The sequence below is a fragment of the Thiobacillus denitrificans genome (genome assembly GCF_001530125.1).
GTDB classification, from domain to species: domain Bacteria; phylum Pseudomonadota; class Gammaproteobacteria; order Burkholderiales; family Thiobacillaceae; genus Thiobacillus; species Thiobacillus denitrificans_C.
On record NZ_LDUG01000018.1, the window covers coordinates 69,572 to 124,960 of the forward strand.

The window sequence follows — 55,389 nt, forward strand, 5'->3', positions numbered from 1 at the left end:
CTGATCCAGCCTTTCCAGAAATAAGGCGACCGGATTACCGGAACAGACGCCGGGCGGCCGTCACACCGCCCAGAACCAGCCCGCCCGCGACGATGCCTGCCAGCGCATCGATCAACAGGGGGACAAGCACAGCCAGTGCACCGCCGATCGCCGGCAGGGATTCTGCAGCCTGAGTGACGGCGTTGACCAGATCATGCGTGCCCGGCACGCCGTGGACCAGGATGCCGCCGCCAACGAGAAACATCGCCGCAGTGCCGATGATTGCAAGGCTTTTCATCAGAACCGGCGCAGCCGCGAGGATGCGGCGCCCCAGCGCGCGAGCCCAGCGGGCGGGGCGCTGGCTGAGGTAGAGCCCGGCGTCGTCGAGCTTGACGATCCCGGCGACCAGGCCGTAGACGCCGACGGTCATGACGAATGCGATGCCTGCGAGCACGGTGACCTGTTTGCCGAAGGACGCTGCGGCGACGGTGCCGAGGGTGATGACGATGATTTCGGCGGAGAGGATGAAATCGGTGCGGATCGCGCCCTTGATTTTGTCTTTTTCCAGCGCCACCAGATCGATCTCCGGATCGGCCACCGCCTGTGCAAGTTCGGTACGATGGGCCGCGGCTTCCTCACGGTGCAGGAATTTGTGCGCCAGCTTCTCGAAACCTTCAAAACAGAGAAACGCGCCGCCCAGCATCAACAGCGGGGTCACCGCCCATGGCGCGAAGGCGCTGATGGCGAGCGCCGCCGGCACCAGAATCGCCTTGTTGACGAGCGAGCCCTTGGCAACCGCCCACACCACCGGCAGTTCGCGCTCGGCCTTCACGCCCGCGACCTGCTGGGCGTTCAGCGCAAGGTCATCGCCCAGCACACCGGCGGTTTTTTTCGCCGCGACCTTGGTCATCACCGACACATCGTCGAGGATGGTGGCGATGTCGTCGATCAGCGCGAGCAGGCTGGCTCCAGCCACCTTAATCTCCCAACTGGATATGCCCCGCCTTCTCGGCGGCGGCGAAATCCAGCATTTTCTGGATCGACAGCCGGGCGCGGGCGCGGATGCTTTCCTCGATATGGATTTCGTTTCCGCCGTTCTCCAGTACGGCGACGAGCTTTCTCAGGCCGTTCATCGCCATCCACGGACAGTGTGCGCACGAGGTGCAGGTGGCGCCCTCGCCTGCGGTCGGCGCTTCCAGCAGGATCTTTCCGGGCGCGGCCGCGTGCATCTTGTGGAAGATGCCGTTGTCGGTGGCGACGATGAATTCGGGATTGGGCAGGGTGCGCACCGCCTCGATCAGCTGGGTGGTCGAGCCGACCACGTCGGCCAGCGCGATCACAGCTTCGGGCGACTCGGGATGCACCAGCACCGCGGCATCCGGGTGCTCGGTGCGCAGTTTCTTCAGCGCCTCGGCCTTGAACGCCTCGTGCACTACGCACGAGCCCTGCCACAGCAGCATGTCGGCACCGGTGATGCGCTGCACGTAATCACCCAGATGGCGGTCCGGCGCCCACAGCAGCTTGTGGCCCTGCTGGTGCAGGTATTTGACGATCTTGGCGGCGATGCCGGAGGTGACCACCCAGTCGGCGCGTGCTTTCACCGCTGCGCTGGTGTTGGCGTAAACCACCGAAACACGATCCGGATGGGCGTCGCAGAAGGCGGTGAACTCGTCCGCCGGGCAGGCGAGATCGAGCGAGCACTCTGCGCCGAGGTCGGGCATGATGACGCGCTTTTCCGGGTTGAGGATCTTGGCGGTCTCGCCCATGAACTTGACCCCGGCGACAATCAGCGTTTTCGCCGGGTGGGCATGGCCGAAGCGCGCCATCTCCAGTGAATCCGACACGCAGCCGCCGGTTTCCTCGGCCAGATCCTGCAGGTCGGCCGAGGTGTAGTAATGCGCGACCAGGACGGCATCCTGCTGTTTCATCAGCGTCTTGATGCGCGCTTTCAACGTTTCGCGCTCGGCGTCATCGAGCACTTCCTCCACCATCGGCGGCTGCTGGATCACGGGTCTGACCGGAACGGGAAAGGCAGGGCTCATCGGGCGGCTCGGACATCAAAGCGGAAACGCCAAGTATAGCTGCGTGCGGTAGGCGTTTTCACCTGGCGGCGCCCGGGTTTTTCTGGAGTGGATCGGGACTTTTGCCTTATCCTTGCGCCCCTATGCAACAGCTGCTTCTCGATATCCGCCCCCCCGCCCGGCCCGAACTCGCCCGCTTTGTGGCGGGGCGCAATGTCGAGCTGATGGCGCAGCTTACGGCCATGCTCGACGGCAGCGCGGCCGAGCGTATGGTCTATGTGTGGGGCGCGCCGGGCAGTGGCAAGCGCTATCTGCTGGCTGCCTGGGCGCACGCCTGCCAGGCGCGCGGCATGACGGTCGACTTCAGCGGGCAGCAGGCCGCGCAGGCGGTGATTGCGGATCAGGTGGAGGCATGGAGCGGGGCGCAGCAGCACGCCGGCTTTGCCGCATTCAACCGGGTGCGCGAGGCGGGTGGGTTGTGGCTGGCGGCGGGGAATGTGGCACCGGCCGAATTGCCGGTGATGCCGGAATTGCAGACCCGGCTGGGCTGGGGCCTGGTGTTTCAGCTGCAGGCCCTGGACGACGCCGAAAAGCGCGCCGCATTGAGCCAGCACGCCGAAACCCTGGGGTTCCGGCTGGACTCCCAGGTGGCGGACTATCTGTTGAACCACACCGCGCGCGACATGCAGAGCCTGCTGCGGGTGCTGGAGGCGCTGGACCGTTTCAGTCTCGAAACGCGGCGCCCGATCACCTTGCCGCTGCTACGGCAACTACTGTTGAATCAGGCCTGATCCGGCGCCTGCTGTTCGGCGATATCCTTGTGAACCTGCGCCATATCCAGTCCCATCACCTGATCGATCAGCGCATCGAGCGCGCTGACGGGCAGCGAACCGGCTTCGGAATAGAGGATGACCTGTTCGCGGAACACCATCAAGGTGGGGATGGAGCGGATCTGGAAGTAGCCGGCCAGCTCCTGTTCGACTTCGGTGTTGACCTTGGCGAAGACGATGTTGGCGCGCTTCTCGGCCGCGGCTTCGAAAATCGGCGCAAAACCGCGGCAGGGGCCGCACCACGGGGCCCAGAAGTCGACGACGACGACGTCGTTGCCGTTGATGGTGGATTCGAAGTTGTCCTGGGTGAGTTCGATGACGGCCATGCGGGTTCCTGCGAAAAATAAAAAATAAAAAGGCGCGAGGACGAATCCTCGCGCCTGAGTGCCACCGTATCACGGATGGCGGGCCTCCGACAAACGGAGGCTTGGTATGGGTAGTTCAGCCTGGCTGGGCGCTACCCAGGTCCAGTCGAAGCCGGCTGGCCTTGAAACTTATTTGGCAAAAGCCTGGTTGAACAGGCCGCGCCTGTGCTCGGCCGGCGGGGCGTCGCGCACCACGTTCTGGCTGTGCTTGAGGTTGCTGCGCACTTCGGCGCGGTTGACCGCCATGATGAGCTCGGTCGCCAGTACCCGCGCCTGGTGCGGGGTGAGGTTGAGCGAACACCCTGGTGACTGGAGCGTGACCTCCACGCGGTCGCGGCCCTGGGCATCTTCTTTCAGGCTGATATCCAGGGTGTTGCCGGGTTCAAGTTCGATCATGTCGGTCTCTCCTTGCGTTGTCTTTGCAAGGTAATCAGCAGAGTTCATGCCAGTCTCCCGTGTCGCCGGATGGCGTGGAAAACCGCATTAAATCAGGCGGGTTTGACGGCTTGATGAATTGACGCCGACGCGGCCCTGACGAAGCTTCGTCAGGGCCGTGGGCGAGTTCATCATTCCGGGTTGGGTTCGAGCGACGCTGTCGAGATGATGGTGGTACGGCGTTCGCGCGTCAGCAGCGTGTAGGCGACCGGAATGACGAACAGCGTCAGCAGGGTGCCGAGCAGCAGACCGCCGACGATGACCCAGCCGATCGGGGAACGTGATTCCGCCCCGGCGCCGGTGGCGATGGCGAGCGGCACCGCGCCCAGCACCATCGCGGCGGTGGTCATCAGGATCGGCCGCAGACGCAGGCTGGCCGCCTCGATTACCGCCTCGACCTTGGGCTTGCCGCGGTCGCGCAGCTGGTTGGCGAATTCGACGATCAGGATACCGTGCTTGGTGATCAGGCCGACCAGCATGATTAGCCCAATCTGGCTGTAGACGTTGAGGGTGGCGCCGGTGAGCTTCAGCGCCAGGAGCGCGCCGGTGGCGGCGAGCGGCACGGTCAGCAGGATGATGAAGGGGGCGACGAAGCTTTCGAACTGCGCTGCCAGCACCAGATAAATCACGATCAGCGCCAGTGCAAAGGTGATGGCGAGCGTCTTCCCGGATTCGCCGAATTCACGCGACTGGCCGTCGAGCGCGGTGTGGGTGCCGGGCGGCAGCGCGTCGGCCGCCGCTTGGTCCATGAAGGCGAGCGCTTCGCCCAGGGTGTAGCCGGGGGCGATGTTGGCCGAAATGATCGCCGCGCGCTGGCGATTGAAGTGGTTGAGCTCCTTCGGCGCGACGGTTTCGGTGACGACGACCAGGTTGGACAGCGGCGTCAGGCTGCCCTCCCTGCCGCGCACATACAGTGCGGTCAGATCCTGCGGCGTGGCGCGCGCGTCGGGGTCGAGCTGGACCACCACGTTGTACTGTTCGCCCGCCTGCTTGAAGCGGGTGACTTCGCGGCCGCCGAGCAGGGTTTCCAGGGTGCGCCCGATGGTGTCGACGCCGACGCCCATTTGCGCGGCCTTGTCGCGATTGATGTCGACCTTGAGCTGCGGCTTGTTGAGCTTGAGGTCGGTGTCGGCGTTGGCCAGCCCGGGGTAGGCCCGCACCTTGACCATCAGCGCCTCCACTGCGGTGTCGAGTTCGGCGTAACTCGGCGCCTGCACCACGAACTGCAGCGGTGGGTTGCGGAAACTCTGCCCGAGCGAGGGCGGGTTGATCGGGAAGGCGAGCACACCCGGCATGCCCATGAACATCTGCGGGCCGAGGCTGGCGGTGATGTCCATCTGGCTGCGGCTGCGTTCCTCCCACGGCTTCAGCATGACGAACGACAGCGAGGTGTTGACCGGGTTGGGGCGCTCCAGGCCAGGTGCCACCACGACGAAGGCGGTATTCACCTCCGGCACGTTCTGATAGATGCCCTCGAGCTGGCGCGCGTACTGGTCGGTGTACTGCAGGGTCGAGCCTTCGGGCGCCAGCATGAAGCCGATGAAGAAGCCGCGGTCTTCGGTCGGCGCCAGTTCCGATTTCAGCGATTTCAGCAGGCCGAAGGCGGCGACCGCGACCAGCACGAAGACGCCGGCAACGATCAGCGGGTGCCGCACGACGCGGGTGAGGCCGCGGACATAGCCACCGTTGAGGCCGTTCAGCATGCGCTCGCCGAAGTTGAAAAACGCGCCGTGGCGGGTTTCGTGGCGCAGCATCCTGCTCGCCATCATCGGCGTCAGCGTCAGCGCGACAAAGCCCGACACCAGCGCGGCAGCGGCCACGGTCAGGGCAAATTCGGTGAACAGCTTGCCGGTGTTGCCCTCGGCGAAGGCCAGCGGCGCGAACACCGCGACCAGCGTCAGCGTCATCGCCACCACCGCGAAGCCGATTTCCTTAGCGCCCTTGATTGCCGCCTCGAACGGCGGCTCGCCGTTCTCGATGTGGCGGTAGATGTTTTCCAGCATGACGATGGCGTCGTCCACCACCAGACCGATCGCCAGCACCAGCCCCAGCAGGGTCAGCACGTTGATGGTGAAGCCCATCGAATAAAGGAAGATGAAGGCGCCGATCAGCGACACCGGAATGGTGACGAAGGGGATCAGCGTGGCGCGCCAGTTGCGCAGGAACAGGAAGATGACGGCCACCACCAGCACCATGGCTTCGAGCATGGTGGTGTAGGCGGCGTCGATCGACTTTTCGATGAAGATCGAGCTGTCGAAGCCGACCTTGAGCTGCATGCCTTCCGGCAGTGCCGCTTCCAGGCGCGGCAGTTCGGCCTTCACCGCGCGGGCGACTTCCAGCGTGTTGGCGGTCGACTGCTTGACGATGCCGAGACCCACGGCGGCGCGACCGTTGACCCGCACGATGTTGCGTTCGTCCTCGGCCCCGATTTCGGCGCGGCCGATGTCGGCCAGACGCACCAGCACCCCGCTGCTGTCGCGGATGATGACGCGCTCGAATTCGGCCGGGGTTTTGAGGTCGGTTTGGGCCAGCACGGAAAACTCGCGCGTCTGGCTTTCGATGCGGCCGGAGGGCAGCTCGGTGTTCTGGCTTCTGAGCGCGGTCTCGACGTCCTGCACCGTCACCCCCAGCGCCGCCATACGGGCCGGGTCGAGCCAGATGCGCATGGCGTAGCGGCGCTCGCCGCCGATGATGACCGAGGCCACGCCCGGCAGGGTCTTCAATTGATCGGCCACCACGCGGTCGGCGTAGTCGGTGATTTCCAGCGCCGACTGGCGGTCGCTGGAAAACGCCAGCCAGATGATGGCCTGGGCATCGGCCTCGATCTTGGCCACCACCGGGTCTTCCGCCTCGCTGGGCAACAGGCCGCGCACTCGCGCCACGCGGTCGCGGGCGTCGTTGGCGGCGGCTTCGGGGTCACGCGACTGCACGAATTCCACCGTGATCTGGCTGACTTCCTCGCGGCTCACCGACTTGATGGTGCGGATGCCCTCGATGCCGGACAGCGAATCCTCCAGCGGCTTGGTGATCTGGCTTTCCATCACCTCGGCGGAGGCGCCGGGGTAGACCGTGCGCACCGACACCACCGGGGCGTCGATGTTGGGGTATTCGCGTACCGGCAGGCGGTCGAAGGCAATCAGGCCGACCAGGATGATGAGCAGGCTCATTACGGTGGCCAGCACCGGGCGGCGGATGGAAATGTCGGAGAGGATCATCCTAAAAACCCCAGTTGAACCACGGAGGCACAGAGAAAAATCAATCGGGTGTATCGCTTTCCTGCGTCTCCCACCGGTTGATTACAAGAAAGTCGATGTCCCATTGTTTGCAGAAGCATCTCTGTGCCTCTGTGTCTCTGTGGTGAGGTATTCAGGATCATGGGTCAGTCTTTGCGGTGGACTCGGATCAGCGCTTGCCGGCCGGCATGTTCTTCATCATCTGTGCCGCCTGTTCGAGCGTGACCACCGGCACGCCTGGGCGCAGCTTGATCTGGCCGTCGAGGACGACGGTGTCGCCCGCCTGCACGCCGGAGACGATCTCGACCCGGCCGGGTTCGCGCTTGCCCAGCACGACCTTGCGTAGTTCGGCCTTGCCGTCGACGGCCAGAAACACATAGCTGCCGTCCGGGCGCGGCACGATGACCTGCTCGGGCAGCAGGATGGCGTGGGTCCTGCCGCCGAGGTCCGCAGTGGCGCGGACGAACATGCCGGGCTTGAGCGTGCCGGCGGGGTTGGCAATGCGCGCGCGCACCCGCACGTTGCGGCTGACCGGGTCGACCACCGGATCGATGGCGTGCACGGTGCCGCTGAAACGTTGCCCCGGTAGCGCGTCGACGGTCAGGTTGATCGACTGGCCGATGCGCACCAGCGGCAACGCGGTTTCGGGCACCGGCACTTCCAGTTTCAGGGTGCCGAGCGCGTCCAGCCGCACCAGGTCGTCGCCCTTGCCGACATAGGCGCCGGGGCTGACCTGTCGCAAGCCAACGACGCCGGCAAACGGCGCGCGGATCACCGTCTTGTCGAGCGCCACCTGTTCCAGCCGCAGACGGGCGCGCAGGATGTCGAGGTTGGCGCGCGCCTCGTCGAGCGCTTGCCGCGAAATGAAGTTCTGCGCGACCAGTTCCTCGCTGCGCGTGTAGCGGCTTTGCGCAAGCTTGAGGTCGGCCTGGGCAGCCGCCAGGCGGGCGCGCGGCTCGGCGGAATCGAGCACCACCAACACCGCGCCCTTTTTGACGGGCTGGCCTTCCTTGAACAGCAGCTTGTCGATGCGGCCGTCTATTTCCGGGCGCAGCACCACGCTGTCCTCGGCAATCAGCGCGCCCACGGCGTTGACCGTATTCGACACCGGGGTGGCGGCGACTGTCATCATGTTGACCGGAATGAAGGGCGGGCCGCCCGCCTGGGCAAAGGCGAGTGACGGTACGAACAGCAGGATGAGCAGGGCGCGCATGACGGATTCCGCAAAAAGAACAAAGACGTACGATAGGTGCGCACCCTAGCAGTTCCGGCGTGAAACAAAAACCGCGCGCCGGGGTCAACTTGTAGTGCGGGTATGTAAGGATTGCGTGCGTGCCCAGACTGTTTTGATATGCCCCTTTTTAATTAGGACTCAGCCATGCTGCTACGTCAAACCGCCGACATCCTCCCATCCGAAATCACCCCGCCCGAGATATACCGCGAACGCCGCCGCTTCATGCAGGGCTTGGGGGTGCTGGCGGCGGGCGCAGCCCTGGGTGCGGCGCCCGATGCTGGGGCCGGCGTCAAACTGGCTGGCGTTCGCGCCGGCGCCTACACGCTGGACGAGGACAAAACACCGTACAAGGACGTCACCACCTACAACAACTTCTATGAATTCGGCACCGGCAAGGGCGATCCAGCCAAAAACGCGGGCAGCCTGAAAACCCGTCCGTGGACGGTGGCGATCGAGGGCGAGGTGGGCAACCCCGGGATGTACGACATCGACACGCTGCTGAAACTCGCGCCGCTGGAAGAACGTGTTTACCGGATGCGCTGCGTGGAAGGCTGGTCGATGGTGATTCCGTGGGTGGGTTTTCCCCTCAGCGAACTCATCCGCCGTGCCGCGCCTACCGGCAATGCCAAATACGTCGAGTTCGTGACCTTGAACGACCCCAAACAGATGCCGGGGCAGCGTTCGCGCGTGCTCGACTGGCCGTATGTCGAAGGTCTGCGGCTGGACGAGGCGATGCATCCGCTGACACTGCTGGCGGTCGGGCTCTACGGCGAAGTGCTGCCGAACCAGAACGGCGCGCCGATCCGGCTGGTGGTGCCGTGGAAGTACGGCTTCAAGAGCGCCAAGTCGATCGTCAAAATCCGCTTCGTTGAAAAGCCGCCACTCACTGCCTGGATGCATGCGGCGCCGCGGGAATACGGCTTCTATTCCAACGTCAATCCAGAGGTCGACCATCCGCGCTGGAGCCAGGCGAAGGAGCGCCGCATCGGCGAGTTTCGCAAGCGCGACACGCTGATGTTCAATGGTTACGGCGCCCAGGTCGCCCAGTTGTATCGCGGGATGGACCTGAAAAAGTTCTTCTGATGGGCGCAGCCCTGCGCAACCCGAAATTCTGGATTTTTGGCATCTGTCTGTTGCCGCTGGCACGGCTGGTTTTTCTGGGCGGAAGCGACGGTCTGGGGGCGAACCCGATCGAGTTCATCACGCGTTCCACCGGCATCTGGACGCTGGTCGGGCTGCTGCTGACCCTGTCCGTCACTCCGCTGCGACGACTGAGCGGGCGCGCCGACCTGATCCGTTACCGGCGCATGCTGGGGTTGTTCACCTTCTTTTATGCAGGCCTGCATTTCGTCACGTATATCTGGCTGGATCAGTTCTTCGATCCGGCGGCCATCGCCCGGGACATCGTCAAACGGCCCTTTATCACAGTCGGCTTCACCGCGTTTGTGCTGCTCATCCCGCTCGCTATGACCTCGACCCATGCCATGATGCGCCGCCTCGGGCGACGCTGGCAGTTGCTGCATCGCCTGGTTTACTTGATTGCCCTGCTGGGGGTGATCCATTACCTGTGGCTGGTGAAGAAAGACCTCACTGAACCGCTGATCTACGGGACGGTACTCATCGTGCTGCTGGCCATGCGCCTGCCGTGGTGCGTGACCTTGCTGCAGACTGCCCGCAATCGCTTCGCGCCGGCCAGATTCCCAATTGGAAAAGCGCTGGCGCGCGGCGCCGGACGGCGCAATTGAAACGGGGGGCAAGCCACCCATTGCGGCAATAAAAAAACGGGGGCCAGGCCCCCGTTTCAGATTGGGCAGTGCCCGACCTGTTAGAGCCCGAAAGGCTTGATGACCGAAACGGCCGGTGCGGGGGAAGGCGCAGCTGCAGGTGCAGCCGGCTTGACCGGAACGGGCTTGGGTGCGGCCTTTTTGGCTGCGGGCTTGGCTGCTGGTTTTTTGGCGGCGACTGCCGGCTTGGCCGGAACAGCTTTCTTGGCGACCGGTTTGGCAACGGCCTTTTTAGCGACGGGCTTGGCGGCCGGTTTTTTGGCGGCGACTGCCTTTTTAGCCGGAGCAGCTTTCCTGGCGACGGGTTTAGCGGCGGCCTTTTTAGCGACGGGCTTGGCGGCCGGTTTTTTGGTGGCGACTGCCTTTTTAGCCGGAGCAGCTTTCCTGGCGACGGGTTTAGCGGCGGCCTTTTTAGCGACGGGCTTGGCTGCCGGTTTTTTGGTGGCGACTGCCTTTTTAGCCGGAGCAGCTTTCCTGGCGATCGGTTTAGCGGCGGCCTTTTTAGCGACGGGCTTGGCTGCCGGTTTTTTGGTGGCGACTGCCTTTTTAGCCGGAGCAGCTTTCCTGGCGACGGGTTTAGCGGCGGCCTTTTTAGCGACGGGCTTGGCTGCCGGTTTTTTGGCGGCGACTGCCTTTTTGGCCGGAGCGGCCTTCCTGGCGACGGGTTTAGCGGCGGCCTTTTTAGCTGCTGGCTTGGCTGCTACCTTCTTGACGGTGGATTTAGCAGCGGGTTTGGCTGCTGCCTTTTTGGCCACCGGTTTGGCGGCGGGTTTTTTTACTGTTGCCATTTAAACACTCCTTAGAAGTTGAACACATTCACTTATCACTACAGCTTGAAGCCACGTGCAGTCAGAATTTGCACTTCCAAAGCGTGGTACCGACAGGCAACCAACTTACCCGAAACCCGCTAAACACGGGTGATACCGAGGCTCCGCTTGGTGAGCCTCATTCTAGTTACTTTTGCTGGGGGTACAACGAATAGTCAAGTACCGGCGAAGATATTTCGATAAAAAATGTCGCAGTCAAGCAAAATGTATCGATCCGATACTAATAATTGGAAATATCTACGCCTGGTATATGTCGATTAAAGTCAATCAGCAAGCCGTTCTCCAGCCATCAGACTGTCTTTCGTTTCGCGTTCGCGGATGAGATAAATTTCATTCCTGTTAATCAGAACTTCGGCCGCCCGCGGGCGTGAATTGTAGTTCGACGCCATGCTCATGCCGTAGGCACCCGCAGAAAGCAGTGCCAGCAGGTCGCCTTCCTCGATTGCGAGGTAACGCGCAAAGCCAAGAAAATCGCCGGTTTCGCAGATCGGACCGACGATGTCGTAGCGCTTCGCGGGGGTTGGACGTTCGTCTATGGCGACGATTTCGTGATACGCCTCATACAGCGCGGGACGCATCAGGTCGTTCATCGCTGCGTCGACGATGGCGAAATTCTTGTCTTCACCCGGCTTCAGGTACTCGACGCGGGTGAGCAGCAGGCCTGCGTTGCCGACCAGTGAGCGGCCCGGTTCCAGCAGCAGTTTCTCGCGGCGGCCGGCAAAGCGTGCCGCCAGCGTGCGGCCATAGGCGGCGAGGTCGGGCGGCGTTTCGTCGTGGTAGCGGATGCCGACACCGCCGCCGAGGTCGATGTGATGCAGCGCGATGCCCTCGGCCGCCAGCGCGTCGACCAGCGCCAGCACGCGGTCGGCCGCATCGGCCAGCGGCGACAGGTCGGTCAGCTGCGAGCCGATGTGGCAGTCGATGCCGGTGACTTGCAGATGCGGCAGGCTGGCGGCCAGGCGATAGAGCGCAGGGGCGTCGGCAATCGGCACGCCGAACTTGTTTTCCTTGAGCCCGGTGGAGATATACGGATGCGTCTTCGGGTCGACGTCGGGGTTGACGCGAAACGAAACCGGCGCGACCTTGCCCAGCTCGCTCGCGACACGGTTCAACCGATGCAACTCGCTGACCGACTCGACGTTGAAGCAGAGGATGCCGGCCTCGAGCGCAGCGTGCATCTCGTCCGCGGTCTTGCCGACGCCGGAAAAAACGACCTTGCCGGGGTCACCGCCGGCGGCAAGCACGCGGGCGAGTTCGCCGCCGGAGACGATGTCGAAGCCGGCGCCGAGCCGGGCGAATACGTTCAGAATCGCCAGGCTGGAATTGGCCTTGACCGCGTAGCAGATCAGGTGCGGGGTGGCGGCAAACGCGTCGCTGTAAGCCTGGTAGGCGGATTCGAGCGCTTGCCGGGAATAGACATATAGTGGCGTGCCGTATCGTTCGGCAAGCGTGTCCAGCGCCACGCCTTCCAGATGGAGGCGGCCATCAATGCGATGCAGGGTGTTCAATTGGACGTCCGTTGCGGTGCGGGAGGATTTTCGGGAAGATACAGGTCACCCTTGGAGCCGCAGGCAGTCAGACCGAGCCCGCACAGCAACAGGGACACTATATATAAGGTGCGCAGTTTCATGCGCGAAATGTTAGCACGGGACATCATGACGACAAGCGAATCAGGCGAGGCCGAATTCAATCAGGCCGCCACGGCAACACTGGCCCACATCGAACAGGCGCTGGAAGACGCCGATCTGGATTTCGAGACGCCTGCGGACGGCATCATCGAGGTCGAGCTCGACGACGGCAGCAAGATCATCATCAACCGCCACGGCGTCGCGCGCGAAATCTGGGTTGCTGCGCGCTCGGGCGGCTTTCACTTCAAGCCGCAGGGCAGCGGCTGGATTGACACCAAGAGCGGCGAGCCGCTCTACGACAAGCTCGCCGCGCTGATCGCCGCGCATGGCGGCGTCATGGTCCGCTTCTGATTCACCCCGGATATTTCATAAATTGACACGCGCCCTCGCTGGTCCTTTATTTCGTATGGAAACTTTGCTCAGTCGGGCGTATGAATCACTACGCCACTCCTTCACAAACTTCCCCTACAAAATAAAATCCTGCGCGATCATCGCGCGAATTCATGAAACATACGGGGTAATTTGAAAAGCCAGGCGCTTACCCTGTTTGACCTGGTCGAGCGGCTGTCGCTGCTGACCCGGGCCGACCTGCGGCAGGCGGGCGCGGCGCAGGGGCTGCAGCCGGTGCATCTGCAGGTGCTGTTCTATCTGAACCAGGCCAACCGCTTCAGCAATACCCCGCAGGCGCTGACCGAATACCTCGGCCTGACCAAGGGCACGGTGTCGCAGACGGTGCTGGTGCTGGCGCGCCGCCGATTGATCTCGCGCTACGCCGACCCCCGCGATGGCCGGGTGGTGCGGCTGATCCTGGCCGAGGGGGGCACCACCCTGCTGAAGACGCTGAGCGCCGGGAGCGCCTGGCGCGATATCGTGCAGACGGCAAGCCAGGCGCGGGTGACATCGGCGATTGTGGTGCTGCGGCAGGTGCTGGCCCAGGTGCAGGCACAAAGCGGCAAGCACACCTTCGGCGTGTGCGCGACCTGCCGCCACAACCAGCGGATCGGACCGCGCAGTTATTTCTGCGGGCTGCTGCAGGAAAAGCTCAGCAGCCCCGAGGTGCGGCGGATCTGCCGCGAGCACGCCCCGCTCGTAGCGACTTAAATGCGCCGGTTAAATGCGCCGGCGCGCGCGCGCGATGGCCGCGCGCACCTGCACCGGCGCGGTGCCGCCGAAGTGGTTGCGGGCGGCGAGCGAGCCTTCCAGCGTCAGCACGGCGTAGACGTCGTCCGCGATCATCGTGCTGAATGCCTGCAATTCATCGAGCGACAGTTCGGCGAGGTCGCGTCCGCTGCTGTCGGCCGCACGCACCGCGCGCGCCACGACTTCATGCGCATCGCGGAAGGGCACGCCTTTTTTCACCAGATAATCGGCCAGATCGGTGGCGGTGGCGAAGCCCTGCATCACCGCGGCGCGCATCGCATCGGGTTTGACGGTGACGCCGGTGAGCATGTCGGCGTAGATCGTCAGGGTGTCGGTCAGCGTGTCGACAGTGTCGAACAGCGGCTCCTTGTCTTCCTGGTTGTCCTTGTTGTAGGCCAGCGGCTGGCCCTTCATCAGCGTGAGCAGCGCCACCAGATGGCCGTTGACCCGGCCGGTCTTGCCGCGCACCAGTTCGGGCACGTCGGGGTTTTTCTTCTGCGGCATGATGGAAGAGCCGGTGCAGAAGCGGTCGGCCAGGTCGATGAAGCCGAAGCGCGGGCTCATCCACAGGATCAGCTCCTCCGACAGGCGCGACAGGTGTGTCATCACCAGCGCGGCGGCGGCGGTAAATTCGATGGCGAAGTCGCGGTCGGAGACGGCGTCGAGCGAGTTCTCGCACACTGCATCGAAGCCGAGTTGATCAGCGACAAACTGGCGGTCGATCGGGTAGCTGGTGCCGGCCAGCGCGGCGGCGCCCAGCGGCAGGCGGTTGACGCGGCGGCGGCAGTCGGCCATGCGCTCGGCGTCGCGCGCCAGCATTTCGAAATAGGCCAGCAAGTGGTGGCCAAAGGTCACCGGCTGCGCCACCTGCAGGTGGGTGAAGCCCGGCATCACGGTGTCGGCATGTGCCTCGGCCAGGTCGACCAGCGAGGTCTGGCAGGCGCGGAGGCCGTCCACAATGCGGTCGATCGCGTCGCGCAGGAACAGGCGGATATCGGTCGCCACCTGGTCGTTGCGGCTGCGGCCGGTGTGCAGGCGCTTGCCGGCATCGCCGATTTTCGCGGTCAGCGCGGCCTCGATGTTGAGGTGGACGTCTTCCTTGTCCAGCGACCAGCTGAATCCGCCGGCGCGAATCTCGGTCAGCAGTTCGGCCATGCCGCGCTGAATCGAGTCGAGATCCTCCTTGGAGAGGACGCCGACGTGGTGCAACATGGCGGCGTGCGCCAGCGAACCCTGTATATCGAACTCGGCCAGCCGATAATCGAAGGGAATCGACGCGGTGTAGCGTTTGACAATTTCGGAAACCGGCTCGGAAAAGCGGCCGGACCACGCTGCGGGCGGCGTCGGTGACGTGCTCATGGGGCAGGAATGGGGAATGAAAAGAAAGAATCATAACAACCGGCAGGTCGAATTGCCGAACTTCTGTCACCTGGGGGTGAACCTGCGCATCGCGCTGACGGTGGAAGCGGCGCTGGTGGCCGGCGTGGTGGCACGGGTAGCGGATGCGCAGACGTTTCAGGCGGAATTCATCGCGCTGTCGGCGCTGGCGCAGCCGGCATTGCTGCTGACCTTGCTGGCCCTGTGTGCGGCGGGGCGCTGGCTGCGTGGCCTGCCCTATCGGCTGGGCGTGGGATTGACGCTGGCGCTGGGCATGGTGGTGCCGCTGCTGGTCGCGTTGTTTATGGCCGGCTCGCAGCCGATTCCGCTGACCGGCGTAGCGCTGTTCGCGCTGCTGGCCGGCGCGGGCCTGCTGGCCTATTTCAACCTGCGCGCCCGCGCCCTGTCGCCCGCCATCACCGAGGCGCGCCTGCAGGCCTTGCAGGCGCGCATCCGTCCGCATTTCCTGTTCAACAGCCTCAACGCGGTGCTGTCGCTGGTGCGCAGCGACCCGCGCCGCGCCGAGCGCGCGCTGGAAAACATGGCCGATCTTTTCCGTGCGCTGATGGGAGATGCCCGCCAACTGGCCCCGCTGGAAGACGAGGTGGCGCTCACACGCGCCTATCTGGAACTGGAGCAGTTGCGCCTGGGCGACCGCCTCCAGGTGTCCTGGCACATCAACAAAATGCCGGGCGACGCGCTGATTCCGCCGCTGGTGATCCAGCCGCTGGTGGAAAACGCGGTTTACCACGGCATCGAGCCGCAGCCCGAGGGCGGCGAGATCAGCCTCAATATCTACCGCAGCGCCGACAAGGTGCACATCGTGGTGCGCAATCCGATCGCTACCGAAGCCAGCCACCACAAGGGCAACCGCATCGCGCTGGCGAATATCCGCGAGCGGCTGCTGCTGCATTTCGATCTCGACGCCCAGCTCAAGTTGGAATCGCTGGGTGCCGTTTATCAGGTGCACATCGTCATTCCTTATACCCATGAACGCACCCAGCCTGCCCCTGCGCGTCCTCATCGTCGATGACGAGGCGCCGGCACGTCACCGCCTGCGTGACGTGCTGGCGGATTGCGCCGGCCAGCTGCAGGTCGACGTCGTTGGCGAAGCCGACAGCGGGCTGGATGCGCTGAACCAGGTGCAGCAGCAGCCGGTCGACGCGGTGCTGCTCGATATCCGCATGCCCGGCATGGACGGCCTCGAATGCGCCGCCCACCTCAACCAGTTGTCGGCCCCGCCCGCCATCATCTTCAGCACCGCCTACGATGCCTACGCTTGTCAGGCGTTCGATTTGAATGCGGTCGACTACCTGCTGAAGCCGGTGCGTGCCGACCGCCTGGTGCGTGCCCTGTCGCGGGCGCACCGGCTGAATGCGACGGTGCTTGATCATCTGCGTGAGGCGCATCCCAAGGCGCGCACGCACCTGTCGGTGAATGAGAAAGGCCGCATCGTGCTGATCCCGGTGGCGGATATTCTCTATCTCAAGGCGGAACTCAAGTACGTCACCGTGCGCACCGCCGCGCGCGAATTCCTGATCGAAGAATCGCTCACCCGGCTGGAAAACGAGTTTGACGACGCCTTTCTGCGCATTCACCGCAATTGTCTGGTCGCCAGCGCGCGCATCCGCGAAATCGGCAAATTGCCCGGCGAGGACGACGGCCATTTTCTGCGCCTGGATGGGCTGGATGAGCGGCTGATGGTGAGCCGTCGCCAGTACTCCGCTTTGCGCGAAAAAATCAGGGCTTTTTAAGACGCTGCAGCCTGTATGGGCCGGCTCAAAAACGATCTTGAATCCGGGCTGAAATCGAAAAACGATCGATTCGCCCCGGTTTTTACCCAAGTTAAGGAAGAAAATTAACCTATTTATCAGTAAGTTAGTCCGCACCTACAACTAAAGTTGTATAGCCAAAATTTGATCCCTTTCGTAGCATGCAAAGGCTTGCTGTTTGCGCTGCAAGCAGGAAGTTCTCCGCAACGAGGGTTGTCTCCTCCGTTCCGCCGGGTTCGCAAGAACCCGGCTTTTTTTTGTCCGCGCTCGGTATCATGGTGGGATGAAAAACGACATCACGGACCTTACCGAAACCGAACTGGCCAGCGAAACCGTCTTCAAGGGCAGGTTGATGCACGTCAAGTGCGACCGCGTGCGCCTGCCCGATGGATGCGAGTCGACGCGCGAATACATCGTTCATCCCGGTGCCGTCGTCATCATCCCGGTGTTCGACAACGGCGACCTGCTACTGGAGCGCCAGCACCGCTACCCGCTGCACCGCGACTTCATCGAACTGCCGGCGGGCAAGATCGACCCCTGTGAGGACGACCTCAGCTGCGCGAAGCGCGAACTGGAAGAGGAAACCGGCTACACCGCCGCCGAGTGGCGCGAGGTCACCACCATCTATCCCTGCATCGGCTATTCGGATGAGCGGCTGGCGTTCTACCTGGCGCGCGGGCTGGCACCCGGCAACCACGGCCGCGACCACGACGAATTCCTGGAAATCCTGCGGGTGCCGTTCGGCGAGGCGATGGACTGGCTGCGCAGCGGCAAAATCTGCGAAACCAAGACCGTGATCGGCTTGTTCTGGCTGGAAAAAATCCTCGATCAGGGCTGGTAGATGAACACCTTGGATTAACGCTAGACGGGGGTTTGGGGCGAGCGACTCTCCTGCTCAAAATCCTGCGGCACCCCTGACGTAATAAGTCGGTTTGCCAAATCTGCAATGCCCGGCACCCAGCGCAAGCTTTCAACAGTGCGGATTTCGCTGGGGATAAGCAGTCGCCCTTGCGTCCACTGCCCGTGCCCCATCTGGTGGGGGCGCACTTCGCGGCCGCTCAGTCGAGTGACTAGGGCGAAAATTTCCAAGCCGCGCACGTCAGTGTCGCCCCAGTGGTAAAACGGGGTGGCTTGGCTGAGTTCCTGCCCCAAGCGCTTAAATACAGACTGGATGCTGGGATTGGGAAACCCGCCGGTATAAAGGATGAATCCCGTATCAGGCACTTCCCGGCAATGGCGGGCAAAGCTGGTCCAGTTTTCGATACTGAGCACATAGCCCGGCCGCTCGGGTAGCACCAGATTGGCCAAGGTTTCGCCAGGCAGGCCGATCCAGGGACGTACTTCGGACAAATCCAGCAGGGTCTGTTCTCCGCGCAGGCTCACTGCCCCCCGCAACAAAACGGGTTGCGGTGTTTTGATCAAACCCAGCGAATGATAGAGGTCGTCAACATCCCGGGATTCGCAGTCATGCGCCTTGCACCAGGCTTCGGCAAAGCTGGCTTTTAGGCGTTCCATCGCTTTGGAGTCATCTGTGACCTGAACGCTGAAACTGCGCAGGTCGAGGTTCTCTTGTTGATTGTGGTTGACAGCAAGCAAGGCTTTGAATAGCCGCTCGATGTCGGCGGCATGTTGCGGTAAACGCAGCCGTAGCGCAGCGTCTCCCCGTTGCCAACGGGTGGCCGCGTTATCCCAGCAGGTTTGCAGCCACGGCGGTGCGTGTTCTAGCAGGAGGGTGATCCGTGGCGCAAGAGCGACCACCTGGGTTCGGGCAGGCGTGCGGCCAAGGAAGCCAGCCAGCTTGTGCCCGTCAACAAGCAGCACGCGTCGCAATTCGTGCTCGGCTTCAAAACGCCCCCATTCAAGCGTGACTGCACCGCATGCTGCTGCGTTCGCCATGACCGCATGAAAACTTTCGCGGCAGTTTCCCGACGTGGCTCGATAACCGCCGCTGTCGCGTCCCGCCAGGCTGAGGCTGAGCGTTTTACTGCTGTTGTCGCTGCGCTGCCAACGCTCGAACAAGGTATTGAGCAGTCCGAGCGCGGGATCAGTCATACGTCTTGAACGGATTGTCGATGGCAAGCAGCGCATGCAGCGCAGGTTTGAAATATTGCGACTCGATAGAAACCGCGCCGCCGTCGCGATACACGTTGACGATGGTGTCCATTTCCTCAGCCAACAGGGCATGGCGCTCGTCGGGCGCGGCGATTATTGCCTGCACCCCAAGATCGCGCAGGAAGGCGAGCGCACTTTGCGTATTGCCCACATCCAGTTTGCTGAATGCCTCGTCGAATAAGGCCAGCGCCATGCCGCCTTTCACTTTACCAGTAGATTCGTCACGCTCCAGCCGGTAGGTGGCCGCCAGCGCCGCGCCAATGGCGACATAAAACGGCGCCTGATGCTCACCGCCGGAGCCTTTGCCCAGGCGGTGCGATAACAAGGCAGCGGAACCTGCCCGATTGGGATCCTTCATTTCCACGTCGAAGTGGTAGTAGTTGCGGTAATCAGCCAGCTTGTCTTCCAGCGCGCTGGCTCCGTCGGCACCGCCCATGAGCAGTTCGCGGACTTTTTTGCGCGCTTCGAAATGCTCGGAGCCCGGCAAGGCCTGCGTATCGAACAGGCTGCCGACATTGGCTTGTACTTCGGCGGTGGCCGAGCGCACCCATTCGATCAGCGGCTTGTACTCGGCTTTGGGAAGCTTCTTGAACTGGTACACTTCGCCGTGGAAATCGCGTTTTTTCAGGTTGCGATTGAGTTCATCGAGCGCATCGTCGATGCCGGCCAGATTGTCGCGCAACAGGCCGATGAACTGTGCGTGGAAAATTTGTTCAGCATCCAGCCTGGCTTTCTCGGCGCGATCAGTCAGGCCGGCAAGCTGAGTGTCTTCCAGGTTGGTGAGGTTGGCGATGCTCCAGGCTTCTAGTTCTGCATGCAGGGCTTCGGGCGCATGGTTGGTCGAGCCTGGCAGCAAAGCGGAATACTTCAGCGCATATTCGCGCAGATCACCGTGCGCGGCATCCCGGCTCTGAGCCTGATCAGTGCGGTTTTTTCGGGTGCGCTGGCGGGCGACTTCCTCCACTTTGTTGAGGTCTTCACCATATTCAGTCAGCAGGCGCTCGAATTGGGCAGAAGCCTCTGCCATCTTGAGGGTCGCGGACTGGGTGCGGCGCGTGCGTTCCTCGGTGGCTTGCGCGAATGCCACATTATTCTGGCGATTCTTCTCTTCCTGAATAGTGGTTTGTTTTAATAAGCCTGTTTTCAGCGCTTCAAGTGCGCTGAACTTCCCCTTACGCGTTTCTATGCTGTTCTGAGTCGCTTTGAATTTTTGTTTAAGGGTGTCTGCCTCTTTCAGGTCGAGCTGCCCCAATTCTTCGTTCAGACGCTTTATCTTTGCTTGAGCGTCAGCTCGGCTCCCAGCCAGTGCAGTCAGCTCGATGCCATTTTCCAGCTTGCGTGCAAAGTCAGCCAAGGCTTCGGAGACACCCGCAAGGCATTTATGAGCGCGATCAGCCTTGGCGTATTTGTCGGCATCCGCCTGAAACTGTTGTTCCAGGCGCTTGCGCGTGAGTTCGCGGCTGGCGCGTCCCAGTAGGTGGTCTTGCACAGGCGCCATGCGTTCGATGGCACCGTTGGCGGCAAGCATGCCGTCGTCCGTGGCGGCGCGATCCTGGCGCAGGAGTTCATCCTCCGTTTCCACCCGCATCACACGACCGAGCAGACGATTGATATAGGCGCGGGCATGGTCGTCGTCGGTGGTGACGATTTCTGCCAGCGAACCCGACTCGCAACGCTTCAACCAGTCCTGGGTTTTGCGTGTGTTGATTACGCGTGCGCCAAACAGCTCTCGACCCTGACGGCGGTAGACGGTGATGGCGTCACGCGCACCCTCGGGTGCGACGATCAGGGCTTCGCGATTGCTGCCGAGATAGCGCTCGATGCAGTCCCGCCAGCGTTCGTCCACGATTTCCACGCAATCGCACAGTGGGCGGCTACCGATGTTGTGCTGGTCGAGCAGGGCGATGAGGGCTTGGGTTTTCCTCGACAAAGGGGTTTCTCCGCGTTGAAGGGTCTGCAGCCGCTCGCGCAAACCCAACAAGTCGGTGTTCATGGCTTCAACTTCATTTCCGAATTTCCTCGTGCGTTCCTTTATGCCTGACAGCACAGCTTCAAGCCCAGTGCGGACTTCGTTGGCAAGCTGTTCGACGATCTCGGGTGCTTCGGGCCAAATAGGGACGAGCAACTCGTCCTTGGGGAGCGTATCCGCAAGCGCTTCCAACACAGTCGTCAAAGGCTTGGGCAGGTCTTCACGGAAGTCGAGCAGTTTCCAGACGACGGAGAGATTTCGCCGAATTGAGTTCAGGTCGTTGCCAGCCTGGTTTGCGTGGGTCCGCTGCGTCTCAATACGCGCTTCCAGTTCCCGACGTTTGGCCTCGCTGCCGCTTGCTTCGATGAGCCCAGTGAGGCGCAGGATTTCTGCTTGATCCTGCTCGTTCTGCTTGCCCAAGGCGCTGAACTCCATGTCTAGCGCCTTGTTTTTTTGCTCGAGTTGTTCCAGTTCTTCTTCGATGTGTGCCCGTTCGTCGTCCAGCCGTAGCACCGCCGCTTCCATCTCGATCCAGTCGTATTGCACCGCTCGCTGTCCCCGACGTGCCGCCTCCAAATAATGGGCCTGGACAAGCTTGAGCGCGGCGATGCGGTCGCGCACTTCCTTGGTTTTAACTTCGATGAGCCGATAATTTTTGAGCGATTCCTGCAAGGCCTTCACCCTGATGGGCTTGTCGTCGAGGATGTGGCGGCGCACGAATTCGGATACATCCTTGATCGGCGCGAACGTCACGGCATTTTTTAGGCTGCGTGCGAAACGGGTCGGCTCAAAAGAACGGCCGCCATAACCGAGCGCCTCGCCCAAACGTTTAATGAAGCGTCCAGACTCGTTCAGGTTCTCGAACTCCGCGCGCTGCGCGTGGCAACGGCGGCGCAGGTCTTCCCTTACACGCTCCCAGGGAATCGGGCGGTCTTCGCCCCCGACCGATTCGATGAGGTCGCGCAAAATCAATGAGGCACGCGGCACGATAAAACGACCATCTACCTCGAATACGCCGTTCTCAAGGTGGGCGTGCATGGCGAGGCCGATGGCGGTCTCGTCGTTGGTTTCATCATCGCGAAAACACAGCACGATATAAGAAACAGCCTGCCGACGCGGCGCCAGATCGGGATCGAGGTCTGCGCCGGTAGAAGGGTCGCGCACCACGCCCAGACAATATTCACGCAACGTGCGCCGGCTTTTTTCGCCCGCGCTGGCGTTGAGTTGAATCAGTCGCTGGTCGCCGCCGAGCAATACGGCCTGGATCGCATCCAGCACCGACGATTTTCCCGCAGCGTTCGGGCCGATGAATGCAGTATTGCCCTCGATGTCAATCTGCTCGGCTGATAGCAGATACCAGTTGACCAGCAGGATGCGGTTGAGCAGCTTCATTGTTCGCCCGCTTCTGGCAGGCCGATTTCATTGGCTTGCCCGGCCTTTTCCAGGTGTGCTTCCAGCCGTTCCAGGCAGTGGTCTCCCGCTACCTGGCGCAAGGCTGGCAACAGGGCAATTCGGGGTAGACCCGTGGCGGCATCTTCGTCACCGAATCGCAGCAGACCGTGACGTTGAAAGTGTTTGAGCAGGCCGATGTAATCGCCTTTCTTAGGGGATTCGCGGTGGGTCAACGCAAGGTAGCGTTCCAGCAGATCGGCTGCGCTTAGATGTACCTTGCCATCCTGCGTTTGGCGCGCCTCCACGCCTTCCTCGAAAGCTAGCCGCGCAACAAAAAGAAGCAGAGTTTCGGTGAGATCAAGGCGCAGATAGGTCTCTTCATCGCCCGGCAGTACGCCGACGTAGCCAAAATCCTGATCCAGATAAAGTTGCCAGCCCAACGCATCGAAGAGCGCGCGAAAGTACTCGAAATGGTCAGTAATCAAGCGGTAGTGTGGGCGCTCGTCGGCCAGGTAGAGAAATTGCCTGGTCAATAAGGCATTGGCCGCGCTCTTGAAGTCGGATTCGCTGAGTTCATCGTTGCGGTCGAGCAGGTGTTTGAGGTCGCGTAGCATCAAATTGTTTTTCGAATGATGGTGAAGTCCCGGCACGCAAGCCATTCCGTGTCGATGCGCGCCATTCCGGCGCGCACGTCAAAACGTCGATTGAGCCGCTGCCCGCTTTCGCCTGACCGTATCAGCTGGCTGAGTTGCGAAAGGTGCGAGAAGGCGACGAAATCCTCGACTGATTCGATGCAAAATTCTTGCGCGCGCAGTTCCTGGCGCGATCCCATCTGCTGATCCAGGTAGGTCTCCACCGCGCGCGGATCCAGGCGGCGGCGAGCAAGATAATTGCGGATGGCTTTTTGCCGAGCTAGACGCACTGGGTCTGGCTCGGTGCGGCGCAGGCGTTCCGGCTCGGGCGGGCGCTTTGGCGAGACGGGGGTGCGAGGGCTGCGCGGCGAAAACGGCAACACACGCATCAGGCGATGGGGTGCCGTTAAGGTTGCGGCATCATCAGACAAGGCGGCACGCTTTACCAGCCGCGCGATGCGCGCGGCTGCGCCGGGCTGGGTCTTGTCCATATATCGCACAGCCTCTGCAACCCGGCGCTCCAGCCCGGCGCGGAATTCGTTAATGCGTTCCAGGTGCGCATCCACTTCGGAAAATACCTGTTCGAGCGTAGCTAAATCGTCGTCCACCCGGCGCAAAGCTTCTATTTCGCTACGGACAATGCGCTGGCGCAGATAGGCCTCCGGAAGTGTCGTGCGTGCATCATGCGAGAAACGAATGCTTCTTACCTTGCTAAGGATTTCCGCTCGATAGCGGAAGGGGTTGTCACGGGTGTACAGCGTTTTGTAATCCGCAACCAGAAATTCCTCGACAAAATCCGAGAAGAATCCACCCAGCAGAATCCTGGGGTCATGTTCTGAGCGAAGCCTTTGCGATACTTCGCGTAAGCCATAGGCCAACGAGCGCAAGTGTAAAAAGAACTCTCGCGCCTGTCGTGCTGCCTCCGACAGCGCGGCTGCCTGGTCGGCAGGAGCCAGTTGCACCTGGATAATATTGTTATGAATGGTCTGCACTATCCCGCCGTAAAGGCGATTACGCTGTTGCGCGATCTCCAACAAGTTACCGAGCAGTCGCCCGACATCGGGCGGCATGGCGACGCGAATGCGATAACCGTCTTGTTCTTCCTCCAGCCATCCGCACTGCCGTAAACGCCGATAAGCGCGGGCAGCATAGCCAAGTTGGGTATTGGGGATGTCTGGTGCCGACTCTTCGCCTTCCTCGGATTGCCAGTCCTGCAGTGTCATATCCGACAGCACTTCTTCAATCTCGCTCCGCACCGTTTCGTAAGCAGGCAGCAAGGCTGCCGAAGTGCCAAAGAACAACGCGTGCAAACGTGTCAGGACGTTAACGTAAATGTTCCGGTTCGCGCCGGCCAAAGGAGCAAATAACGCGTCTGGAAGGTGCTTGAACAGAGCCATGGCTTAGTTGGAGTAAGCCAGATTCGGCGCCAGCCAGCGCTCCGCTTCCGCCAGCGTCCAGCCCTTGCGGCGGGCGTAGTCCTCGACCTGGTCGCGCTCGATCTTGGCGACGCCGAAGTACTGGCTATCGGGGTGCGACAGGTAGAAGCCCGACACCGCCGCGCCCGGCCACATGGCGAAGTTTTCTGTCAGCACCACGCCGATGCTGGCGGTGGCGTCGAGCACCTCGAACAGCGGCGCTTTTTCGCTGTGCTCGGGACAGGCGGGATAGCCGGGGGCGGGGCGGATGCCCTGGTACTTTTCCCCAATCAGTTCGTTATTGCTGAGCGCTTCCTCGCCGGCATACCCCCAGAACTCGCGGCGCACGCGCAGGTGCAGGTGCTCGGCGAAGGCTTCGGCGAGGCGGTCGCACAGCGACTTGAACAGGATGGCGGAGTAGTCGTCGTGCGCGGCCTCGAACGCCTTGGCGCGCTCGTCCTCGCCGATTCCGGTGGTGACGACGAAGGCGCCGAGGTAATCCTTGAGCCCGCTGGCCTTGGGCGCGACGAAGTCGGCGATGCACAGGTTGGCGCGGCCTTCCGGCTTTTTCATCTGCTGGCGCAGGTTGTGCCAGGTCATCAATACGCTGGAACGCGATTCGTCGGTATAGACCTCGATGTCGTCGTCGTTGACCGTGTTGGCCGGGAACAAGCCGAACACCGCGCGCGCCTCCACCCAGTTCTCCGCGATCACCTGCTTCAGCATCGCCTGGGCGTCGTTGTAAAGCTTTTTCGCCTCGATGCCCACCACTTCGTCGTCGAGAATCTTCGGAAATTTGCCGTGCAACTCCCACGACGCGAAGAACGGCGTCCAGTCGATCACTTCGACCAGCTTTGCCAGGTCGTAGGCGCGCAGCACGTGGGCGCCGGGCTGTTGCGGCACCGGCGGCGTGTAGCGGGCCCAGTCGATCTTGAATTTGTTGGCGCGCGCCTCGGTAAGCTTGATGCGAACGGTGTCGGACTTGTGCTTGAGGTGGCGTTCGCGCGTGATGGCATAGTCTGCCTTGATCTCGGCGGCGAATGCGTCGCGCAGGTCGTTCGACAAAAGTTGCGTGCAGACGCCGACCGCGCGCGAGGCATCCTTCACGTGCACCACCGGGTGCTGGTAGTTCGGCTCGACCTTTACCGCGGTGTGGGCGAGCGAGGTGGTGGCGCCGCCGATCAAGAGCGGGATGGTGAAGCCCTGACGCTGCATTTCGCGGGCGACGTGCGCCATTTCCTCCAGCGAGGGCGTGATGAGGCCGGACAGGCCGATGATGTCGGCATTGTGCTCGCGCGCCGCGTCGAGAATCTTCTGCGCCGGCACCATGACGCCCAGGTCGACTATGTCGTAGCCGTTGCAGCCGAGCACCACGCCGACGATGTTCTTGCCGATGTCGTGGACGTCGCCCTTGACCGTTGCCATGACGATCTTGCCCGCGCTTTGCGCATCGCCGGCCCGCTTGTCGGCCTCGATGAACGGCAGCAGATGCGCCACCGCCTGCTTCATCACCCGCGCAGACTTCACCACCTGCGGCAGGAACATCTTGCCGGCGCCGAACAGGTCGCCGACCACGTTCATTCCGGCCATCAGCGGCCCTTCGATCACGTGCAGCGGTCGCTCGGACTCGAGCCGCGCGGCTTCGGTGTCCTCGACGATGTACTGGGTGATGCCTCTGACCAGCGCATGACTCAGCCGCTCGTTCACCGACAGGCTGCGCCAGGCCAGGTCCTCGATATTTTCCTTCGCGCCGCCTTTCACGTTTTCGGCAAAGCTCACCAGCCGTTCGGTCGAATCGGCGCGGCGGTTCAGCAACACGTCCTCGACGCGTTCCTTCAGCTCGGGATCGAGAGCCTCGTAGACGCCGAGCTGGCCGGCGTTGACGATGCCCATGTCCATGCCGGCCTGGATCGCGTGGTAGAGGAAGGCAGTGTGGATCGCCTCGCGCACCGCGTCGTTGCCGCGGAACGAGAAGCTGACGTTCGACACGCCGCCCGAGATGTGGGCGTGCGGCAGGTTCTGGCGGATCCAGCGGGTGGCTTCGATGAAGTCCACCGCGTAATTGGCGTGCTCCTCGATGCCGGTGGCGACCGCGAAAATGTTCGGGTCGAAGATGATGTCCTCGGCCGGGAAGCCGACGGTTTCGGTCAGCAGCTTGTAGGCGCGCGCGCAGATTTCGGTCTTGCGCGCGTAGGTGTCGGCCTGGCCGGTCTCGTCGAAGGCCATCACGATCACCGCCGCGCCGTAGCGCCGGCACAGCTTGGCGCGCTCGATGAATTCGGCCTCGCCTTCCTTCATCGAGATGGAATTGACGACGCCCTTGCCCTGGATGCACTTGAGGCCGGCCTCGATCACGCTCCACTTCGACGAGTCGATCATGATCGGCACCCGCGCGATGTCGGGCTCGGACGCGATCAGGAGCAGGAAGCGCACCATCGCCGCCTCGGCGTCGAGCATGCCCTCGTCCATGTTGATGTCGATGATCTGCGCGCCGTTTTCCACCTGCTGGCGCGCCACCGACAGGGCGTCGTCGTAGCGGCCTTCGAGAACCATCCGGGAAAAAGCTTTCGAGCCGGTGACGTTGGTGCGCTCGCCGACGTTGACGAAGAGCGAATCCTTACTGACGTTGAACGGCTCCAGTCCTGACAGGCGCATCGCCGGTTCGAGTACCGGCGGCACCCGCGGCGCGACGCCTTCAACGGCCTTGGCAATCGCCGCGATGTGCGCCGGCGTGGTGCCGCAGCAGCCGCCGACGATGTTCAGCAGCCCCGCGCGCGCCCATTCGCCGATGTGTGTCGCCATCTCGTCGCCGCCCATGTCGTATTCGCCGAAGGCGTTCGGCAGGCCGGCGTTGGGGTGGGCCGAGACGAACACGTCGGCCTTGTTCGACAGTTCCTCGACGTACTGGCGCAGCAGGTCGGGGCCGAGCGCGCAGTTGAGCCCGATCGACAGCGGCCGCGCGTGGCGCACCGAGTTACAGAACGCCTCGCCGGTCTGGCCCGACAGGGTGCGCCCGGAGGCGTCGGTGATGGTGCCGGAAATCATCACCGGCAGCCGCAGTTGGTTGGCCTCGAAGTACTCCTCGATCGCGAACAGCGCCGCCTTGGCGTTCAGCGTGTCGAAAATCGTCTCGACCATCAGGATATCGGCGCCGCCCTTGACCAGGCCGTCGATCGCTTCCAGATAGGCCACGCGCAGCTGGTCGAAGGTGACGTTGCGAAACCCCGGGTCGTTCACTTCCGGCGAAAGGGTGGCGGTACGCGAGGTCGGCCCCAGCACGCCGGCGACGAAGCGCGGCTTGGCAGGATTGGCCGCGGTCGCCTCGTCGGCGGCCTCGCGCGCCAGCCGGGCGGCGACGAAGTTGAGCTCCGGCACCAGATGTTCCATGTGGTAGTCCGCCATGGAAATCGAGGTGGCGTTGAAGCTGTTGGTTTCCAGAATGTCGGCGCCGGCGGCCAGATACTTGGCGTGGACTTCCTTGATGATGGCAGGCGCAGTCAGGCACAACAGGTCGTTGTTGCCCTTCACGTCGTGCGCAAAATCGGCGAAGCGTTCGCCGCGATAATCGGCCTCGCCGAGCGTGTACGACTGGATCATCGTCCCCATCGCGCCGTCGAGAACCAGGATGCGCTGGGTGAGCAGGGAATTCAGCAGGTCAGTGCGGGACATGGCAGGGCAGGGAGGCGACTGGGCAATCGCGCATTATATTCGGTTGGCGCGCCCCCATCCTGCGGTGCTATGGTGCAGGTATCGAGTCTGCCCGGTGCCTGCCATGAAACATCTCGAACCCGCCGAAGCCCATGCCTTTCTTCAGTCGCACCCCGAAGCGGTCTTCATCGACTGCCGCTCGGAAATCGAATACCTGTTCGTCGGCCATCCCGCGGGGGCGATCCACATCGCCTGGCAGGACGGACCCGACTGGGACGTCAACCCCGATTTTCTCGGCCATTCGCGCAAGGCGGCATCGGTCAACCGGCCGGTGGTGCTGATCTGCCGCTCGGGGCGGCGCTCGGTCGAAGCCGGGCGTTACCTCGAAAAATACGGCTTTCCCGAGGTTTACAACGTGCTGAATGGATTCGAGGGCGACATGGACGAGTCGCACCATCGCAGCACCAAAAACGGCTGGCGGTTTGACGGCTTGCTGTGGGAACAGACCTGATGGATTTGTCCGCAAAGAAAACCTTTGAGTGGTTTCAGTTGTAGACGACCAGACTTGAACTGACAGTCAGCGCAAGTTCAGGTCGCCCCTTTCTCAGGCAGGAAGCGGCCAGGAACGGGCGGTCGGGTAAATCTTGGAGAGGGTCCGATTGTCTGCCGAAAGCAGACCGTTAACGCCTAAGATCAGGCGCCGGGGCCGCCTGCAAACCATCATTCCGGCTAGAAACGGAATGGCCGGACCGGTCGGCTGCTGCACCTGGTTCGCCCGGCAGCATGTGGGCCAAATGCAACTCCCGGAGCATGGACCGCTTTTTGGCCTGATGCGCATGCATCCGCCGCAGAATATCGTCCAGAACCCGCACGGCGCTGACTACATAGGGCCCCTTGTTGAGCATGACACACTCGGCGCGGAGCCCCATCGCTGCGTCCGTGATCTCGGCGCGCGATGGCCGCCCTTCCTTGGCAAGCGTTTCCAGGACCTGGGTGGCCCAAATCACGGGGACATGCGCAGCCTCGCAGAGCCAGAGAATCTCTTCCTGAACTTCCGCCAGGCGCTCGAATCCGCATTCGACGGCCAGATCACCGCGGGCGATCATCACCCCGCAACACGGGGCACGCATGGCCGTTAGCAGCATGGCCGGCAGGTTCTCAAAGCCGCGCCGCGTTTCGATCTTCAGTACGATGGCAGGCTGCCGACTCCCCAAGCTCGCCAGGTTCTGCTGAAGCAACTCCACGTCTTGGGCGCTGTTGGCGAAGGACAACTCGACGATGTCGGCGTGCCGGGCCACGAAGGATAGATCCTCGATGTCCTTGGCGGTCATGGCCGCGAGGCGCAGGTCACTCTCGGGAAGGTTGATACCCTTGTTGGCTCGCAGATTCACGGCCTTCAGCTGATCCTGCGTGATGCGGACGAGGACCCGTGCCTTCTCCACCTTCTCGACGACGCCGCCGATCTTGCCGTCGTCGAACCAGATCGATTGCCCTGCCCGGACGTCATCGAATACCTCCGCAATGGTGCAACCGATCACGGCAGGGGTCAGGATTTTTCCCGCGCTGTCGTAGGTCGCCGGGCGACCCGGCTTGAGGTCGCGGGTCAGGACGAGCAGGTCGCCCTTCCGGAGGGTGAGGATGTTTTCACCCGGCGGCAACGCGCCGATGCGGCATTCACGTTCGTCCGGCTTGCCCTCGCCGCGCTCGTGACGCAGGGTGGTGCCGGGGACGATGTAAGCCGTCTTGGTTACCTCTGCCCAACACCCGTGCTCGGCCACGTCAACGATCTTGAAGGCCCGCTGGGCGTCCCGGGCATCTGTGAATTTCACCAACTCCCCTATGCGAAGGTGGGCCAGCCAGGTCGACGGCACGGGGAGGCACGCGCTCGCCGGCGAGGGGGGAAGCTGAGGTGACTGCTCTGATGTCAACCAGACCCGCGCGGGGGCGGTAACACGCCCGTAGACATCGCGACTGGGGCGTATCCGAACCACCGCCGGGCCCGGCTCCAGCGGCCCGGTGCGTAGTTTCGGCCCGGCCAGGTCCATGACAACACGGCAGGACAGGCCCAGCGACCGCTCCGCCTGCCTCAGGTGCTCGATCATCCGCGCCCAGGCCGCAGCGTCGTCATGGGCGCAATTGATGCGCATGCCGTCCATGCCTTGCTTGAGCAAATTGTGAACGAGAAGGGTGTCATCCGCCGCCTCGCTCGGCATGGTGACCATGATCCGGACCTTGCGTCCCGGGGTCGCGGGCCCCAACAAGGCGTCCGTGTGTTCGGCAAGCAGCCGCTCGCCGTGGGCGAAATCAATGACCGCGGTTTCCTGGGGAGCCGGCTGCCAGGCGCGCTGCAGCAGACGGTGCAGGACACCCAGAACCGCATCGATCGTGGCCAAGACATACGACTCGGCCCGCCCGAGGGAGGACAGCCCCAGCGCCGCCAGGCGCAGCTGTAACGGGCGCAGATCGCGGCGACGCAGGGCCAGATAATGCAGGAGGTTGCGGGCACTGTCCCGGTAGTTCGCGTGAACCTTATCAAGATGTGGCTGCGACATGGCCAGGCCAGCGACCATATCAGCCCGGATGGCCATGAGCTCACTCAGGACGCCCTCGATGTCCGCGCTTCCCGGACAAGCGCCGCCGGTGCTGTTTTTCTTTGTCACAAACATTCTCTCCTGAATCGCCCCTGCTTTCCTGGAAAACTTTCGGGCCGATTGGTATGCGGTGCTTCGGGCTCTGGGCCGATATCCGTCAAGGGCTGATCGAGGCCTCGCGCCTGATCGTGCGTCCGCGCGAGTCAAATCAGGATGAACTTTGTTGCAGGATGCAAATGGTTTTGCGGCTAGCGGACAGGCATGGCGGTCATTGCGCCGCCGTTCAATATCGACGCTTCGAGGCTGCGCACAAGGACGACTACGTTGTGGCTGCCGAGGCGGTTGATGAACAGCTCGCTGGCGAAGCACTGGCCATCGCGGCGCCGGGCCTGAAAGGAAAAGGCACAGTGGCAGAGATGGGCCAGTCGTGAGTTGATGCGGCCCTCCTGCACCAGATCGGTGTCCGGTAGCTGCGGGAGGAGCATGGAAACATGACGGCCCGCCAGTTCATCCGGCAAGTAGCCAAACACCTGTTCACAGGCCCGGCTGCAGTCACGGATCACGCCCAGGTCGTCGAGCGTGAGCACCGCCAGATCGATCGCTCCCACATCGGGAACGCCGGGTGAAGCATGCGTGTTCGTTAGAAGGTTTTTCGCCTGCAGGCTGCTTGCTGTCGCCATGATGGCCTCCATCCGTTATCGACTGGGAATGTCCCCGAGGGGCTGAGATTTTGCCCCCGAAGAATGAACGATCCGTGACGGAAAAATGAATTTTGTGTGCACTCGAAAGTGTCTGGAGGGGAATTCAAAGGCCCTGTCCTCATGACACTGATTGAGGTAGCGAGTCAAACAGGTATGGGTGTAGCTTTAGAGTCTAATTTTCAAAACCCAAGGGTGAGTTGCGATGAGAAAGACGCCTTCTGATGAATATCTCGAAAAAGCCAAGCTTTTGAGCAAGGAAGAAACCGAACGTTTGCTGTCGAGAACGCGATCAAAGTTAATGCGCAGACTGGAAAATGAAAAAATGACTGCGTTGGAAGTTGTGGCAATACAGCTTGAGATAGAGGATGAGGACCTGAATGAATGGCGAAAGAAGATGGCTGAAATTAGGAAAAAAACGAAAGCCAAGTAACCGGGCTGTCGCAAGCCCGGGAACAAACACTGATTGACGCCGCGCTTCATATTTTATTTGTGTCGGCGCTTTTCGATGGAACACGCCATGGCAGAAGCTGCAAATAAAACCGAAAAATTCACCCACAAGCTGCGGGTCGCCTATTTCTCCATGGAGATCGCTTTGGAAAGTGATATCCCACCTACAGCGGCGGCCCGGGGGGGCTGGCAGGGGACACCCTGCGCGCCGCGGCGGACATCGGCGTTCCCATGGTTGCGGTCACCTTGGTGTCCCGGGCCGGCTATTTCCGCCAGGAGATCGACCCACAGGGCCGACAGATCGAGCATGCCGACGACTGGGATCCCGCCCGCTACGCGACACGGCTGCAGGCCACCGTGGCCTTGGACCTGGAGGATCGCCAGGTGTGGGTGGGGGGATGGCTTTATGTGCTGAGTTCCCGGGTCGACGGCGGCGTGCCCGTCCTGCTGCTGGACACCGACCTGCCAGTGAACGATCCACTGGACCGCGACATCACCCACTACCTCTACGGTGGTGATGAGACCTACCGGATGAAACAGGAGGTGGTGCTTAGCGTGGGGGGCATCGCCATGCTCCAGGCCATGGGCTTCAAGCTCATGGGGTATCACATGAACGAGGGTCACTCCGCCTTCCTCACCCTGGCCCTGCTGCAGCGCTTCGCCTATTCCAGCGAAGGTCTGCGGCCCGGCGAGAGCCCCTACGACTTGCCTCGGGTGAGGGAGTTGTGCATCACCTTCACCCCCCACACTCCTGTGGAAACGAGCCACGACAAATTCGACTACGACCTGGTGCGACGCATCTACGGTGATTTGCTGGACTTGGGAACGGTGAAGCTGTTGGCCGGTGAGGACAAGCTTAGGGCTCGTTAATGGATAAATTGGGCAAACGTTGCTGCGTATTCGGGATGGATGCAAGGCGCGAGGCGCAGCGAATGGTTATTCCATTCGCAAGCCTCGCAACGCCGCAGACGCCCGAATACGCAGCAACCCTCCGGGCTGGGGTCGCTTTTGGCACATGCCGGTGTTGCAAGCCACTTGTTGTGAATGACACAACCGCGCGTCTTGCGCCTTGGCCTGCACCAAAATCGGCCCCAGCGTTTGTCCAATTTATTCATTAACGAGCCCTTAACATGACCCGCCTGTCCGAGTACGTCGACGGGGTGGCCAAGCGTCACGCCGAGGCCTCCCGGCAGATGTTCCCAGGTTATGCGGTGCACTCAGTGACGAACGGGGTGCATGCCTCCACCTGGACCAGCGCGTCCATCGCAAAGATGTACGATCAGTATGTGCCGGGCTGGTGCCATGAGCCGGAACTGCGCTCCCGCGCCGACCGCATCCCGGACGAGACGCTCTGGGCAGCGCACCAGGAGGCCAAACTGGCGCTGGTGGACAAGGTGCGGGAGCTGTCCGGGGTGGTGCTGAACCCGGATCAACCCATCCTGGGGCTTGCGCGGCGCATGACCGCCTACAAGCGGGCGGACCTGCTATTCACTGATCTCGCGCGCCTCAAGACAATCGCACAGGAACACCCCTTTCAGATCGTCATGGCCCGCAAGGCGCACCCGATGGACGCGGCGGACAAACTGCTCATCGAAGCACTGCACGTCCACATGCGGGACTTGGCGGGGGTGATCCCCATGGCTTTCCTGCCTGATTACGATATGGCGCTGGCGCTGCACATGGTGTCCGGCTCGGATGTCTGGATCAATACCCCCCCTGCGGCCGCTGGAGGCTTCCGGCACCAGCGGCATGAAGGCTGCCTTCAACGGCGTGCCCCAGCTTTCGGTGCTGGACGGCTGTGGGTGGAGGGCTGTTTGGAGGGGGTGACCGGCTGGGCGGTGGGGGATGCTCGCCCACCGCAAACGGTCACGATTCCATGGCCCTGTACGACAAGCTTGAGCAAGTGGTATTGTCGCTTTGGTATGGCGACCAAACTGGCTGGATCGCCGTCACGAAGGGCGCCATCAGCAAGAATGCCGCCTACTTCAATAGTCATCGCATAATGCGTCGCTACGCCACAGAGGCGTACCTGAGGTAAGAACGGCTGCGGTCATTTTTCCGGAATTGTGAATTTTTTATTTCAGTGGATCAAGCGCTTGAATATTGAAATTAACTAAATATACTGTTTATTCTGTATAGGCATATCAGGAGATTTGTCATGGCCGACGATACCAATAAGCCAGTCGAAGCAAAACCCAAGGCACTCGTGGCGAGCGCCACGGCTGCCACACGCGCCAAGTCAGCAGCCACCAAGCCAGCGGCCCGGGCAAGGACGGCCCAGGCTGCTGCGCCTGCAGCCAGAAGAAGGGCGCCGGCCACTGCCAGGGCAGCGACGGCAACGGCAACAAAAACCGCCACGCGTCCTTCCGCGGCCAGGAAATCGCCCCTGGTAAAGAAAGCCGTACACGAGCCAGAGCCGTTTGCTGCCAAGGACAACAAAACGGGCAAATCTGCCAAGGTGAAAAAAGCCAAACTGATTCGCGACAGCTTTACCATGCCGGATGGGGAGTACGCCCTGATCGCAACGCTCAAAAAGCGTTGCCTTGATGCGGGGGTGTCGGCAAAGAAAAGCGAGATCCTGCGCGCAGCCATTGCGAATCTGGCGAAACTGAGTGACGCCTCAGTGGTTGCCGCGGTACGTCGGCTGGAAGTCATCAAGACAGGACGTCCCGCCAAAGGGTCAAAATAGTTTCTTTCCGGCGGATAAAGTCTTTGGACAGAACGTAAAAAATACCCACCTGATCTGCCCGGTTTGCCGACAGGGTGGGTTGCCTGTTTCGATAGAGGTTTTGTTATTCTGGCAAATGCAGTAATCCAGTAAAACCTGACCCCCGGCCTTTGCCGGGCTTGCGTCAGATCGAACACTCGTCACTCACCGTAATCTCTCTGGCTGTTAAGGGTTGGGTCCTGCCGCAGAGGAAATCAGAAAGCTGCCGTTCGGTGAGATTTCCGGGCTTAATCCGGTAACGAATCCATAGCGGAAGTAATCGGCTAAATTTCAAGCGGCAGCTTCGGCCGAACTGCTGTCCCACATTCGATCTCAGACTTCCGTCTGTTCAAAAAACACATACCAGTCATTGGCTCTTCGCGAGCACCAATGGCAGAAACGGGTCGGTTTTGGATTTCCGAACAAAGCAAATCTGACACACTCTGTCAGGCCAAGTCTGAACTTCTACATTTCAGTGGCTTGGCCAATGCCCTCCCTGATTTTTTCCTTCGCGTCTTTTATGCCCTTCGGGTGTTCACGGATAAAAACGCTTTAAAACTCAGCCCAGCGTCACCCCCAGCCAGGCGCCGATGAAATAGGTGGCCAGCCCCGCGGCACCGCCGATGCCGAGCATGCGCAAGCCGCTCAGCAGGGCGTGACGGCCGGTGAACAGGCTCATGCTGGCGCCGACGGCGAACAGGCCCAGCGCAGTGAGCGCGATCGAGACGGTGAGCGCGGCGTCATGGCCGAACAGGAAGGGCAGCAGCGGCAGCGCCGCACCGGCTGTGAAGGCGGCAAACGATGAGCTTGCCGCCACCCAGGGCGAACCGAGTTCGTCGGGGTTGAGGCCGAGCTCCTCGCGCGCCAGGGTGTCCAATGCGCGCGCCGGGTCCTGCATCAGGGTGTCGGCCAGCCGCCGCGCCTCGACGGGATCCATGCCCTTGGCGGCGTAGATCAGCGCCAGTTCGGCGGCCTCTTCTTCCGGGTAGGTTTCCAGTTCGTCGCGTTCCAGTCCGATCTGGTATTCGAACATTTCGCGCTGCGAGCGCACCGACACGTATTCGCCCGCGGCCATCGAGAATGCGCCCGCCAGCAGGCCGGCGACGCCAGCCAGCAGGATGATTGACGGCTCCTGCGTCGCGCCGGCGATGCCGTAAATAAGCGCGGCATTCGACACCAGGCCGTCGTTGACGCCGAACACACCGGCGCGCAGGGCATTGCCGGCGCCGCCGTGCTGGTGGCGCTTGCCGATGTCGTCGCGTTTGAGCGGCATGGGGTGCGGCGGGGTGTGCGAATAGAGCACCATGCCGCGCACTTTCATCGCCGCCAGCACCCCGCGCATGGCGTGCGGCTTGAAGGCGCGGGTGAGGCGGGCGACGACGCGGGTGCGCAGGTCAGGGTGGAAGGACGCGGGTGCCGGGCCGCCTTTTTGGGTGATGGCGGCCAGCCAGATGTCGGCCTGCTGGTCAGCCGCCTGCGCCAGCTCGTTGAACAGCGCCGCGCGGGGGGTGCCGCGTTCGCAGTCGGCCACCACGCGGTAGAGCCAGGCCGATTGCTTTTCTTCCTGCCAGGATTCGTAAGGATCGCTCATGTTGAGGAAAATGCTTGAACCACAGAGGCGCAGAGATATGTCCAAGGGATACCGTCCCTTCTGGACATATCTCCGTGTCTCTGTGGTGAGATTTTTTTATTCATGCGGCTCCCCGGCGGTATTGGATCGCCTCAGCTAGATGCGTGGACGTAATGACGTCGCTGCCGGCGAGATCGGCCACGCTGCGTGCCAGCTTGAGCACGCGGTGATAGGCGCGCGCCGACAGATTCAATCGGGCAATCGCCTGCTTCAGCAGGGCTTCGCTGGCCGCATCCAGCGTGCAGTGCTGGTCGATTTCTTGCGTGCCCAGTGCGCTATTGGGTTTGCCCTGGCGCTGCATCTGGCGGTCGCGCGCCGCCTGCACGCGTCCGCGGATGGCGGTGCTGGCCTCGCCCGCGCCGGCCTGCATCAGTTCGTTCTGGGTCAGCGCTGGCACGCTGATCTGGATGTCGATGCGGTCGAGCAGCGGCCCGGAAATGCGCCCGCGGTAGCGCGCAATCTGGTCGGGTGTGTCGCGGCACGCCTGGGTGGGGTGGCCGAGATAGCCGCAAGGGCAGGGGTTCATCGCAGCGACGAGTTGGAAGCGTGCGGGGAAATCGGCTTGCCGCGCCGCGCGCGAAATCGTGATGCGGCCGCTTTCCAGCGGTTCGCGCAGCACTTCCAGCACTTGCCGCGAAAACTCCGGCAGTTCGTCGAGAAACAGCACACCGTGATGCGCCAGCGAGATTTCGCCCGGGCGCGGGTTGCCGCCGCCGCCCACCAGCGCCACCGCCGAAGCGGTGTGGTGCGGCGCGCGGAACGGACGCCGCCGCCAGTGTTCGAGGCGGAAGCCGCCGTTGAGCGATTGCACCGCGGCGGCTTCCAGCGCTTCGTCCTCGTTCATCGCCGGCAGGATGCCGGGAAAGCGTGCGGCCAGCATCGACTTGCCGGTGCCGGGCGGGCCCGCCATCAACAGCGAATGGCCCCCCGCCGCAGCGACTTCGAGCGCGCGCTTGGTGGCGGCCTGGCCCTTGACGTCGGCAAAGTCGGGGTAGTCCGGCGCGGCGTTGGCATTGTCCGACACCGGTTCGAGCAGTGAGCCCTGGCCGCCCAGCCACGCGCACACTTCGAGCAGGCTCGTCGCGCCGAGCGTGTCGACCCCGCTGGCCAACGCGGCTTCGCCCGCCGAAGCTGCGGGCAGCACCAGCAGCCGGCCCGCGCTGCGGGTGGCCAGCGCCATTGCCAGCGCGCCGCGTACCGAGCGCAACTCACCCGTCAGCGCCAGCTCGCCGGCGAATTCGGTTTGCTTGAACTTGTCGGCGGGAATCTGCCCGGAGGCGGCGAGGATCGCCAGCGCGATCGGCAGATCGAAGCGCCCCGATTCCTTGGGCAGGTCGGCCGGCGCGAGGTTGACCGTGATGCGCCGCGCCGGGAATTCGAAGCGCGCATTCTGGATCGCCGCACGCACGCGGTCGCGCGCTTCCTTCACCTCGGTTTCGGGCAGCCCGACCAGCGTAAACGCCGGCAACCCGTTGGCAAGATGCGCCTCGACCACCACCTCGGGCGCATCCATGCCGTTCAACGCCCGGCTTTTGACGACGGCGACGGCCATCTGATCAGCCTTCGGCTTGCTGCTTTACCGGGTCGGCCTGGCGCGTTTCGTGCGCGCCCGATTGCTCCAGTTGAAGCAGGCGCGCTTCAAGCTGCGCCAGCTTCTCGCGGGTGCGCGCCAGTACCTCGGTCTGCACGTCGAATTCCTCGCGGCTCACCATATCCAGCTTGCCCAGCATCGACGTCACCCCGGCCTTGAGATTCTGTTCGATGTCCTTGGCGGGCGACTGCTTCAACGCCTCGCCCAGCTTGTTGACCAGATCGCTGATAAAAGCGGGGTTGGGAAATTTTGGATTCGGGTTCATGGCAGCCTCCAGTAATGGGCAGAGTGTAGCAAGCGCTGAGACACCAGCGTGCGGCGTGCAGCACAAAGAGGGTGCATGGCGTTTTCATGGCGCACTACAAAAGTGCGGTCTATCCTTGGATTAGCTGGGCTCAAAATGCAACCTATTGTTTTTTAATGGAATCTTAATTGGCACGGCTTGTGCTCAGCGAGAAGTGCGATTTTGCGTGCCTTCATTTTCGGAGAAATTCATGAAAAAACTTGTATACGCTTTGGTTTTGACCGGTCTGATTGGCGTTCCCGCCACGGTTGTTGCAGCAGAAAGCCCGCACAGCCTCAGCGCCAACGTTGGGCTTTACAGCAACTACGTTTTCCGCGGCATTTCACAGACTGGCGGTGAGCCTGCCATTCAGGGCGGGCTGGATTATTCGCACAGCAGCGGCTTCTACTTGGGAACCTGGGGTTCCAATGTGGGCTGGCTAGAGGACTTCCAGGGCTATACCCGGGGCAATGTGGAGATCGACGTGTACGGTGGCTTCCGCGGCGACATTGGCCAGACCGGCCTGACTTTCGACGTGGGCGCAATCCAGTACATATATCCGGGCGACCATCCGGCAGGCGTTACCAAGGCCGATACGACCGAGGCGTATGCCGCTTTGGGCTGGAAGTGGTTCACCGTCAAGTATTCCTACTACCTCAGCGATGAGGTCTTTGGCTTCGGTCCGCCTGTCGCCGGAGATGCAAGCGGTTCAGACTACCTGGACGTCTCCGCGAGCCTGCCCATTGGCGAGACCGGTCTGACCCTCGGCGCACACTGGGGCACCTTCAGTTTCGAAAACAGCGGTGCCGCCGACTATGAAGATTGGAAAGTCAGCGCGGCCTATGACATGGGCAAGCTGACCCCGGTCATGGATGGCGTGACCGTTGGCGTGGCGTACACCGACACTAATGCTAGCCGCGCGGTCTGGACTGAAGCGATTGCCCCCAATAATGAATATCTGGGTGACAGCACGACCACCGTGTGGATTTCCAAGGCTTTTTAATTGGCTGACTCACCGGAGCGGTGCATGCACCTGCTCCGTTTTTCCCCGTCCAAATTTGGGAGACAACATGAAATTCGTAACGGCAATCATCAAGCCGTTCAAGCTGGACGAAGTGCGCGAGGCATTGTCCGCCATCGGCGTCACCGGCTTGACGGTCACGGAAGTGAAGGGATTTGGGCGGCAGAAGGGCCATACCGAGCTGTATCGCGGCGCGGAATACGTGGTCGATTTTCTGCCCAAAGTGAAGATTGAAGTGGCCATCAAGGCCGAGTTGCTGGAGCGCGTGATCGAGGCGATCGAGAAGGCGGCCAACACCGGCAAGATCGGCGACGGCAAGATTTTTGTCACCAGCCTGGAGCAGGTCGTGCGTATCCGCACGGGCGAATCCGGCCCCGACGCCCTGTAAGGAGCATGAACATGAAAAAACTATTTGCTTCATTGGGCCTGATGCTTGCCCTGTTGTCTCCCGGTTTGACTGTGGCACAGGACGCGACCGCTCCGGTGGAAGACACCGCCGTGGTCGAAACGGTGGAAGCCGTTGCGGTAGAAGCACCGGTCGCGGCTGAAGAAGCCGCACCGGCTGAAGTCGCAGCCGCTGAAGAGGCCGCCGCGCCGGTGCCGGACAAGGGCGATACCGTCTGGATGATGCTCTCCACCCTGCTGGTCATCCTGATGATCATCCCGGGCGTGGCGCTGTTCTACGGCGGCCTGGTGCGCGCCAAGAACATGCTGTCGGTACTGACCCAGGTCATGGCCATCTTCTGCATGATCTCGATCCTGTGGGCAGTGTATGGCTACTCGCTGGCGTTCGGCGACGGCGGCAGCCTCAACTGGGCGATCGGCGACCTGTCGAAGATGTTCCTCGCCGGCATCACAGCGGACAGCACGGCGGCGACCTTCACCGACGGCGTGGTGATTCCGGAGCTGGTGTTCGTCGCCTTCCAGCTGACCTTCGCAGCCATCACTGTGGCGCTGATCACCGGCGGCCTGGCCGAGCGGGTGAAATTCTCCGCCCTGATGGTGTTCGGCGCGCTGTGGTTCACCTTCTCCTACCTGCCGATCACGCACATGGTGTGGGCCACCGGCGGCTACCTGTTCGAAGCGGGCGACCTCGACTTCGCGGGCGGCACCGTGGTGCACATCAACGCCGGTATCGCGGCACTGGTGGGTGCCATCGTGCTGGGCAAGCGCATCGGCTACGGCCGCGACGCGATGCCGCCGCACAGCCTGCCGATGACCATGATCGGCGCCTCGCTGCTGTGGGTGGGCTGGTTCGGCTTCAACGCCGGCTCCAACCTGGAAGCCAACGGCGGTGCGGGCCTCGCCTTCATCAACACCATTCTGGCGACCGCTGCTGCGGGCATGGCCTGGATGCTGGCCGAGTGGGCACTGCGCGGCAAGCCTTCCATGCTGGGTCTCGCTTCCGGTGTGGTGGCGGGTCTGGTGGCGGTCACTCCGGCGGCTGGTCTGGTCGGTCCGATGGGTGCGATCGTCCTCGGCGCGATTGCCGGCGTGGGCTGCCTGTGGGGGGTCACCGGCCTGAAGAAGGCGCTGGGCTACGACGATTCGCTCGACGTATTCGGCATCCACGGCATCGGCGGCATCATCGGCGCCATCGGCACCGGCATCTTCGTCGCGCCGGCACTGGGCGGCGTCGGGGTGGACGACTACTCGATGGCCGGTCAGGTCGTGACGCAGGCCACCGGCGTGCTCATCACCATCGTCTGGTCGGGCGTGGTCAGCCTGGTGCTGTTCAAGCTGATCGACATGACCATGGGGCTGCGCGTGACCGAAGAACAGGAACGCGAAGGTCTCGATACCGCCAGCCACGGCGAGCGGGCCTACAACCTCTAAACACACCTTTCTCCGAAGGATGTTGGGGCGCTCTGCAGGCGCCCCTTTTTTTTGATTCATCGCGCGTTTCCAGGGAAGACGAGTCTGCGTGCAAGCCACGTGCTGGCTGATGAGCTTGTCTCAAAAAAACAGCGCCGTAACGCTTGAAGCGGTACGGCGCTGTTTTGCGACAGCAAGAGGGGTGGGAAATGGTTCTGCCTAGGTGTCGGCACAACCCCGGCAATCCCACCCCTTGCTTCGCTTACTTGATCCGCATGTCGTTCTTGACGGACTTCACGCCGGCGACGCCGCGTGCAAGCTCGACCGCTCTGTTCGATGCGGCCTGAGAGCTGACGAATCCACTCAGCTGAACCACACCCTTGAAGGTCTCGACGTTGATCTCCGTGGCCTTCGTCATGGGATCTTCGATTAAGACCGCTTTCACCTTGGTGGTGATGACGGTGTCGTCGATGTACTGGCCGGTTCCCGACCGCGTCTCGGTGGGCGCACAAGCCACGACGGATACCAGCGCAACGGCCAGAAATGCTGCTGAAATAACTTTGCTAAATTTGTTCATGTTTGATTCTCCAGATGTAAATAAAAAAAGAGACTACTTGGCCCCGGCTTCCTGTCGACAAACCAGAACGGCGCGGCAAGGCCTGATGGGCCTCGACCTCACGCTTTATTGAAGCCTTGGTATGAATATAGTCAAAAATACAGATGGGGTCGGTACGGTGGTGCACATAGCGCAGAAGGGGGGTTGGCCCGGCTGGGTGCTGCCGACCCCTATGGCGTCGGCTATGTACGATGCCGCACAGACGGCCCCACATTCCCCTCATATTGTTGCCAGTAGAAGAACGTATGACGCCAAAAAACGCTGGGGCGGAGGCCAAGTAGCCCCTCTGTTTTTTTTGACTACTATTAAAAACAGCTGCAATCACACCAAGTCGTCATTGCAACGATTGTGTTCGATGTACAACTCAATGGATGAAAAGATGATGAAAAACACATACCCACTCAAGTCGAATCAAATGATGCACAGGATCGGCATGGCGGTAGCGGCCGTCATGTTAATGGCGGGTTGCGCAAGCACGTCGGCGCCGACAGGGCAGATGGCCGTTTCCAGGGCCGCAGTAAGCAATGCTATGGGCGCCGGCGGCGCTGAGTTTGCACCGGTACAGTTCAAGTCTGCTTCGGACAAGTTGACTGCTGCCGAGCGGGCAATGGCAGACAAGGATTATGAGCTTGCTTTGCGGCTGGCGGAGCAGGCGGAGGTTGACGCCAAGCTGGCTGCAGAGATGGCGCGTTCAGCTAGGGCGCAACGCGCCGCGGACGCATTGCAGGACGATGTTCGCGTGCTGCGCCAGGAAATCGACCGTCAATCCAAATAATCATCAATGGAGCTCATCATGAAAAAAAATCGATATTTCCCCCTGAGCCTGATCGCTGCCGCGATGCTCGCGGGCTGCAGCACCTTGCCGCCGCAAAACACTGCGCTCGATGAAGCGCGCAGTGTTTACAGCAGCGCACGAACCAATCCCCAAGTCGTGAATCTGGCACCGCTCGAACTGCAAAAAGCCGGCGAGACGCTGAGCAAGGCGGATGCGGCGCTGAGCAAAGGCGACAGTGATGTCACGGTTAATCAGCTGGCCTATCTCACCAAACAGCAAGTGGCGGTCGCGCAGGAAACCGCCAAGCGCAAAGCCGCCGAGGCGGCGGTCGTCAGCGCCAGCGCCCAACGCGACCAGGTTCGCCTTGCGGCGAGGACGGCCGAAGCCGAAGCGGCCAGACGGCAGGCGGCGATGTCGCAGACTGAGGTCGATGAAGCCAGACGGCAGGCCGCGATCGCGCAGCAAACCGCCGAGCAGCAGGCTGCTGCATTGGCGGCCGCCAGCTCTCAGGCTCAACGGGACGAAGCACAGATTGCGGCGAGACAGGCTGAACTCGAAGCGGCCAGGCAGCAGGCGTTATCTGCGCAGCAGACCGCCGAGCAGAAAGCGGCCGCATTGGAGGCTGCCCGCGCCCAGGCGGAGCGTGATCAGGCGCTCATTGCACAGCAGGAACAGCAGCTCAGGGAACTGGATGCCAAGCAAACGGATCGCGGTATGGTGATCACGCTGGGCGACGTGCTGTTCAGTATCAACAAGGCGCAGCTGTCACCTGGTGGTGTGCGCAACGTGCAAAAGCTGGCCGATTTTCTCAACCAATACCCGCAACGCAAGGTGTTGATTGAAGGCCATACTGACAGCACCGGCAGTCTCAGTATCAATCAGCCGCTTTCTGAGCGACGCGCTGATGCCGTGCGGACAGCTCTGGTCGATAGGGGCATCAGCGGCGACCGCATTGAAACACGCGGTTATGCCGAGGCGTATCCGGTTGCCAGCAACAACACGGCCGCCGGTCGTCAATTGAATCGGCGCGTGGAAATCATCCTGTCCGACGACAGCGGCAATATCGTTCCACGCTGACGCCTGTGGAACAAGCTTTTGCAAGGGTGAGGCTCGGTTGAGCGGCTTCGTCAGCGCGCAGGTGGGCATTAGGAGGCGGTCGACTTGGACTCAGCGTCTGGGGTGTGCGAATCCGTCAAGAATGGCAGGCAGACCAAGTGTTTGAAGCGAGTCTGCCCGTCTGGTTAAGCTTTATAGGGAGTAATAAAATGCTCGGAACTATTGCAATTATCCTGATCGTTCTCTGGTTGCTTGGACTGGTCACCTCGACCACCATGGGCGGCTTGATCCACATTCTCCTGGTCATCGCGATCGTGGTGATCTTGGTGCGTGTCATTCAAGGTCGAGGCGTATAACAACCCTGGGGGTTTTCCAGGCGGTGAGGCGAGCGGGTAAAGCGATCCGGCTGTTCGCGGTTTCTGCTTTGCCCGGCGTCCTGTCGCCGATGCAAATGCATGTTTAAGGGGGAAATAAAATGAACTCAATCAAGATGTTGGCAATCGTGCTGATCGTGGCCGGTGGCCTGGCGTTGGCGTATGGCAGTTTCACTTACACCAAGGACACGCATCAGGCCAAGTTGGGTCCGATAGAGCTGTCGGTCAAGGAAACGCAGACGGTAAACATCCCCATCTGGGCCGGCCTGGGGTTGATCGTGGCGGGAGCTGGCCTGCTTTTTGTACGCAAGTAGCATTGGCCGGCGCAACGCAATAATTGCGGCCAAATGTTAAGAATAAGCCAATGAATTACGGGCAGCCGCACAGCGGGTTTTGCCCGATTCAACGGCTAAACCACACCGTAAAACAATAGGAATCTTCCTATGCGCACGATAGAAACGGCAATGGAGAAAAGCATGGAAAAATTATCTGGTGATGTCACCAAAGAACAGTTGATCGACGATTTCAAGGTGGTGGTGGCCGACGCGGAAGCACTGCTGAAGGCGACAGCCAGCCAGGGCGGCGAAAAAATGGCCGAGGTCCGCGCCAAAGCGGAAGAGTCGCTCAGGGTTGCGAAAGACAAGATGGCAGAAGCACAGGCGGCACTGCTGGTCAAAACCAAAGAGGCAGCCAGGGCAACCGACGTTTATGTCCATGAAAATCCATGGAGAGCCGTCGGCGCCGCCGCTGGTGTCGGCCTGGTGATCGGCCTGCTCATCGGCCGTCGCTAGTTGCTTCGCCATGAGCGATAAAATGCCCGGCGAAAGCCGGGGGCTGCTCGACTCGCTGGGCACGCTGGCCGCCACGCTGGTTGCCATCGCGCACACGCGCCTCGATCTTTTATCTGCAGACGTGGAGGAAGACCGGGCGCATGTGTTGTCGTTGCTGGTGTTGGCGCTGGCCGCCCTGTTTTTTATCGGGGTGGGCGTGGTGCTGGCAGCAATCCTGCTCGTGGTCGCATTCTGGGATACCCACCGTCTCCTGGCGTTGGGGTCGCTTGCCGGATTCTTTTTGGCAGCGGGCGTGGCGGCAGGGGTGTTCGCCCGGCATAAAGCGAGAACAAAGCCGAGGCTGTTTGCAGCGAGTCTGTCGGAATTGTTAAAAGACCGGCAGCAGCTCGTTTCCCGTTTGTGAACCTGAAAAACCCAGTTGAACCACAGAGGCACAGAGGAAAAACAAAGCGTTATGCAGCCACGGAAAATCATCCGCCGGGTGAAAGTCGGTTGACCTGCAATGTTATTGTTTAACCTGGAAACCGCAGTTGGACGCGCCCGATGGTGCGTCTGGGCGTGTGTCTGCCGCATACGATTCCACATGGGCTTCAGCCCATAGTGGATCGGAGTCCTTTAGGGCGAAGCAACGAGGCGGCAGGCCGGGGCCTGCAACGAGGCGCGACAAAGGCAGGCGCGCGACCAGACGTGCCAGCGGGTGCGTAGCGGTGTCACCCAAAAGGTGGACGCGAACATATTGCGCGAGGACGCCACATCCCATATTGCGCGAGGACGCCACATCCGAAGGCGGAAAACTCAGCATTCACGCGGCTTTCATTGAGGTGATGAGCGGTCAACTGCGGTTTTTAGGTTGAATGGACTTTCTCTGTGCCTCTGTGCCCCTGTGTCTCTGTGTCTCTGTGTCTCTGTGTCTCTGTGGTGAGGAATTTAGGATGAACGAAAAATTGATCCACCTGGCTGAGCGACGTGAACGCCTGGTTGCGCAGGTGGCAGCACAGCGAATGGCGCTGGCGCAAAGCATCGAGCCGTGGCGTCAGCCCCTGGCGCGGGCCGACCAGGGGCTGGCTGTGCTGCGTTATATCAAGAGCCATCCCGCCTGGATCGTCGGCGGCGTCGCCTTGCTGGCGGTATTGCGACCTGGTCGCGTCAGAGCCGGTGGCGTCGGGAAATGGCTGACGCGCGGCTGGGCAACGTGGCAGATAGTACGGAAACTGCGCGGCCGGTAGCCGCAAAAGCCCGGAAATCCTAGGCAGGTAGCCTGGCTGCCCGTCGCACACGCCCCAATCACCCCCGTTGAGTAGAAAAGCCGGCTGCTCGGCGCTTTGCGCCGAATGCAGACGCGATAGGCAAGGGCGCGAGCACTTTCATGACGCGTTGGGTTACGCCATAGACTTTTTCCGACAGGCTGCTAATCCGGCCGTTGTTGTGGCAGTTCATCATTGCCGGTAACGAGCAACCGGGCAAAGTCCCTGGCGGACACGGGGTGGCTGAAATGGAAGCCTTGCCCCTCGTCGCAATGCCGGGCCTGCAGGAGCGCGAGTTGCTCCTGTGTTTCCACGCCCTCGGCGATGACCCGCTGCTTGAGATTTCTCCCCATTCCGATTACTGCGGCCACGATGCTTGCATCGTCCGCGTTGGTGACGATGTCGCGCACGAATGATTGGTCGATCTTCAGGGTATCGATCGGGAAGCGCTTCAGATAACTCAGGCTCGAATAGCCGGTCCCGAAGTCATCGATGGCAAGCTGCACCCCCATGGCCTTGAGTGCTTCGAGCACGGACGCCGACGCTTCGACGCTGTGCATAAGGATGCTTTCGGTCAGTTCCAGCTGGAGGTAGCGCGGCGCGAGGCCGGTCTCCTTCAGGATCAGGGCAAGCCCTTCGAGAAAGTTTTCGTGCCTGAACTCCATCGCGGAAATGTTGACCGACACGGGTACGGCGTGCAGGCCCGAATCCAGCCAGGCCTGAACCTGCCTGCATGCTTCACGCAGCACCCAGCGGCCGACCGGCACGATGAGTCCATTCTCTTCCGCGATCGGCACGAACTGCGCCGGGTAGACGAGTCCGAGATCCGGATCCTGCCAGCGGATGAGCGCCTCGGCACCGGTCATCGCGCCTGAAGCAAGATCGATCTTGGGCTGGTAATGCAGCAGGAACTCGCCCTGTCTCAGGGCGCGACGCAGGCTGGTTTCGACGAACAGCCGGCGGACCGCGCGGGCGTTCATCTCGGCTCTGAAGAACTGGTAGTTGTTGCGGCCGCTTGCCTTGGCGTGATACATCGCGGTATCCGCGTTCTGCATCAAGGACTCCACGTCGATGCCGTCATCCGGAAAGATGCTGATGCCGATGCTCAGGGTGACATGGAGTTCGTGTCCGTCGATCAGGTGCGGGATGTCGAGCGCGGCGCGCAGGGTTTCCGCAATGTTGGCTGCATCCTGCGGCTGCCCGATTTCGGCGAGCAGGATCACGAATTCGTCACCGCCTTGGCGGCATACCGTGTCGGTGGTGCGCACACACGCCACCAGGCGGTTCGCCACCGACTGCAGCAGCTGGTCGCCGATCGCATGCCCCAGCGAGTCGTTGATGTGTTTGAAATTGTCCAGGTCGAGAAACATCAGCCCGACTTGCTTGCGGTTCCGCTGGGCCATCCCGATCGCGTGGAGAAACCGTTCTGTCAGCAGGAGCCGATTGGGCAGGCTGGTGAGAAAGTCGTGCTGGGCCAGATGGGCCATCTCCAGCGCCATGCCCCGCGATTCGCTGACGTCATGGAAGACGATCACCGCGCCGGCGACCTGGCCGTCCCGGTTGTGGATGGGGGCGGCGGAATCCTCGATCGCGGACTCGAAGCCGTCGCGGCGGACCAGCACACAATTCGCGTCCAGCCCCACCGTCCTGTCCTCCTCAATGGCGCGCAGCATCGGGTTCGCAACGGGCAGGCGGGTCGTGTCGTCGAGGATATTGAATACTTCTGAAATCGGCCGGCCCAACGCCTCCTCGCAAAACCAGCCGGTCATCGCCTCCGCCACCCGGTTCAGATAGGTCACCTTGCCCAGGATGTCGGTGGTCAGCACGGCATCGCCGATGGAGTTGAGCGTGACCTGGGCGCGTTCCTTCTCCTCGAACAAGGCCTCTTCCGCCGTCTGCAATACGAACTCCGCCGACTTGCGATCGGAAATGTCCTCAACCGTTTGCACACGACCGAACGATTTCTTGCCATCGAGCATGGCGGCACTGTTGACGCGTGTCCAGACGATACGCTTGTCTTCCTGCAGGAAACGGAACTCCGTCTGGAATGGCGCCTGGCCCCGTGCGGCGTCGCGCCACTCGGCCAGGACGCGCTCGCGATCCTCCGGGTGGATCGCCGTGCTCCAGTTCGTGCCCAGCGTCTGCTCGAAGCTCAGCCCCGATATCGTGTGATACGCCGCGTTGGTGTAGGTGCAACGCCCCTCGGCATCGGAGACGAAAATTCCCAGCGGGGAGGCATCGCTCATTGCGCGGAAGCGTTCCTCGCTGCTCTGCAGCGCCCCCCGGGCAGTCTTGCGATCGATGACGTAGCGCAGGGCACGCGGCAACCAGTGGGCATCGACGTGGCCCTTGGAGAGGTAGTCATGGGCACCGCGCTGCATGGCCTGGAGGGCGGTTTCTTCATCGGTCAATCCGCTGAGGACCAGGATCAGGGAGTCGGGCGCAGCCTGGAACACCTGGTCGAACGCTTCGAGGCCCTGGCTGTCGGGTAGCGACAGGTCAAGCAAGACCACTTCGAATCCTTCACTGCCCAGTTGTATGAGCGCGTCGGAGAGTCGCGTCACCCATTCGACACGAAACGGGCTGTTTCCCGTGCCCGCGAGCGCATCCTGGATCAGCCTGGCATCGGCGGGATCGTCTTCGATGAGAAGAACCGTGGTCGGGGAATCGTTCATGACAGTCCTTCTGTGGGGAATGGCCTGTGTCATCACCGCCGCTGACGGGGCCATGGCACCGTTACCATCGCGTCATTTCGGAGGCTTGAGCCGGGATCGTTATTACGCCAGCGGCTTAATGACCACGACCCTGGCCGTGATCGTTGTCGTGGCGGTCGTTCTTCTTGCCGCGATGATTGTCACGGCGGTCGTCGCGGCGATCACGATGTTGTTTCTGGTATTGCGGAACGTACTGGCGGTCATACCAGCTGTTTTGCACAAAGTAGACCCGCTCACCGCAGGCGTTGTACTTGCCGCAGTGTTTGCGCCAGTTCTTGGCGTGGCCAGGAGGTACGTTCAGGTAGATCGGCGGGCGGTTCACCGATACCCGCTGGATGACGCGCGGCTCCCGATAGATGATTTGCGGCGGCGGATAGCCACCAATGTCGATCTGGCCGTAGAAGCCGGGTTGGCCGATGCTGATGGACACCCCGACGTCGGCCGCGAGTGCCGGAACGGTGGCGACGGCCAGTGCTGCTGCGAAGAAGAGTAAACGTTTCATATTGGATCTCCTGTGATTATTCATCATTCCAGTGTGTCACACTGCCTGCGATAAGACTACGTGAACGCTGCCATCAACTCTGTACGCTGGCGCGCATAGCCGGTTATTGCCGAGTTGATGAACGTACCCGGCGTGACTGGTGGGGTCAATGCAATACGGCCCCAAAGAGCCACCGTGCGCTGTCTGTTGCGTCAAGGCATTATGGCCCGGGCTCACCCTGCTCGTTGACGCTCACGGTGGGTCCGGGAGGCGCGGTCATCTGCATGCGATGCGCCTGGCCGCGGAAATTGTAGGTGACATCCCAGTAATCGGGATTGGCTTGGCTGGGCGCACTTTCGCAGCGCTGGACGTCCCGGGTTTGTACCGGTTGCTCGCTGCCGCCGCGACCGACGTTGGCGCCCACTGCGGCCCCCGCGACAGCCCCGCCGGCCGTGGCGATATCCTGCCCCCGTCCGCCGCCGACCTGATGACCCAGAATGCCGCCGATGATGGCGCCGGCAATCGCGCCGGGAACGTTAACGCTGCGTCGCTCCTGCGCGACTTCTTCGCGCTCGACCCAGCATCGCTGCTCGGGTGTGCCGAGCAGCGCGCGCACCGACGTGACGTTCGCCTCGTACAGCCGCTCGTTGTTGCGACGATGGAAGATAGCCCGCAATAGGCGCTGGCGCATAGCGATGATCGTCGACGCGCGCGTTGATGTTTACGGCCCGTACCGATGAAATCTGGTTGTTCAAACCCATCGCGGCCAGCGATGGATACTTGCCCGGACGCAGGACGGCGCAGCGACCGCTGAAGCGCTTGTCTTCGCACACCTCCCAGTGGTTGTTGCGCACTACAACCGACGAGGCGTGGTTATTGAAGGCTCTTTCATCGTTATTTGTTGGTATTGGCCAGCGCTGTGGGCGGGGCGCCCTCGCCCCGATTTGCGCACCGTCGCAACCGCCACGGCATCGGCCCGGGGGCGGGCCTCCTACAACAGCACACCCCTGGCGGCGAGGCCTTTTGGTATTGGCCAGCGCTGTGGGCGGGGCGCCCTCGCCCCGATTTGCGCACCGTCGCAACCACCACGGCATCGGCCCGGGGGTGGGCGTGCGTGGTTGTTGCCGACGCGTCGGCTTTTACAACCACGGCCTCCTCCTTGCGGGGGCTCCTACAACAGCACCCCCTGGCGGCGAAGCCTTGTCGCCTTTGCGCCTTGCGGCGCATCGAGGCTGAAGCCGCTCCTACGGCGGCGCCTGCGGGATGCCAAAGGACAGGGGCTTCATCAGGGGGCAAGACATGACTTCAACAACCAACAGTGACATAGCCTTATTGAAGCCATGGCGGGAAAAGTTGTTGACCGGTTTCTCCGTGGTGAAAGATCGGCCTTCAAAGCCTTGACGTTCGTAAAAGGTGACCTGTGCGGCCGCTTGCGAGGCAAGCACCACGCAGGCCATCGCCAACGCGATTCTGAATAGTGCATTCATTGCTGACGCCTGTAAGAGGGGATGTGTAAGCCGGAACCCGTGTCGAACCGGGGGATTTGATCCTGACGCTCGACACATCCGAACCATCAATATGGCGCGCCATCGAGTCCGGGTCTGTTCGCGAGCGTACATAGCGGGATCATTGACCGCCCCCCGCAATAAATTGCCTCTATGTTCGCCAGCGCACTGAACTGTGCGTGACATTCACTTATGCTGTTGATCTACCGGGTGCGACATCCAAGTCGAGCCGGTTTGCTCACGGACGGCTTGATGCCCTTCGTGCCACGATTGACCACTTCAAAAGGATTGACCATGAACCATACGCTACTGATTTCCGCACTGCTCGCAACGCTCAGCCTGGCCGCCTGTGACCGACCGACTGTCGTCAATGTGCCCGCCACGCCCGTCGCGCCCGTCGCGGTTCCCGGTCCAGCGGGTCCACAGGGCGAAACCGGCAGCCAGGGCGCAACCGGCTATCAGGGCGAAACCGGCAGCCAGGGCGCAACCGGCTATCAGGGCAACGAGGGTGCCCAGGGCGAGACCGGCAAGACCGGCGACGGCAGCACGGTGATCGTGGTGCCGGCCGAAGCGAACTGAATCCACTCATCCATTCGAGGAGCGCCGCATGTTGGGAACTATACTGTTGGTCGTCCTGATCCTGATGCTGCTCGGCGCCGTTCCGCGCTGGTCGCATAGCAAGAATTGGGGCTACGGTCCCAGTGGCGGTCTGGGTTTGGTGTTGGTCATCGTCATCGTGCTGCTGTTGCTGGGGAAGTTGTGACGGGTCGTCCCGCTCTGCGGTTTGGCTGATTCGGCCATGCACGATGCCCTGTTGATGGAGAGTTGATGTTTTCATCGGTCTTGAAATCGGCGCGCCGGATGTCGCACCTGTGGTATTGGCTGGCCGTGTGCGTGTTCGGCCTGTTCGGCATGGCTGCTTGCAGCAGCCTGCCGACCATCGTTCCCGACCTGGAGCGACGCCCCGGCCCGCCCGCGCAACTTGAAGGCGCGGGCGGGCCGCTATCGGCTGCGCACAGCAAGGCGATTCTCGACCGGTTGGAAGGCAGCGGCCAGAACACCGGCCTCTTCGAGCGCCACCTGGCGCTCGAAGAGGCCATCGTCGGCAGCCCGCTGACTACCGGCAACCAGGTACGGTTGCTGCAGGACGGCCCGGCCACTTACCAGGCGATGTACGCAGCCATCATGGCGGCCCGGGACCATATCAACATGGAGACTTACATCCTCGACGACGACGAGGTCGGCCAGCGCTTTGCGCAGGCCCTCATCGCCAAGCAGGGGCAGGGTGTGCAGGTCAATCTCATTCGTGACAGCGTAGGCACCCTCGGCACGCCGGCGGCCTTCTTCCAGCAACTGACCGACAGCGGCATCCAGGTGCTCGAATTCAACCCCATCAACCCCTTGATGTCACGCAAGGAATGGAGCTTGAATCAGCGCGACCACCGCAAGCTGCTGATTGTCGACGGGCACACGGCGTTTCTCGGCGGCATCAACATCAGCAGCGTCTATTCCGGCGGCTCGTTCAGCCGTCGCTCACGTCAGCGGCCCGACGGCGGCGTGGCGTGGCGCGACACCGACCTGCAACTGCAGGGGCCAGTGGTGGCCGAGTTGCAGAAATTGTTCCTCGCGACCTGGGAAAGCCAGAAGGGCGAGCCGCTGCCCGAGAAGAACTATTTTCCGCCCCCCGAGCACGCGGGCCCGCACGTGGTGCGCGCGATCGGCAGTTCGCCCGACGAACCCTTCAGCCTGATTTATGCCACGCTGCTCTCGGCTATCACCAGCGCTGAAGTCAGCGTGAATATCACCAACGCGTATTTCGCCCCCGACCCGCAGTTGCTCGACGTGCTCGAAGCGGCCGCCCGGCGCGGCGTCGACGTGACCCTGATCCTGCCGAGCCAGACCGACTCCTGGCTGGTGTTCCACGCCGGACGTAACTACTACGACCGGCTGTTGCGCGCAGGGGTGAAAATCCATGAACGGCAGGGTTTGATCCTGCATTCCAAAACCGCGCTGATCGACGGCGTCTGGGCCACGGTTGGCTCGACCAACCTCGACTGGCGCAGTTTCCTGCATAACTACGAGTTGAACGCGGTGGTGCTGGGGCCGGCGTTTGGCAAACAGGTGCAGGCGATGTTCGACAAGGATCTGGCGGCGTCCGAGACCATCACGCTCGAACAGTGGCAGCGCCGTGCGCTCGACCTGCGCGTGAAGGAATGGTTTGCCCGGGTCTGGGAATACTGGTTGTAAGCCCTGGCTTTTTCACCGCAAGAAATTCAGGATCAGCGTTACCTTAGGAAGCGCTGACATATTCCGTCATCGCGAGGCCCGCAAGGCCGTGGCGATCCAGCGTTCGTTGATTCCGCTGGCATTCTGGATTGCTTCGCTGCGCTCGCAATGACAAATAATGAATGATTCAGCGTCTCCTTAACTGCCACCCCGCGCAAGCGCGCGGTCGATCTTGTCGTCCATCTCGCCGACCAGGGCGGCCAGGCTGTTGGTGGCCTCGTCGATGGATTGCTTCGTCGACTGCGCCACCGTGTCCATGCGCGTGTCGACCGCCAGGATCACACCGCGCAATTGCGCAAACTCCTGCTCGATCTGCGTGCGCAGTTCATTGATGCGCGAGGTTTCGGCACTTTCCGCAAGTTTCCGCTGTGCCTGCAGCTCCTGATTGTGGCGGCGCGACTCCATCAACATGTTCGTGCGCAGCGCCAGGGCATAGAAGACGAAAAGTGCCACCAGAACCAGCGTGACGCCAAGCAGGATCACCCCCAGCGGACCCTCGATATCGAATGCCACGAATGACAGCGTGGTGGGTGCGATGAGTACCGGCCAGTTGACCAGGGTGAAAACCCCCAACAGAATCAATGCCACCAGGATGATTGCGCCTAGAAAATTCATGATGTTCCCTTTCATTAATTAAAGGATGTACTTGTCAAAGTGTAGATATGGGCTTCGGCATCGGCTTGACCGACCGCCTCCGCAGATAAAACCCGTTCAACATCGAACCCATTCTTCCCCGGGCTGATCAGTCGTCGTTTTCGTTCAGACCTGTCCTTGTGTAAGCGGGCGGGGCATTTTCCACGCTGCACGATGGCGGCTGCAATACACATTATTGCGATGTCTGCTGACGCAGATATTCACTCCGTTTCATGTTCATATAGACGGATTGGCTTACTTCGCGCAATTGGCGGGGGTATTGCTCGGTGGCGGTGAACCAGCTGTGCAGGCGTTTCTGGATCTGCATAGACGGCGGCTTGGCCAATGCGCCAAGATAAGCGTCGATGGCGAGGTAATAGCGCATGGTATTGCGTTCCGCCACGCCACGCATGCCCCTGATGTATTCGGGCTGGCCGCTGGATTGTTTGCCGGTCCGGGTGAAGCCCACCTTGCCGCTTCCAATGGTGGCGAGGTAGGTCTTCATGGCCAGTCGCCCAGCCAATCCGTAATCATACGAATAGGTCAGATGCAGAAAGGTCTGGCCGTTTCCAACCGGCACCGCCTGCAGCAGGATGAGATAGTTGCGGGTGCTCAGCGGCCCCTCCTGCGCATTGAGCTGGATCACCAGGTAATTCGCTGTCGCCGCGGCGACGCGATAGGTGAACTCGATGGGGAAGGCATCCTTGATGGGCTGGGGGGTTTTCTTGCCGATGTAGATCGTCAGGGCCGAGCGGGCCTCATCGGTCGTGGCACGGCAGTACTTGGTGTTGATATGCAGAATCAGCACATCGCACCATTGCTCCGGGCTGTTGAGTGCCGCGCTGACCGTGGAGAACGGGTAATCGACCAAGGCGTAGATATCGCCTTTCAACTCGTTGGACGATTCAGCAGAGTCGAGGGCCAGCGCTCGACGAAACGGGTTGTTCCGGAGGCGCTCATCCAGGGACGCATATTTGGCGTGGAGCGATGCGGCGGAATGTGTGTCCGGCACGGAGGCAAAGGCCAGCCCCGCGCTGGAAAACGCGATCCAGGCCAGGAGCACCCTTGTCAGCCAAGCCAACTGATTTTTCCGGAATGCGTGCACATCGGTATAGGCCTTATGTTTGCCTTGGCGATTACGGCCATGATCGCGTCATGTTGCCGTGGCGGTCGCTCTGCTTGCCGCGATGATCGTCGCGGTGGCCATCAGCAGCTTGCCATGAGGAGTGCGCGGAGGTGACGCCCCGGGTGCGCCTGTCCACACTGTCATGCAGCTCACCACGGTCCCTGCATCAACCGGAGATGCTGCTTCACGCGTAGATTGCCTTCCCAGCCGCAGTCCATCGAACGGCAGCGGTAGCGGCTGACCGAGATGAACATGCTCATGAGCAAATCAACGAACCGGCGCGGCACGCGGATCGCAGGGCCGTTGCAGCGGGGGCATGCGCACCCGGGAGAGGAATAGCCCGTGTCGTTAGGACGTCTGTAGCTTGCCATGAAGGGCTTTCAAGAAAGTGTCTGTCCCGCTCACGCTGCGCGTGACGCAGCGTGAGCGGGACAGGCGGAACATTAGACGCGGTCGTCCTTGTTCTGCGCTTCAAAGTCCTTGATCTGCTTTTCGGCTTCGTCCTTCGTGATGCCGTACGACTCCTGGATCTTGCCCATCAGCTGATCGCGCTTGCCGGCAATCACATCGAGGTGATCGTCGGTAAGCTTGCCCCACTTTGTTTTCACCTTGCCCTTGAACTGCTTCCAGTTGCCTTCCACGATATTCCAGTCCATCTCAATCTCCTTTGGTTGGGGCCCCGACTGACGGAATTGCCAATCGGACATCCTGTGTTGCAGTTGGCCTCTCGCCACGTGTGCACCTCGCGCAGCGACTGCTGCAGAAGGAAAGGGCTGGAAACCGCCTGGACCGCTTTTATAGAATCATCTGACTAAAGTGCAAGGCTAGTCGCATGCTCAGACGCAGTCTGTACGGTGGCGTACGTAGTGCGACGTTCGGTGATGGCCTTGGTGTGGTATCGGGAGGCCCGCACTGTCCGGGAGCGCGAGCCTGATGAAGGAACGACTCAGGCCTTCGGAACCCACAGAATGCACCAGCCATCGGGGCTGATCTGGCCCTCGACCACCTTGCAGGTATTGGACTCGGCGATGAAATGCAGGCAACCGTCGCATTTCTGGTCACCCTTCGGCTGAGCCTGGTACTGCACGCTTGCCTGTGACGCTTTCACCGGCTCTGCCGGCGCGGCAGCGTCTGGGCTGGTGGCTGGAGAGTCGGTTGGGGCCGGGGCGGCACCGGTTGCGTTTTCGCCTTTCTTTGAATCACAGCCAA

56 protein-coding genes and 1 pseudogene (2 of these 57 only partly in view) are annotated in these 55,389 nt (G+C 61.8%); 28 read left to right on the plus strand and 29 right to left on the minus strand.

Features of this window, described 5'->3' with window-relative positions; translation table 11 throughout:
* Positions 1-24: the 3' portion of a PhnD/SsuA/transferrin family substrate-binding protein gene (locus tag ABW22_RS05615; RefSeq protein ID WP_082708556.1), read on the plus strand. It extends 828 nt beyond the left edge of the window; the window shows 24 of its 852 coding nt (coding positions 829-852); its start codon lies beyond the left edge, outside the window; it ends in the stop codon at positions 22-24.
* A gap of 10 nt (positions 25-34) precedes the next feature.
* On the opposite strand, the gene ABW22_RS05620 is transcribed toward ABW22_RS05615, so the two are convergent.
* Positions 35-955, minus strand: a complete 921-nt coding sequence (locus ABW22_RS05620; protein ID WP_059752995.1) for a DUF808 domain-containing protein — start codon at positions 953-955, stop codon at positions 35-37.
* Position 956: 1 nt separating this feature from the next.
* Complete coding sequence (nadA, locus tag ABW22_RS05625) at positions 957-2,021, minus strand: quinolinate synthase NadA (RefSeq protein WP_059752997.1); 1,065 nt, start codon at positions 2,019-2,021, stop codon at positions 957-959.
* Between the two features lie 122 nt (positions 2,022-2,143).
* On the opposite strand from nadA, the gene hda reads away from it, so the two are divergent.
* Positions 2,144-2,791, plus strand: coding sequence for a DnaA regulatory inactivator Hda (hda, locus tag ABW22_RS05630; protein ID WP_059752999.1), 648 nt, complete (start codon positions 2,144-2,146; stop codon positions 2,789-2,791).
* Here the strand turns inward: hda and trxA are convergent.
* From trxA to ABW22_RS05650, 4 genes are all read right to left on the minus strand, one after another.
* Entirely contained in the window at positions 2,782-3,156 is a 375-nt protein-coding gene (gene trxA / locus ABW22_RS05635; protein ID WP_059753002.1) for a thioredoxin, read from the minus strand. The two genes, hda and trxA, sit on opposite strands and share 10 nt — an antisense overlap.
* A gap of 168 nt (positions 3,157-3,324) precedes the next feature.
* Entirely contained in the window at positions 3,325-3,591 is a 267-nt protein-coding gene (locus ABW22_RS05640) for a hypothetical protein (protein WP_059753005.1), read from the minus strand.
* A gap of 170 nt (positions 3,592-3,761) precedes the next feature.
* Positions 3,762-6,845, minus strand: coding sequence for an efflux RND transporter permease subunit (locus tag ABW22_RS05645; RefSeq protein WP_059753008.1), 3,084 nt, complete (start codon positions 6,843-6,845; stop codon positions 3,762-3,764).
* 187 nt (positions 6,846-7,032) lie between these two features.
* Positions 7,033-8,076, minus strand: a complete 1,044-nt coding sequence (locus ABW22_RS05650) for an efflux RND transporter periplasmic adaptor subunit (RefSeq protein WP_059753010.1) — start codon at positions 8,074-8,076, stop codon at positions 7,033-7,035.
* A gap of 165 nt (positions 8,077-8,241) precedes the next feature.
* On the opposite strand from ABW22_RS05650, the gene msrP reads away from it, so the two are divergent.
* The 3 genes from msrP (at position 8,242) to ABW22_RS17950 (ending at position 10,673) form a co-directional block, all read left to right on the plus strand.
* Positions 8,242-9,180 carry a protein-methionine-sulfoxide reductase catalytic subunit MsrP gene (gene msrP / locus ABW22_RS05655; protein ID WP_059753013.1) on the plus strand — a complete coding sequence of 313 codons (939 nt, stop codon included), beginning with the start codon at positions 8,242-8,244 and terminating at the stop codon, positions 9,178-9,180.
* Entirely contained in the window at positions 9,180-9,842 is a 663-nt protein-coding gene (locus tag ABW22_RS05660; protein WP_059753016.1) for a sulfite oxidase heme-binding subunit YedZ, read from the plus strand. The genes msrP and ABW22_RS05660 overlap by 1 nt, the downstream gene beginning before the upstream one ends.
* 150 nt (positions 9,843-9,992) lie before the next feature.
* Positions 9,993-10,673, plus strand: a complete 681-nt coding sequence (locus ABW22_RS17950; RefSeq protein ID WP_237763240.1) for a hypothetical protein — start codon at positions 9,993-9,995, stop codon at positions 10,671-10,673.
* 298 nt (positions 10,674-10,971) lie between these two features.
* Here ABW22_RS17950 and lysA read toward each other — a convergent pair whose 3' ends face one another.
* Complete coding sequence (gene lysA / locus ABW22_RS05670; protein ID WP_059753018.1) at positions 10,972-12,216, minus strand: diaminopimelate decarboxylase; 1,245 nt, start codon at positions 12,214-12,216, stop codon at positions 10,972-10,974.
* Positions 12,213-12,365: an LPS translocon maturation chaperone LptM gene (gene lptM, locus ABW22_RS18415; protein ID WP_414640727.1), complete on the minus strand. Its 153-nt coding sequence runs from the start codon at positions 12,363-12,365 to the stop codon at positions 12,213-12,215. The genes lysA and lptM overlap by 4 nt, the downstream gene beginning before the upstream one ends.
* Here lptM and cyaY point away from each other — a divergent pair.
* The gene (gene cyaY / locus ABW22_RS05675; RefSeq protein WP_059753021.1) at positions 12,337-12,687 is read left to right on the plus strand and encodes an iron donor protein CyaY; all 351 of its coding nucleotides are present in this window, start codon (positions 12,337-12,339) and stop codon (positions 12,685-12,687) included. The genes lptM and cyaY overlap by 29 nt on opposite strands.
* 171 nt (positions 12,688-12,858) lie before the next feature.
* Entirely contained in the window at positions 12,859-13,437 is a 579-nt protein-coding gene (locus ABW22_RS05680; protein WP_059753024.1) for a MarR family winged helix-turn-helix transcriptional regulator, read from the plus strand.
* A 9-nt stretch (positions 13,438-13,446) separates the two neighbouring features.
* Here ABW22_RS05680 and argH read toward each other — a convergent pair whose 3' ends face one another.
* Positions 13,447-14,835, minus strand: coding sequence for an argininosuccinate lyase (gene argH, locus ABW22_RS05685; RefSeq protein WP_059753027.1), 1,389 nt, complete (start codon positions 14,833-14,835; stop codon positions 13,447-13,449).
* Between the two features lie 16 nt (positions 14,836-14,851).
* On the opposite strand from argH, the gene ABW22_RS05690 reads away from it, so the two are divergent.
* From ABW22_RS05690 to ABW22_RS05700, 3 genes are all read left to right on the plus strand, one after another.
* Positions 14,852-15,886 carry a sensor histidine kinase gene (locus ABW22_RS05690; protein ID WP_059753031.1) on the plus strand — a complete coding sequence of 345 codons (1,035 nt, stop codon included), beginning with the start codon at positions 14,852-14,854 and terminating at the stop codon, positions 15,884-15,886.
* Positions 15,843-16,607, plus strand: a complete 765-nt coding sequence (locus tag ABW22_RS05695; RefSeq protein WP_059753036.1) for a LytR/AlgR family response regulator transcription factor — start codon at positions 15,843-15,845, stop codon at positions 16,605-16,607. Before ABW22_RS05690 ends, ABW22_RS05695 begins: the two co-directional genes overlap by 44 nt.
* 301 nt (positions 16,608-16,908) lie before the next feature.
* Positions 16,909-17,466: an NUDIX domain-containing protein gene (locus ABW22_RS05700; protein ID WP_059753041.1), complete on the plus strand. Its 558-nt coding sequence runs from the start codon at positions 16,909-16,911 to the stop codon at positions 17,464-17,466.
* Between the two features lie 20 nt (positions 17,467-17,486).
* On the opposite strand, the gene ABW22_RS05705 is transcribed toward ABW22_RS05700, so the two are convergent.
* From ABW22_RS05705 to metH, 5 genes are read right to left on the minus strand one after another with little or no spacing between them, the layout of a single operon-like run.
* A complete protein-coding gene (locus ABW22_RS05705; protein WP_059753045.1) occupies positions 17,487-18,677 on the minus strand; it encodes a Wadjet anti-phage system protein JetD domain-containing protein in 1,191 nt (396 codons plus the stop codon).
* Entirely contained in the window at positions 18,670-22,098 is a 3,429-nt protein-coding gene (locus ABW22_RS05710) for an SbcC/MukB-like Walker B domain-containing protein (RefSeq protein WP_059753050.1), read from the minus strand. Before ABW22_RS05710 ends, ABW22_RS05705 begins: the two co-directional genes overlap by 8 nt.
* Positions 22,095-22,712, minus strand: coding sequence for a DUF4194 domain-containing protein (locus ABW22_RS05715; RefSeq protein WP_059753053.1), 618 nt, complete (start codon positions 22,710-22,712; stop codon positions 22,095-22,097). Before ABW22_RS05715 ends, ABW22_RS05710 begins: the two co-directional genes overlap by 4 nt.
* Complete coding sequence (locus ABW22_RS05720; protein WP_157648558.1) at positions 22,712-24,127, minus strand: Wadjet anti-phage system protein JetA family protein; 1,416 nt, start codon at positions 24,125-24,127, stop codon at positions 22,712-22,714. Before ABW22_RS05720 ends, ABW22_RS05715 begins: the two co-directional genes overlap by 1 nt.
* A 3-nt stretch (positions 24,128-24,130) precedes the next feature.
* Positions 24,131-27,814: a methionine synthase gene (gene metH / locus ABW22_RS05725; RefSeq protein ID WP_059753065.1), complete on the minus strand. Its 3,684-nt coding sequence runs from the start codon at positions 27,812-27,814 to the stop codon at positions 24,131-24,133.
* 103 nt (positions 27,815-27,917) lie between these two features.
* Here metH and ABW22_RS05730 point away from each other — a divergent pair, with 103 nt between their 5' ends.
* On the plus strand, positions 27,918-28,304 hold the full coding sequence (locus ABW22_RS05730) for a rhodanese-like domain-containing protein (RefSeq protein ID WP_059753068.1): 387 nt from the start codon (positions 27,918-27,920) through the stop codon (positions 28,302-28,304).
* A 169-nt stretch (positions 28,305-28,473) separates the two neighbouring features.
* Here the strand turns inward: ABW22_RS05730 and ABW22_RS05735 are convergent, their stop codons facing one another.
* Positions 28,474-30,453 carry a pyruvate kinase gene (locus tag ABW22_RS05735; RefSeq protein WP_237763241.1) on the minus strand — a complete coding sequence of 660 codons (1,980 nt, stop codon included), beginning with the start codon at positions 30,451-30,453 and terminating at the stop codon, positions 28,474-28,476.
* A gap of 179 nt (positions 30,454-30,632) precedes the next feature.
* Positions 30,633-31,064 (minus strand): PAS domain-containing protein, encoded by a 432-nt coding sequence (locus ABW22_RS05740; protein WP_157648559.1) that lies wholly within the window; start codon positions 31,062-31,064, stop codon positions 30,633-30,635.
* A 223-nt stretch (positions 31,065-31,287) separates the two neighbouring features.
* Between ABW22_RS05740 and ABW22_RS05745 the strand changes: the two genes are divergently transcribed.
* The 4 genes from ABW22_RS05745 (at position 31,288) to ABW22_RS17230 (ending at position 34,221) form a co-directional block, all read left to right on the plus strand.
* Positions 31,288-31,515: a hypothetical protein gene (locus tag ABW22_RS05745; RefSeq protein ID WP_059753075.1), complete on the plus strand. Its 228-nt coding sequence runs from the start codon at positions 31,288-31,290 to the stop codon at positions 31,513-31,515.
* 248 nt (positions 31,516-31,763) lie between these two features.
* Positions 31,764-32,402, plus strand: coding sequence for a hypothetical protein (locus ABW22_RS05750; RefSeq protein ID WP_059753079.1), 639 nt, complete (start codon positions 31,764-31,766; stop codon positions 32,400-32,402).
* 260 nt (positions 32,403-32,662) lie between these two features.
* Positions 32,663-33,535, plus strand: coding sequence for a hypothetical protein (locus ABW22_RS05755; protein ID WP_059753082.1), 873 nt, complete (start codon positions 32,663-32,665; stop codon positions 33,533-33,535).
* 155 nt (positions 33,536-33,690) lie between these two features.
* Positions 33,691-34,221: a hypothetical protein gene (locus tag ABW22_RS17230; protein WP_082708566.1), complete on the plus strand. Its 531-nt coding sequence runs from the start codon at positions 33,691-33,693 to the stop codon at positions 34,219-34,221.
* Positions 34,222-34,798: 577 nt separating this feature from the next.
* Here ABW22_RS17230 and ABW22_RS05770 read toward each other — a convergent pair.
* The 3 genes from ABW22_RS05770 to ABW22_RS05780 form a co-directional block, all read right to left on the minus strand.
* A complete protein-coding gene (locus tag ABW22_RS05770) occupies positions 34,799-35,830 on the minus strand; it encodes a VIT1/CCC1 transporter family protein (RefSeq protein ID WP_059753091.1) in 1,032 nt (343 codons plus the stop codon).
* A gap of 100 nt (positions 35,831-35,930) precedes the next feature.
* Positions 35,931-37,421: a YifB family Mg chelatase-like AAA ATPase gene (locus ABW22_RS05775; protein WP_059753094.1), complete on the minus strand. Its 1,491-nt coding sequence runs from the start codon at positions 37,419-37,421 to the stop codon at positions 35,931-35,933.
* A 4-nt stretch (positions 37,422-37,425) separates the two neighbouring features.
* Positions 37,426-37,725, minus strand: a complete 300-nt coding sequence (locus tag ABW22_RS05780; protein WP_059753098.1) for an accessory factor UbiK family protein — start codon at positions 37,723-37,725, stop codon at positions 37,426-37,428.
* Between the two features lie 229 nt (positions 37,726-37,954).
* On the opposite strand from ABW22_RS05780, the gene ABW22_RS05785 reads away from it, so the two are divergent.
* The 3 genes from ABW22_RS05785 to ABW22_RS05795 all read left to right on the plus strand — a co-directional run bounded on the left by ABW22_RS05785 (position 37,955) and on the right by ABW22_RS05795 (position 40,600).
* Positions 37,955-38,746, plus strand: coding sequence for a TorF family putative porin (locus ABW22_RS05785; protein ID WP_059753100.1), 792 nt, complete (start codon positions 37,955-37,957; stop codon positions 38,744-38,746).
* 67 nt (positions 38,747-38,813) lie between these two features.
* Complete coding sequence (glnK, locus tag ABW22_RS05790) at positions 38,814-39,152, plus strand: P-II family nitrogen regulator (protein ID WP_059753103.1); 339 nt, start codon at positions 38,814-38,816, stop codon at positions 39,150-39,152.
* Between the two features lie 11 nt (positions 39,153-39,163).
* Positions 39,164-40,600: an ammonium transporter gene (locus tag ABW22_RS05795; protein WP_059753107.1), complete on the plus strand. Its 1,437-nt coding sequence runs from the start codon at positions 39,164-39,166 to the stop codon at positions 40,598-40,600.
* 241 nt (positions 40,601-40,841) lie between these two features.
* Here the strand turns inward: ABW22_RS05795 and ABW22_RS05800 are convergent, their stop codons facing one another.
* Positions 40,842-41,156 (minus strand): BON domain-containing protein, encoded by a 315-nt coding sequence (locus ABW22_RS05800; RefSeq protein WP_059753110.1) that lies wholly within the window; start codon positions 41,154-41,156, stop codon positions 40,842-40,844.
* 223 nt (positions 41,157-41,379) lie between these two features.
* Between ABW22_RS05800 and ABW22_RS05805 the strand changes: the two genes are divergently transcribed.
* The 7 genes from ABW22_RS05805 to ABW22_RS05830 all read left to right on the plus strand — a co-directional run bounded on the left by ABW22_RS05805 (position 41,380) and on the right by ABW22_RS05830 (position 45,417).
* Positions 41,380-41,970 carry a DUF4398 domain-containing protein gene (locus tag ABW22_RS05805; protein WP_237763242.1) on the plus strand — a complete coding sequence of 197 codons (591 nt, stop codon included), beginning with the start codon at positions 41,380-41,382 and terminating at the stop codon, positions 41,968-41,970.
* Positions 41,971-41,976: 6 nt separating this feature from the next.
* A complete protein-coding gene (locus ABW22_RS05810) occupies positions 41,977-43,047 on the plus strand; it encodes an OmpA family protein (RefSeq protein ID WP_237763243.1) in 1,071 nt (356 codons plus the stop codon).
* 188 nt (positions 43,048-43,235) lie between these two features.
* Complete coding sequence (locus ABW22_RS17235; RefSeq protein ID WP_157648560.1) at positions 43,236-43,382, plus strand: lmo0937 family membrane protein; 147 nt, start codon at positions 43,236-43,238, stop codon at positions 43,380-43,382.
* Between the two features lie 119 nt (positions 43,383-43,501).
* Positions 43,502-43,714: an LPXTG cell wall anchor domain-containing protein gene (locus ABW22_RS05815; protein ID WP_059753112.1), complete on the plus strand. Its 213-nt coding sequence runs from the start codon at positions 43,502-43,504 to the stop codon at positions 43,712-43,714.
* A gap of 129 nt (positions 43,715-43,843) precedes the next feature.
* Positions 43,844-44,191, plus strand: a complete 348-nt coding sequence (locus tag ABW22_RS05820) for a DUF883 family protein (RefSeq protein WP_088178752.1) — start codon at positions 43,844-43,846, stop codon at positions 44,189-44,191.
* Between the two features lie 22 nt (positions 44,192-44,213).
* Positions 44,214-44,594, plus strand: coding sequence for a phage holin family protein (locus tag ABW22_RS05825; RefSeq protein ID WP_237763244.1), 381 nt, complete (start codon positions 44,214-44,216; stop codon positions 44,592-44,594).
* Between the two features lie 529 nt (positions 44,595-45,123).
* A complete protein-coding gene (locus ABW22_RS05830) occupies positions 45,124-45,417 on the plus strand; it encodes a YqjK-like family protein (protein ID WP_059753119.1) in 294 nt (97 codons plus the stop codon).
* A 182-nt stretch (positions 45,418-45,599) separates the two neighbouring features.
* Here the strand turns inward: ABW22_RS05830 and ABW22_RS05835 are convergent, their stop codons facing one another.
* The 5 genes and pseudogenes from ABW22_RS05835 to ABW22_RS05850 all read right to left on the minus strand — a co-directional run bounded on the left by ABW22_RS05835 (position 45,600) and on the right by ABW22_RS05850 (position 50,117).
* The gene (locus tag ABW22_RS05835; protein ID WP_059753122.1) at positions 45,600-48,110 is read right to left on the minus strand and encodes an EAL domain-containing protein; all 2,511 of its coding nucleotides are present in this window, start codon (positions 48,108-48,110) and stop codon (positions 45,600-45,602) included.
* Between the two features lie 115 nt (positions 48,111-48,225).
* The gene (locus tag ABW22_RS05840) at positions 48,226-48,651 is read right to left on the minus strand and encodes a hypothetical protein (RefSeq protein WP_059753124.1); all 426 of its coding nucleotides are present in this window, start codon (positions 48,649-48,651) and stop codon (positions 48,226-48,228) included.
* Between the two features lie 199 nt (positions 48,652-48,850).
* A complete protein-coding gene (locus ABW22_RS18310) occupies positions 48,851-49,321 on the minus strand; it encodes a glycine zipper 2TM domain-containing protein (protein WP_059753127.1) in 471 nt (156 codons plus the stop codon).
* A 91-nt stretch (positions 49,322-49,412) separates the two neighbouring features.
* Positions 49,413-49,724, minus strand: a pseudogene (locus tag ABW22_RS18420) (beta/gamma crystallin-related protein); the annotation flags it as partial.
* Between the two features lie 150 nt (positions 49,725-49,874).
* Positions 49,875-50,117 (minus strand): beta/gamma crystallin-related protein, encoded by a 243-nt coding sequence (locus ABW22_RS05850; protein WP_157648562.1) that lies wholly within the window; start codon positions 50,115-50,117, stop codon positions 49,875-49,877.
* Positions 50,118-50,429: 312 nt separating this feature from the next.
* On the opposite strand from ABW22_RS05850, the gene ABW22_RS05855 reads away from it, so the two are divergent.
* The 3 genes from ABW22_RS05855 to cls all read left to right on the plus strand — a co-directional run bounded on the left by ABW22_RS05855 (position 50,430) and on the right by cls (position 52,382).
* Positions 50,430-50,714, plus strand: a complete 285-nt coding sequence (locus ABW22_RS05855) for a collagen-like protein (protein ID WP_059753132.1) — start codon at positions 50,430-50,432, stop codon at positions 50,712-50,714.
* A gap of 31 nt (positions 50,715-50,745) precedes the next feature.
* Entirely contained in the window at positions 50,746-50,898 is a 153-nt protein-coding gene (locus ABW22_RS16715) for a DUF3309 family protein (RefSeq protein ID WP_419184918.1), read from the plus strand.
* 65 nt (positions 50,899-50,963) lie between these two features.
* Positions 50,964-52,382: a cardiolipin synthase gene (cls, locus tag ABW22_RS05860; RefSeq protein WP_237763245.1), complete on the plus strand. Its 1,419-nt coding sequence runs from the start codon at positions 50,964-50,966 to the stop codon at positions 52,380-52,382.
* 177 nt (positions 52,383-52,559) lie between these two features.
* Here cls and ABW22_RS05865 read toward each other — a convergent pair whose 3' ends face one another.
* The 4 genes from ABW22_RS05865 to ABW22_RS05880 all read right to left on the minus strand — a co-directional run.
* Positions 52,560-53,036 (minus strand): hypothetical protein, encoded by a 477-nt coding sequence (locus ABW22_RS05865; RefSeq protein WP_059753137.1) that lies wholly within the window; start codon positions 53,034-53,036, stop codon positions 52,560-52,562.
* 211 nt (positions 53,037-53,247) lie between these two features.
* Entirely contained in the window at positions 53,248-54,117 is an 870-nt protein-coding gene (locus ABW22_RS05870) for a hypothetical protein (RefSeq protein WP_237763246.1), read from the minus strand.
* 506 nt (positions 54,118-54,623) lie between these two features.
* A complete protein-coding gene (locus ABW22_RS05875) occupies positions 54,624-54,836 on the minus strand; it encodes a CsbD family protein (RefSeq protein ID WP_059753141.1) in 213 nt (70 codons plus the stop codon).
* A gap of 290 nt (positions 54,837-55,126) precedes the next feature.
* A protein-coding gene (locus tag ABW22_RS05880; protein WP_157648563.1) for a hypothetical protein crosses the window boundary here: on the minus strand, positions 55,127-55,389 show its 3' portion. Its footprint extends 184 nt past the window's final position; 263 of the gene's 447 nt are visible here — the last part of the coding sequence; its start codon lies off the right edge, out of view; the stop codon is at positions 55,127-55,129.

Coding starts and splice junctions, on each gene's coding strand:
- ABW22_RS05700 (WP_059753041.1), top strand. CDS start 16,909: ATGAAAAACGACATCACGGACCTTACCGAAACCGAACTGGCCAGCGAA.
- metH (WP_059753065.1), bottom strand. CDS start 27,814: ATGTCCCGCACTGACCTGCTGAATTCCCTGCTCACCCAGCGCATCCTG.
- lptM (WP_414640727.1), bottom strand. CDS start 12,365: ATGATGTCCCGTGCTAACATTTCGCGCATGAAACTGCGCACCTTATAT.
- ABW22_RS05690 (WP_059753031.1), top strand. CDS start 14,852: ATGAAAAGAAAGAATCATAACAACCGGCAGGTCGAATTGCCGAACTTC.
- ABW22_RS05840 (WP_059753124.1), bottom strand. CDS start 48,651: ATGAAACGTTTACTCTTCTTCGCAGCAGCACTGGCCGTCGCCACCGTT.
- ABW22_RS05800 (WP_059753110.1), bottom strand. CDS start 41,156: ATGAACAAATTTAGCAAAGTTATTTCAGCAGCATTTCTGGCCGTTGCG.
- ABW22_RS05740 (WP_157648559.1), bottom strand. CDS start 31,064: ATGGCGACAGCAAGCAGCCTGCAGGCGAAAAACCTTCTAACGAACACG.
- ABW22_RS05775 (WP_059753094.1), bottom strand. CDS start 37,421: ATGGCCGTCGCCGTCGTCAAAAGCCGGGCGTTGAACGGCATGGATGCG.
- cyaY (WP_059753021.1), top strand. CDS start 12,337: ATGCGCGAAATGTTAGCACGGGACATCATGACGACAAGCGAATCAGGC.
- ABW22_RS17235 (WP_157648560.1), top strand. CDS start 43,236: ATGCTCGGAACTATTGCAATTATCCTGATCGTTCTCTGGTTGCTTGGA.
- ABW22_RS05755 (WP_059753082.1), top strand. CDS start 32,663: ATGACCCGCCTGTCCGAGTACGTCGACGGGGTGGCCAAGCGTCACGCC.
- ABW22_RS05730 (WP_059753068.1), top strand. CDS start 27,918: ATGAAACATCTCGAACCCGCCGAAGCCCATGCCTTTCTTCAGTCGCAC.
- ABW22_RS05865 (WP_059753137.1), bottom strand. CDS start 53,036: ATGAATTTTCTAGGCGCAATCATCCTGGTGGCATTGATTCTGTTGGGG.
- glnK (WP_059753103.1), top strand. CDS start 38,814: ATGAAATTCGTAACGGCAATCATCAAGCCGTTCAAGCTGGACGAAGTG.
- ABW22_RS05780 (WP_059753098.1), bottom strand. CDS start 37,725: ATGAACCCGAATCCAAAATTTCCCAACCCCGCTTTTATCAGCGATCTG.
- msrP (WP_059753013.1), top strand. CDS start 8,242: ATGCTGCTACGTCAAACCGCCGACATCCTCCCATCCGAAATCACCCCG.
- ABW22_RS05710 (WP_059753050.1), bottom strand. CDS start 22,098: ATGAAGCTGCTCAACCGCATCCTGCTGGTCAACTGGTATCTGCTATCA.
- ABW22_RS05720 (WP_157648558.1), bottom strand. CDS start 24,127: ATGGCTCTGTTCAAGCACCTTCCAGACGCGTTATTTGCTCCTTTGGCC.
- ABW22_RS05695 (WP_059753036.1), top strand. CDS start 15,843: ATGAACGCACCCAGCCTGCCCCTGCGCGTCCTCATCGTCGATGACGAG.
- ABW22_RS05815 (WP_059753112.1), top strand. CDS start 43,502: ATGAACTCAATCAAGATGTTGGCAATCGTGCTGATCGTGGCCGGTGGC.
- hda (WP_059752999.1), top strand. CDS start 2,144: ATGCAACAGCTGCTTCTCGATATCCGCCCCCCCGCCCGGCCCGAACTC.
- ABW22_RS05875 (WP_059753141.1), bottom strand. CDS start 54,836: ATGGACTGGAATATCGTGGAAGGCAACTGGAAGCAGTTCAAGGGCAAG.
- ABW22_RS05715 (WP_059753053.1), bottom strand. CDS start 22,712: ATGCTACGCGACCTCAAACACCTGCTCGACCGCAACGATGAACTCAGC.
- ABW22_RS05645 (WP_059753008.1), bottom strand. CDS start 6,845: ATGATCCTCTCCGACATTTCCATCCGCCGCCCGGTGCTGGCCACCGTA.
- ABW22_RS18310 (WP_059753127.1), bottom strand. CDS start 49,321: ATGCGCCAGCGCCTATTGCGGGCTATCTTCCATCGTCGCAACAACGAG.
- ABW22_RS05750 (WP_059753079.1), top strand. CDS start 31,764: ATGGTTGCGGTCACCTTGGTGTCCCGGGCCGGCTATTTCCGCCAGGAG.
- ABW22_RS05640 (WP_059753005.1), bottom strand. CDS start 3,591: ATGATCGAACTTGAACCCGGCAACACCCTGGATATCAGCCTGAAAGAA.
- ABW22_RS05650 (WP_059753010.1), bottom strand. CDS start 8,076: ATGCGCGCCCTGCTCATCCTGCTGTTCGTACCGTCACTCGCCTTTGCC.
- ABW22_RS05835 (WP_059753122.1), bottom strand. CDS start 48,110: ATGAACGATTCCCCGACCACGGTTCTTCTCATCGAAGACGATCCCGCC.
- ABW22_RS05705 (WP_059753045.1), bottom strand. CDS start 18,677: ATGACTGATCCCGCGCTCGGACTGCTCAATACCTTGTTCGAGCGTTGG.
- ABW22_RS05810 (WP_237763243.1), top strand. CDS start 41,977: ATGGAGCTCATCATGAAAAAAAATCGATATTTCCCCCTGAGCCTGATC.
- trxA (WP_059753002.1), bottom strand. CDS start 3,156: ATGGCCGTCATCGAACTCACCCAGGACAACTTCGAATCCACCATCAAC.
- ABW22_RS05770 (WP_059753091.1), bottom strand. CDS start 35,830: ATGAGCGATCCTTACGAATCCTGGCAGGAAGAAAAGCAATCGGCCTGG.
- ABW22_RS05855 (WP_059753132.1), top strand. CDS start 50,430: ATGAACCATACGCTACTGATTTCCGCACTGCTCGCAACGCTCAGCCTG.
- nadA (WP_059752997.1), bottom strand. CDS start 2,021: ATGAGCCCTGCCTTTCCCGTTCCGGTCAGACCCGTGATCCAGCAGCCG.
- ABW22_RS17230 (WP_082708566.1), top strand. CDS start 33,691: ATGGCCGACGATACCAATAAGCCAGTCGAAGCAAAACCCAAGGCACTC.
- ABW22_RS05745 (WP_059753075.1), top strand. CDS start 31,288: ATGAGAAAGACGCCTTCTGATGAATATCTCGAAAAAGCCAAGCTTTTG.
- ABW22_RS05820 (WP_088178752.1), top strand. CDS start 43,844: ATGCGCACGATAGAAACGGCAATGGAGAAAAGCATGGAAAAATTATCT.
- ABW22_RS05825 (WP_237763244.1), top strand. CDS start 44,214: ATGCCCGGCGAAAGCCGGGGGCTGCTCGACTCGCTGGGCACGCTGGCC.
- ABW22_RS05795 (WP_059753107.1), top strand. CDS start 39,164: ATGAAAAAACTATTTGCTTCATTGGGCCTGATGCTTGCCCTGTTGTCT.
- ABW22_RS05785 (WP_059753100.1), top strand. CDS start 37,955: ATGAAAAAACTTGTATACGCTTTGGTTTTGACCGGTCTGATTGGCGTT.
- ABW22_RS05805 (WP_237763242.1), top strand. CDS start 41,380: ATGTACGATGCCGCACAGACGGCCCCACATTCCCCTCATATTGTTGCC.
- argH (WP_059753027.1), bottom strand. CDS start 14,835: ATGAGCACGTCACCGACGCCGCCCGCAGCGTGGTCCGGCCGCTTTTCC.
- ABW22_RS05850 (WP_157648562.1), bottom strand. CDS start 50,117: ATGAATGCACTATTCAGAATCGCGTTGGCGATGGCCTGCGTGGTGCTT.
- ABW22_RS05830 (WP_059753119.1), top strand. CDS start 45,124: ATGAACGAAAAATTGATCCACCTGGCTGAGCGACGTGAACGCCTGGTT.
- cls (WP_237763245.1), top strand. CDS start 50,964: ATGTTTTCATCGGTCTTGAAATCGGCGCGCCGGATGTCGCACCTGTGG.
- ABW22_RS05660 (WP_059753016.1), top strand. CDS start 9,180: ATGGGCGCAGCCCTGCGCAACCCGAAATTCTGGATTTTTGGCATCTGT.